General features: G+C 57.2%; 58 protein-coding genes and 4 pseudogenes (1 of these 62 cut by a window edge). 13 read left to right on the plus strand and 49 right to left on the minus strand.

The features are described 5' to 3' along the window. The 8 genes and pseudogenes from GRX31_RS16065 to GRX31_RS16100 all read left to right on the plus strand — a co-directional run. Positions 1-332 (plus strand): annotated as a pseudogene (locus tag GRX31_RS16065) (hypothetical protein); the annotation flags it as partial. Further along, a complete protein-coding gene (locus tag GRX31_RS16070) occupies positions 332-1,417 on the plus strand; it encodes a type II secretion system F family protein (RefSeq protein WP_160853599.1) in 1,086 nt (361 codons plus the stop codon). The pseudogene GRX31_RS16065 and the gene GRX31_RS16070, both read left to right, overlap by 1 nt. Positions 1,418-1,435: 18 nt before the next feature. Continuing rightward, positions 1,436-2,023, plus strand: coding sequence for a hypothetical protein (locus GRX31_RS16075; RefSeq protein WP_160853601.1), 588 nt, complete (start codon positions 1,436-1,438; stop codon positions 2,021-2,023). A 28-nt stretch (positions 2,024-2,051) separates the two neighbouring features. Continuing rightward, positions 2,052-3,269, plus strand: a complete 1,218-nt coding sequence (locus GRX31_RS16080; RefSeq protein WP_160853603.1) for a hypothetical protein — start codon at positions 2,052-2,054, stop codon at positions 3,267-3,269. 1 nt (position 3,270) lies between these two features. Continuing rightward, positions 3,271-4,281, plus strand: a complete 1,011-nt coding sequence (locus GRX31_RS16085; protein WP_160853605.1) for an ATPase, T2SS/T4P/T4SS family — start codon at positions 3,271-3,273, stop codon at positions 4,279-4,281. 13 nt (positions 4,282-4,294) lie between these two features. Beyond that, positions 4,295-4,732, plus strand: coding sequence for a hypothetical protein (locus GRX31_RS16090; RefSeq protein ID WP_160853607.1), 438 nt, complete (start codon positions 4,295-4,297; stop codon positions 4,730-4,732). A gap of 10 nt (positions 4,733-4,742) precedes the next feature. Then, the gene (locus GRX31_RS16095; protein WP_160853609.1) at positions 4,743-5,450 is read left to right on the plus strand and encodes a prepilin-type N-terminal cleavage/methylation domain-containing protein; all 708 of its coding nucleotides are present in this window, start codon (positions 4,743-4,745) and stop codon (positions 5,448-5,450) included. 8 nt (positions 5,451-5,458) lie between these two features. Then, the gene (locus GRX31_RS16100) at positions 5,459-6,697 is read left to right on the plus strand and encodes a type IV pilus twitching motility protein PilT (protein WP_160853611.1); all 1,239 of its coding nucleotides are present in this window, start codon (positions 5,459-5,461) and stop codon (positions 6,695-6,697) included. A gap of 45 nt (positions 6,698-6,742) precedes the next feature. Here the strand turns inward: GRX31_RS16100 and GRX31_RS16105 are convergent, their stop codons facing one another. From GRX31_RS16105 to GRX31_RS16230, 27 genes and pseudogenes are all read right to left on the minus strand, one after another. Continuing rightward, positions 6,743-7,213: a hypothetical protein gene (locus tag GRX31_RS16105; protein ID WP_160853613.1), complete on the minus strand. Its 471-nt coding sequence runs from the start codon at positions 7,211-7,213 to the stop codon at positions 6,743-6,745. 30 nt (positions 7,214-7,243) lie between these two features. Beyond that, on the minus strand, positions 7,244-7,426 hold the full coding sequence (locus GRX31_RS16110; protein ID WP_160853615.1) for a hypothetical protein: 183 nt from the start codon (positions 7,424-7,426) through the stop codon (positions 7,244-7,246). A gap of 330 nt (positions 7,427-7,756) precedes the next feature. Further along, the gene (locus tag GRX31_RS16115; RefSeq protein WP_160853617.1) at positions 7,757-10,144 is read right to left on the minus strand and encodes a DEAD/DEAH box helicase; all 2,388 of its coding nucleotides are present in this window, start codon (positions 10,142-10,144) and stop codon (positions 7,757-7,759) included. Positions 10,145-10,262: 118 nt separating this feature from the next. After that, complete coding sequence (locus GRX31_RS16120) at positions 10,263-10,865, minus strand: hypothetical protein (protein WP_160853619.1); 603 nt, start codon at positions 10,863-10,865, stop codon at positions 10,263-10,265. A 65-nt stretch (positions 10,866-10,930) separates the two neighbouring features. Further along, positions 10,931-11,185 (minus strand): hypothetical protein, encoded by a 255-nt coding sequence (locus GRX31_RS16125; protein ID WP_063326098.1) that lies wholly within the window; start codon positions 11,183-11,185, stop codon positions 10,931-10,933. Beyond that, on the minus strand, positions 11,178-11,669 hold the full coding sequence (locus GRX31_RS16130) for a lactonase family protein (protein WP_237426697.1): 492 nt from the start codon (positions 11,667-11,669) through the stop codon (positions 11,178-11,180). The genes GRX31_RS16125 and GRX31_RS16130 overlap by 8 nt, the downstream gene beginning before the upstream one ends. An 86-nt stretch (positions 11,670-11,755) precedes the next feature. Continuing rightward, positions 11,756-12,700 (minus strand): hypothetical protein, encoded by a 945-nt coding sequence (locus GRX31_RS16135; protein WP_160853621.1) that lies wholly within the window; start codon positions 12,698-12,700, stop codon positions 11,756-11,758. A gap of 69 nt (positions 12,701-12,769) precedes the next feature. Further along, a complete protein-coding gene (locus GRX31_RS16140) occupies positions 12,770-12,967 on the minus strand; it encodes a hypothetical protein (protein WP_160853623.1) in 198 nt (65 codons plus the stop codon). Between the two features lie 2 nt (positions 12,968-12,969). Continuing rightward, entirely contained in the window at positions 12,970-13,287 is a 318-nt protein-coding gene (locus tag GRX31_RS16145; protein ID WP_237426698.1) for a type I restriction endonuclease subunit M, read from the minus strand. Positions 13,288-13,400: 113 nt separating this feature from the next. Continuing rightward, on the minus strand, positions 13,401-13,661 hold the full coding sequence (locus tag GRX31_RS16150) for a hypothetical protein (RefSeq protein ID WP_160853625.1): 261 nt from the start codon (positions 13,659-13,661) through the stop codon (positions 13,401-13,403). 64 nt (positions 13,662-13,725) lie between these two features. Then, on the minus strand, positions 13,726-14,853 hold the full coding sequence (locus GRX31_RS16155; RefSeq protein WP_160853627.1) for a DUF6094 domain-containing protein: 1,128 nt from the start codon (positions 14,851-14,853) through the stop codon (positions 13,726-13,728). Positions 14,854-15,297: 444 nt separating this feature from the next. Continuing rightward, the gene (locus tag GRX31_RS16160) at positions 15,298-15,540 is read right to left on the minus strand and encodes a hypothetical protein (protein WP_160853629.1); all 243 of its coding nucleotides are present in this window, start codon (positions 15,538-15,540) and stop codon (positions 15,298-15,300) included. A 205-nt stretch (positions 15,541-15,745) separates the two neighbouring features. Next, positions 15,746-16,030, minus strand: coding sequence for a hypothetical protein (locus tag GRX31_RS16165; protein ID WP_160853631.1), 285 nt, complete (start codon positions 16,028-16,030; stop codon positions 15,746-15,748). Positions 16,031-16,102: 72 nt separating this feature from the next. Next, the gene (locus GRX31_RS16170) at positions 16,103-16,420 is read right to left on the minus strand and encodes a hypothetical protein (RefSeq protein WP_160853633.1); all 318 of its coding nucleotides are present in this window, start codon (positions 16,418-16,420) and stop codon (positions 16,103-16,105) included. A 454-nt stretch (positions 16,421-16,874) separates the two neighbouring features. Further along, a complete protein-coding gene (locus GRX31_RS16175) occupies positions 16,875-17,576 on the minus strand; it encodes a DUF3275 family protein (protein ID WP_160853635.1) in 702 nt (233 codons plus the stop codon). Positions 17,577-18,049: 473 nt separating this feature from the next. Beyond that, positions 18,050-19,130 (minus strand): annotated as a pseudogene (locus GRX31_RS16180) (IS3 family transposase). Positions 19,131-19,286: 156 nt separating this feature from the next. Continuing rightward, positions 19,287-19,656: pseudogene (locus GRX31_RS31180) on the minus strand (TrbI/VirB10 family protein); the annotation flags it as partial. 9 nt (positions 19,657-19,665) lie between these two features. Beyond that, on the minus strand, positions 19,666-22,836 hold the full coding sequence (locus GRX31_RS16185; RefSeq protein ID WP_160853636.1) for an efflux RND transporter permease subunit: 3,171 nt from the start codon (positions 22,834-22,836) through the stop codon (positions 19,666-19,668). After that, entirely contained in the window at positions 22,833-24,476 is a 1,644-nt protein-coding gene (locus tag GRX31_RS16190) for an efflux RND transporter periplasmic adaptor subunit (RefSeq protein WP_160853638.1), read from the minus strand. The genes GRX31_RS16185 and GRX31_RS16190 overlap by 4 nt, the downstream gene beginning before the upstream one ends. Before the next feature lie 15 nt (positions 24,477-24,491). After that, positions 24,492-25,763 carry a TolC family protein gene (locus GRX31_RS16195; RefSeq protein ID WP_160853640.1) on the minus strand — a complete coding sequence of 424 codons (1,272 nt, stop codon included), beginning with the start codon at positions 25,761-25,763 and terminating at the stop codon, positions 24,492-24,494. A gap of 107 nt (positions 25,764-25,870) precedes the next feature. After that, the gene (locus tag GRX31_RS16200) at positions 25,871-26,281 is read right to left on the minus strand and encodes a hypothetical protein (RefSeq protein WP_160853642.1); all 411 of its coding nucleotides are present in this window, start codon (positions 26,279-26,281) and stop codon (positions 25,871-25,873) included. Between the two features lie 107 nt (positions 26,282-26,388). Further along, the gene (locus GRX31_RS16205) at positions 26,389-28,725 is read right to left on the minus strand and encodes a copper-transporting P-type ATPase (protein ID WP_160853644.1); all 2,337 of its coding nucleotides are present in this window, start codon (positions 28,723-28,725) and stop codon (positions 26,389-26,391) included. A 123-nt stretch (positions 28,726-28,848) separates the two neighbouring features. Then, positions 28,849-29,331, minus strand: coding sequence for a DUF305 domain-containing protein (locus tag GRX31_RS16210; RefSeq protein ID WP_160853646.1), 483 nt, complete (start codon positions 29,329-29,331; stop codon positions 28,849-28,851). Between the two features lie 196 nt (positions 29,332-29,527). Next, positions 29,528-29,869 carry a copper-binding protein gene (locus GRX31_RS16215; protein ID WP_160853648.1) on the minus strand — a complete coding sequence of 114 codons (342 nt, stop codon included), beginning with the start codon at positions 29,867-29,869 and terminating at the stop codon, positions 29,528-29,530. 121 nt (positions 29,870-29,990) lie between these two features. Further along, the gene (locus tag GRX31_RS16220) at positions 29,991-30,488 is read right to left on the minus strand and encodes a cupredoxin domain-containing protein (protein WP_160853650.1); all 498 of its coding nucleotides are present in this window, start codon (positions 30,486-30,488) and stop codon (positions 29,991-29,993) included. 33 nt (positions 30,489-30,521) lie between these two features. Beyond that, on the minus strand, positions 30,522-31,934 hold the full coding sequence (locus GRX31_RS16225; RefSeq protein ID WP_160853652.1) for a multicopper oxidase family protein: 1,413 nt from the start codon (positions 31,932-31,934) through the stop codon (positions 30,522-30,524). Positions 31,935-31,950: 16 nt separating this feature from the next. Next, positions 31,951-33,390 carry a TolC family protein gene (locus tag GRX31_RS16230; RefSeq protein ID WP_160853654.1) on the minus strand — a complete coding sequence of 480 codons (1,440 nt, stop codon included), beginning with the start codon at positions 33,388-33,390 and terminating at the stop codon, positions 31,951-31,953. Between the two features lie 499 nt (positions 33,391-33,889). Between GRX31_RS16230 and GRX31_RS16235 the strand changes: the two genes are divergently transcribed. After that, entirely contained in the window at positions 33,890-34,573 is a 684-nt protein-coding gene (locus GRX31_RS16235) for a heavy metal response regulator transcription factor (protein ID WP_160853656.1), read from the plus strand. Further along, entirely contained in the window at positions 34,574-35,977 is a 1,404-nt protein-coding gene (locus GRX31_RS16240) for a heavy metal sensor histidine kinase (protein ID WP_160853658.1), read from the plus strand. A gap of 93 nt (positions 35,978-36,070) precedes the next feature. On the opposite strand, the gene GRX31_RS16245 is transcribed toward GRX31_RS16240, so the two are convergent. Beyond that, entirely contained in the window at positions 36,071-36,295 is a 225-nt protein-coding gene (locus GRX31_RS16245) for a heavy-metal-associated domain-containing protein (protein WP_160853660.1), read from the minus strand. A gap of 271 nt (positions 36,296-36,566) precedes the next feature. On the opposite strand from GRX31_RS16245, the gene GRX31_RS16250 reads away from it, so the two are divergent. Together GRX31_RS16250 and GRX31_RS30855 are read left to right on the plus strand one after the other, a co-directional pair. Continuing rightward, complete coding sequence (locus tag GRX31_RS16250) at positions 36,567-36,914, plus strand: DUF4148 domain-containing protein (protein WP_160853662.1); 348 nt, start codon at positions 36,567-36,569, stop codon at positions 36,912-36,914. 164 nt (positions 36,915-37,078) lie between these two features. After that, a pseudogene (locus GRX31_RS30855) lies at positions 37,079-37,462 on the plus strand (transposase); the annotation flags it as partial. 17 nt (positions 37,463-37,479) lie between these two features. Here the strand turns inward: GRX31_RS30855 and GRX31_RS16255 are convergent. From GRX31_RS16255 to GRX31_RS16270, 4 genes are all read right to left on the minus strand, one after another. Continuing rightward, positions 37,480-38,738, minus strand: a protein-coding gene (locus tag GRX31_RS16255; RefSeq protein ID WP_237426699.1) for an IS3 family transposase whose coding sequence is annotated in 2 segments (ribosomal slippage) — positions 37,480-38,408 and positions 38,408-38,738 — 1,260 coding nt in all. Because the reading frame shifts where the segments join, the coding sequence is not laid out codon by codon here. Positions 38,739-39,184: 446 nt separating this feature from the next. Then, complete coding sequence (locus GRX31_RS16260; RefSeq protein WP_160853666.1) at positions 39,185-39,949, minus strand: DUF3577 domain-containing protein; 765 nt, start codon at positions 39,947-39,949, stop codon at positions 39,185-39,187. A 210-nt stretch (positions 39,950-40,159) separates the two neighbouring features. Continuing rightward, complete coding sequence (locus tag GRX31_RS16265; RefSeq protein WP_160853668.1) at positions 40,160-40,759, minus strand: hypothetical protein; 600 nt, start codon at positions 40,757-40,759, stop codon at positions 40,160-40,162. A 90-nt stretch (positions 40,760-40,849) separates the two neighbouring features. Continuing rightward, on the minus strand, positions 40,850-41,308 hold the full coding sequence (locus GRX31_RS16270; RefSeq protein ID WP_160853670.1) for a hypothetical protein: 459 nt from the start codon (positions 41,306-41,308) through the stop codon (positions 40,850-40,852). Positions 41,309-41,599: 291 nt separating this feature from the next. On the opposite strand from GRX31_RS16270, the gene GRX31_RS16275 reads away from it, so the two are divergent. Next, complete coding sequence (locus GRX31_RS16275) at positions 41,600-41,884, plus strand: H-NS family nucleoid-associated regulatory protein (protein WP_160853672.1); 285 nt, start codon at positions 41,600-41,602, stop codon at positions 41,882-41,884. Positions 41,885-42,036: 152 nt separating this feature from the next. Here GRX31_RS16275 and GRX31_RS16280 read toward each other — a convergent pair whose 3' ends face one another. The 17 genes from GRX31_RS16280 to mobH form a co-directional block, all read right to left on the minus strand. After that, on the minus strand, positions 42,037-42,324 hold the full coding sequence (locus tag GRX31_RS16280; RefSeq protein ID WP_160853674.1) for a HigA family addiction module antitoxin: 288 nt from the start codon (positions 42,322-42,324) through the stop codon (positions 42,037-42,039). A 15-nt stretch (positions 42,325-42,339) separates the two neighbouring features. Next, entirely contained in the window at positions 42,340-42,618 is a 279-nt protein-coding gene (locus GRX31_RS16285; protein ID WP_160853754.1) for a type II toxin-antitoxin system RelE/ParE family toxin, read from the minus strand. Between the two features lie 288 nt (positions 42,619-42,906). Beyond that, entirely contained in the window at positions 42,907-44,931 is a 2,025-nt protein-coding gene (locus GRX31_RS16290) for a DEAD/DEAH box helicase (protein WP_237426700.1), read from the minus strand. After that, a complete protein-coding gene (locus GRX31_RS16295) occupies positions 44,931-45,215 on the minus strand; it encodes a hypothetical protein (protein WP_160853676.1) in 285 nt (94 codons plus the stop codon). Before GRX31_RS16295 ends, GRX31_RS16290 begins: the two co-directional genes overlap by 1 nt. 122 nt (positions 45,216-45,337) lie before the next feature. Beyond that, positions 45,338-45,667 (minus strand): hypothetical protein, encoded by a 330-nt coding sequence (locus tag GRX31_RS16300; RefSeq protein WP_160853678.1) that lies wholly within the window; start codon positions 45,665-45,667, stop codon positions 45,338-45,340. A 41-nt stretch (positions 45,668-45,708) separates the two neighbouring features. Continuing rightward, positions 45,709-46,131, minus strand: a complete 423-nt coding sequence (locus GRX31_RS16305) for a single-stranded DNA-binding protein (protein ID WP_160853680.1) — start codon at positions 46,129-46,131, stop codon at positions 45,709-45,711. 61 nt (positions 46,132-46,192) lie between these two features. Then, entirely contained in the window at positions 46,193-46,723 is a 531-nt protein-coding gene (locus tag GRX31_RS16310; RefSeq protein WP_160853682.1) for a hypothetical protein, read from the minus strand. Between the two features lie 27 nt (positions 46,724-46,750). Then, positions 46,751-47,950 (minus strand): PFL_4669 family integrating conjugative element protein, encoded by a 1,200-nt coding sequence (locus tag GRX31_RS16315; RefSeq protein ID WP_237426701.1) that lies wholly within the window; start codon positions 47,948-47,950, stop codon positions 46,751-46,753. A 154-nt stretch (positions 47,951-48,104) separates the two neighbouring features. Then, positions 48,105-48,470: a hypothetical protein gene (locus tag GRX31_RS16320; protein ID WP_155524735.1), complete on the minus strand. Its 366-nt coding sequence runs from the start codon at positions 48,468-48,470 to the stop codon at positions 48,105-48,107. Between the two features lie 414 nt (positions 48,471-48,884). Next, positions 48,885-50,810, minus strand: a complete 1,926-nt coding sequence (locus tag GRX31_RS16325) for a hypothetical protein (protein WP_160853684.1) — start codon at positions 50,808-50,810, stop codon at positions 48,885-48,887. A gap of 14 nt (positions 50,811-50,824) precedes the next feature. Continuing rightward, entirely contained in the window at positions 50,825-51,253 is a 429-nt protein-coding gene (locus GRX31_RS16330; protein ID WP_160853686.1) for a hypothetical protein, read from the minus strand. 6 nt (positions 51,254-51,259) lie between these two features. After that, positions 51,260-51,880 carry an STY4526/YPO1902 family pathogenicity island replication protein gene (locus GRX31_RS16335; RefSeq protein WP_160853688.1) on the minus strand — a complete coding sequence of 207 codons (621 nt, stop codon included), beginning with the start codon at positions 51,878-51,880 and terminating at the stop codon, positions 51,260-51,262. 15 nt (positions 51,881-51,895) lie between these two features. Next, on the minus strand, positions 51,896-53,626 hold the full coding sequence (locus GRX31_RS16340) for a hypothetical protein (protein WP_160853690.1): 1,731 nt from the start codon (positions 53,624-53,626) through the stop codon (positions 51,896-51,898). 25 nt (positions 53,627-53,651) lie between these two features. Next, positions 53,652-54,533, minus strand: a complete 882-nt coding sequence (locus GRX31_RS16345; protein WP_160853692.1) for a ParA family protein — start codon at positions 54,531-54,533, stop codon at positions 53,652-53,654. A gap of 238 nt (positions 54,534-54,771) precedes the next feature. Continuing rightward, a complete protein-coding gene (locus GRX31_RS16350) occupies positions 54,772-55,206 on the minus strand; it encodes a hypothetical protein (RefSeq protein WP_160853694.1) in 435 nt (144 codons plus the stop codon). Between the two features lie 89 nt (positions 55,207-55,295). After that, positions 55,296-56,519 carry a hypothetical protein gene (locus tag GRX31_RS31025; RefSeq protein WP_160853696.1) on the minus strand — a complete coding sequence of 408 codons (1,224 nt, stop codon included), beginning with the start codon at positions 56,517-56,519 and terminating at the stop codon, positions 55,296-55,298. Between the two features lie 169 nt (positions 56,520-56,688). Further along, on the minus strand, positions 56,689-57,394 hold the final stretch of the coding sequence (gene mobH / locus GRX31_RS16360; RefSeq protein ID WP_337193930.1) for a MobH family relaxase. 1,925 nt of this gene lie beyond the right edge of the window; the window shows 706 of its 2,631 coding nt (coding positions 1,926-2,631); its start codon lies beyond the right edge, outside the window; its stop codon occupies positions 56,689-56,691.

Raw genomic sequence — 57,394 nt, forward strand, 5'->3', positions numbered from 1 at the left:
ATATTCGCTTCATCAACGAAGGCAGATATTTTATCAACGCAGAGAACAAGTTAGATACAGGATGCAAATGCGAAACATGCAATGGTACAGGTATCCTCGGAAGAACACCCATTGCAGAAATAATCATTCCCGATGAGAAGCTCTTAGGCTTCATCAAGAAAAAGGATGAAGCAGGAGCGCGTGATTACTGGCTCACCACGCTGGGTGAAAAAGTGGAATATGGCCTCGGAGTTTCTGCACTTTCTCACGCGATTCAAAAAATGCGGCAGGGCCTCGTAGATCCGCGCGATGTTGAGCACAGTATTGGGATGCTCAGAAGGGACGGATTCTGATGAAGAACATCAAAAGAATTATTTTCCAGATCCGCCTCACCACGGATATCAGGGCCAAGCTATACGGCGCGCTCGCTTCCATGACAGGGCCTGCCGGTGGAATACCCCTCGGCGCAGCGCTATCAGAGATGGAAGCAGAGTACCGCAAGCAAAAACATTTTCTCCATCCGTTGCTTCAAGAAGTGATGCGCAGAATGAAGGGCGGCGGAAGCAAAAGAGTCTCGCTTGAAGGCAGAGAGGCTCAAACCCTGAAGCTCGGAGACGTATTATTGGAATTAGTCCCCAATAATGAGGCCATGATTATTCGCAGTGGCGAAGAACAGGGAAATATCTCCTTGGGTTTGCTTCAAGCTGCAAAGTATGCGCGCAGTCAGTCCGAGATCATAAAAATCATACGGTCTGGAGTTTCGCGGGTGCTGTGGTATGCACTCATGATGTCCGTCATCTATTACTACTTCTCACTGGAGATTATCCCGCAAATGGAGCAAGCGGCTCCAAGGCACCGATGGACGCAAGCAGCCCAAAGTTTTGGATTTGTGGCAGATCACATCATTGCTTTCATTATTGGCTTCTTTCTATTTATTGCTTTCATTTATTGGACGTTTAACTATCTCAAGAAAAATTTAACCGGGCCGGTGCGCAATTTCCTGGATAGAAACATCTGGCCGTTTACCACAGTCCGGTTGCTGAATTCATCTGCAACCTTGGGAAGCCTGAGCGGATTTCTCAGAACGGGTGTTCCGTTTCGAACAGCTGTGAACTCGATTTCCGAGGGCGCAGACAGATACATGGTGAGCAAGCTCGATCATATCAAGCGACTTACGCAACAAGGAAAACCCCCTCACGTTTCATTAACCTCATGCAATTTATTTCCAGAGGAGAACGCATGGATTATTAGTCTTTATGGAAGAACTACCGATTTCGGGCAATCCCTGGATCACATCGCCAACGAATTCTCTGAACTCTCGATCGAAAAAGCCAAAACTACCGCCATGGTGGCGGACATTTTGGGAACACTTGCCATTGCAGGTTCAATCTTGTGGATCGCAGTGACCATGTACGGCATCGTTGGCACTCTTAAATAAATTTCAAAGGCAACATATATGAGCATTCAGATCACCTCTTTCAAGCCTCAAGCTTTTAAAGCAAAACTCCAGCGAGGCATGTCCATGATTGAAATGGCCGCATGGACACTTTTGGCAGGCATCGTGGCCGCCATCGTGCTGAGTTCCCTGGGCGTCCTCAAAGGAGGCATCAATGCAGGAAATCTCGGCGAGAAGGCCCTGTATCTGGCCATGGACATCCAGAAGCACTGGAATCGTGCGAACGACTACACGAGTGTCACGGCCGCAGAAGTGGACAAGATTGGCATCGTCAAAAATCCCATCAAGTTCGACGCTGGCCAGCTGTATGACGGCTATGGCAATCAGATGGCCCTCAACGGTTCGCGCATCACGTTCGCAATGACGCTGGGCGGTACCGCAGCCCCCATGGACAAGGACGACTGCGCGAACCTGGTGGCCCGGCTGGAGCCAGTGGCCATGGCCATCCGTGTGGGGGCATCTGCAGCGGCCAACGCCGGCGTTATCTCTGGCGGCAACCTCTACAAGAACGGGGCCACATTGGATCAAACGGGCCTGACCACGGGCTGCGCCGAGGCAGGAACCAAGATCGCCATCCAGGTCCGCTGAGCAAATACGACAGAGAAGCACGATGCAAATGAGGACGATACCCCCCCAAGCCCTGCACCACCTGGTCGCCCAGGCCTGCGCCATCGCCGTCCTGGGCCTCAGTACCAGCTATGCCTCGGCTGACGCTGTTTTTGTGACACCGGGCTCTCTGTCGGGCTACACCTACTATCCACCGGTCAAAGCCGGTGGTGGCGGCGGCGCCGGCAATGCCAGCGGCCGTGTGGAGACACTGCAGAAGTGCTACGTGGCCATCAAATCTCCAGACGTGAGCTTCACGCTGCAGGCCGCGGAGTTCTACGGGCTGGAGAACATCCGGCTCTACTACAAAGCGGCTGGCGGCAATGGCGGCACAGGCACGAACGGAGGCGGTGGCGGATCCACCGCCATCATTCTGAATGGCAGCACGGCGGTCATCGCCCCAGGGGGCAACGGTGGCCAGGAAGCTCCGGTGACGAAGGGAGACTTCCAGGTGGCGCCCGGTGACAGCGTGCGCATCGTCACTGGGGGCGGTGGCGGCTCGGGCTGGCCGGGAGTTTCAGGTGGCGGTGGTGGTGCTGGCTGGCGCGGCGGTGGAGCTGGCTCCAGCTATGCCCCTGGTCAAGGCGGCAGCGCGACACCAGGAGCTGGTGGCGGTGGAGCAAATCCAGGCACCTCCGGCAGTGGTCACAACGGGGGCGTGAGTACCTATCCAGATGGCAACAGCGCACCCATTGGAGATACCACGCGCAGCCCGGCATTTTGGCAACGGCCTATTCATCAATGGGCAGAAAGCACGCCGGAATCAATGCGCCCTGCAAAGTGGTGGATGTATTTGGATGCACGGATTCCAGCAACACCTACACGCTCGGGCTCCAATGGATTGTCATTTCCTTTGGATATGAATGCTGAGGCTAATGACAGCATGGTTCCTGGGTATGGCGGTGCTTGGGGCCGGGCCGGCTCGCCCGCACCAAGGACAACCTGGGGAGGTAGTTGGGGCTATGAAGAAAGACTAAATGGCATAGCGGTACAAGCATCCAACGACCAGCTGACCGTACCTAAGTGTGGTGGATACAATTGCTCGTTTGTGACCAATTACTATCAACTCTCACATGTAGGCAACTATTCTGACCCTACGGATTTTCAGCTGACTCGAAAGCCTACTCTTAGATCCTTCGAGTATGGAAGTGACTACGAAGAAAAATCCAATTTGCCCGGACAAGTCGTTTTTATGTATAGCGCCGTAGAGTGCAGCCTCCTGAAATAAAATGAACATCGACGCCGTTACCGCAACAGACCTGAGCAGCCTCATTGAGGGTATTTCCGACTTGGGCGTATGTCTCACTGCACCTGAGAAAAGCATTCAGTTTCCCGGCCCTCTACAACTGGACCCATTGCTTCGAGACTATGCCATCAGCCTTGCCAAAAGCTTTACAGAACTGAAGCTCGAAGACGGAACCGTTTCATTTCAAGGCAATAACTGGCGTGGACACCTGGACTCCAGCGTTGTTGACGGAACATGGATTCGATTCCGTAAAATGCGTTCGAGCGCGCCCACATTGGAGAGCTTGCCCACCAAGCTCTCTGAAGCGTCGCAGCGCTTCCTTCTTGACCAGCGACATTCAACAGGGGGCCTCATACTGATCAGTGGACCCACAGGCAGCGGAAAAAGCACTACGGCTGCAGCCACTGTCGTTTCTCGTTTAATTGAATTCAGTGGATATGCCCACACGGTTGAAGAGCCAGTAGAACACCCCCTGAATGGCTGGCATGGTCAAGGATACTGCACGCAAACTCAAGTACGGGAGAACGGGATAGGCAGCTGGGAAAAAGCACTCCAGGGCGTCTTGCGATCCCAAGCCGTAGGCACTCCTTCCATGCTATTCATAGGGGAGATTCGAGAAGACGGAGCGGCAAGAGAGGCCCTGCGCGCAGCAGGAAATGGGTTCCTCGTCATTACAACCAGCTTTGCCTCGGATGTCGCTACAGCAGTCCAGAGCTTCAGCGACAGAATTGAGAAGGGACAGATAGAGATGTTTTCTCAACTGCTACGCGGCCTGTTGTTTCAGCGGCTTGAAAACAAACTACTGCAAGTCCAGCTCTTAGAGAAAACATTGGTCGTGCAGCAGCGTATTTCTCAGGGGAACTACTCAGGCATTAATGAAGAGGCGCAACGACAGGCCAATGCGCGACTGTATGCGTCTACACCCCCAACGATTGCAGCGGCCTCAGGTGGTAGACCCGTCACAAGTTCCATCGGCGGCTTTCGCTTACCTTGACTGCGAGTGATAAATGTTGATCTTCGTATACATTGCGTTCTTTTTGGCTGCAATACTCAGCTATGCATCCTCGCAGGGTGATTCAGGTGCCTCAGAAATAAAGATAAGCGCGAGTGAAGAAATAAAGCAATACAAAGCATTCATGACCGCTGCGGATCATTATTTTTCCGATAGTGACAGAATCGCTCTGAAGAAACTGTATTGGCGAGACATCAAGGTGAGTGCCCCTTCTGGTATGAACTTGGCCGATATGCAATCATCTTGGTATGTGATTAAGGGCGAAGACGGTGCGTGGTCCGCTTGCACTGATATCAGTGAGGAAGCTATGGCAAGCATTGCACAACTGTTTCCAGATGCTGAATCAGGACCAAAGGTTCAGAAAACCGAGAATTTCTATGCAGTCGGAGACGCAGAAATTGCGGAGTCTGCCACATTGTTGTGCCGGATGTAGGAAAGATGATATGAGAAACAAAAACAGAGGTGTTGCGCTCATCGAAATTGCTGTGGGATTGACACTGCTTTCTGTCATTCTTCTGGCGAGCTTTAGCCTTTTATCAAAGGGGAACGAAGTCACCAAGGCCAAGTCCATATCCAGTGACTGGACGCAATTCGCAATAGCTGCTGATGCGCATTTCAACTCCAACAGATCGGCTTACATAGCAGCTATGACAGACGGAACAGATGCTGACAAGCTATGCAAGGTCAATGTGAACACCGTGAGCGGAGAAGGTGGAACCATCACATATGACCCGACTTTACATAGGTGCGCTGTAGATAGCAGCATGCTGAAATTCCATGCTGCATTACCATCGACCACTAGTGATCTGAATCCATACGGGGAGCGCTGGGTTGCTATCTTCAAACTCGTATACGACCGCGAAGATCCACCAAAGCCCACAGGAGGAGTTGAAAGCTTCATCGTCTCGGCGACAGTAGATGGATCGGCTCCCATCGTTCTGGCTGATCCCAAGCTTTATGACAATGCTCTGACAGCGTCGGGATACACACAAGGTAATGGCGGAGTTGTACCAGACGCAGATCGGTCAACCTGTATAGCATCGCGTGCGCAGAATCGTTATGAATCTTGCGGTGCTGGTTGGAAAATCAATTTACCTGACTTCCTTACTTCAGCTGAGGTCCAGGCATTTGCAAATAGGTTGAACAAATAGGCGGAAATATGCAACAAAATTCATTTGTCGAGCTTGATAGCTTCACAGACCTGATCAACAAGATTTTTAATAACAATGATTCGGCCATGTACACTGATGTGTATATTCAGCCCGAGCAGCCTGTTAGATTGAGAATTACCAGCAATCAATGGGCTGACTTTGAAATTAGCAGCAATGGTGGATCACCTCGAAAGCTAATCTACACTGCTGGCGATCTGAACAAACTGATCACCAATCTCTTCTACAAAAGGGAACAGACTCCGCAATCAGGTGGGAAATGGAATGATCTACTTGAAAAGAACAACGGATGTCTTCATCCAATGATTACGCTGGACGCTCCAGGAAAAACCGAAGGCGAGGTGATACCGTTTCGCGTTAGGTGCACGTTGCAACAGCAAGATATGGGGGGAATCGGTTTGATGCTGCGGTGTCTGCGCCCAGTAGCGGAGACTTTGAGCGAACTGGGCCTTCCGGAGACACTCTCCAGTATATGCAATGCACGCAGTGGGTTGGTTCTGGTGACTGGGCGCACAGGTGCAGGGAAGAGCACAAGCATTGCAGCAATGCTCAATCAGATCAATAAGCAACGATCATCCAATATCGTCATCATCGAAGAGCCCATTGAGTTCATATACAGGGCTCGGATGTCGCGGTTTACTTACCGCGAGGTCGGAAACGATGTAGACAGTTATGCCAATGCAGTTGAACAAGCTCTACGGTATGTACCAGACGTTCTGAGCATTGGCGAGATCCGCGATGCAGAGACTATGAAAGCCGCAGTGCGTGCTGGTGAATCGGGTCACCTGGTGTTCGGCACTATCCACGCCGCCAATGCCATGGGTGCAATCCGAAAAGCCCTAGGCTTTCTCGATACGCAGGGCGAAAAGCTGTCCTTTGCAACCAATGTAGTAGGAGTTTTGGCCCAGGCCTTGTTGCCAACTACTAACTCGCACGCTAAATCGTTAGCTTTTGAAATCATGGATTTCACAGCAAAACAAAATGGTGTCACCTTGCTGGCAGAAACAGTTGAGAAAATGCTGTCCCCTCAAAGTGATGGCACAGAACTTCAGAGCTTTGAGAAAGATTTTCTGAGTCAGCAAAGGCGAATAGGTGTTGGCAGCTCTCCTTTTGTTCAGAGTTTGAAATATCTTCTGAAACACAAGAAGATTGATCTTTCAAGCGCTCTTTCACTCATTCATGATTCAGCAAGCATCAAAGAGTTACGTGACATATCTAATCACAGCTGATATTCTATTATAAACAATCGAAGTCTATGCTTAACAACAAATAAATCAGAACAGTATTCCACCGACTACAACCCCTGCAACAAACGGAAAGGAGCTTTCTGACTTCTGCTTCGTTGCTTTTGTCTGCGCCGACTTCAACCTGTCGGCGTAGGCTTGTACAGCCTTTTCCAGGTCGCGAATCCGTAACGCAAGAGCTTCATGTCCTGCGTCTGGCTCTTTGATGCCCGCTTTCGTATAGATCTCTGTGAAATTGACGTGCTGCTGTTGAACATCCCGTCTCACCCTCTCCCGGTGCTGCACTTCCGCGAAAAATGCCTTGAAACGGGAACGAGTGACTGGCAATGCTCCGTTAGCGAGGAATCGTTCAAGCTCTGCTACCAAGTCTTCTCGCATCTCGAATTTATTGCGAAAATCCAACACCAGATCTTCGATGAAGACCCATTCTGCTTTCGGCTGATAGCCAGCTTCCATCAACAGTTTTTGTGCGCTGGCTGATACTTCGTTAGTATTATTCATGGTGAGATTTTCGGTAACACAACTTGTTTTCTAAGAAATGATATCGTATTTTACGGATAGCTCCGCTATCCTGATCTCTCGCTCGATTTCTAGAGCATGTGTCGCGTCAGTCGCCAATTCAGGTTGCGCAGCAATCATTGTGCAATAGCGCTCGCTCTTACGCACTAAGTTCACGAGTTCATTAAGCTCTTTTTTCATATCATCAAATACCATATGAGAACTCCTTCAAGCAAATAATTCTATAGGTCCCCCCAGGAGGACTGGGACACCATGATTTTCTTGTCCATGAGCCGCAGGCAATCCATCTGGCTGGTAGCCGGCGTAACCCAGGAATCTCGCGCACGTGGAGCTTTTGGCCCATGCACCATGAGCGTCTGGCCATGGTGTCACCGGCGCCCGGTAAGCACCAGGCCAAAGTACGGAAAAGCGTATGCTACGAAAAACCGTACACAAACCAGGCTTTGCCATGGATATCTCAAGCGGAAAAAGAACCCCCCACCAAGATGATCCTGGCGGGGGTTTCTGTTGCTGGTTGGAGCGGGCTCAGGTCGTGAGCAACTCCCTGGCCAGGGCCACTTCGATACTCTCGCCCTCATTGTCGTTGAGCACGTCCAGGCCGCACTCGGGCATGTCGCCCGAAGTGGACTGGGAGACCGTGATCTTCTTGGCCATGAGCCGCAGGCAATCCATCTGGCTGGTGCCGGCGTAGCCCAAGAAGATCACGCGCACGTCGAGCTTTTGGCCAATGCGCCATGAGCGCCTGGCCGCCTGCATCATCGTGTAGACATTGAACCCGGACTGCATGAAGACGATGGTCGGGAACTCCAGGAGATCCAGGCCGGTCTTTACGAGCTCGGGATTGGTGATGACCACGTCGACGCCGCGATCGACCTGGTCAGCCACCCAGTCCTCTCGCTTCGATGCATCCACGCTGGCGCGCAGCACAGCGACCTTGAAGCCCCTGGCTTCCAGGTGCATGCGCAGCCTGGCGGTCGTGTCGCGTGTGCCCGTGTAGATGGAATAGACCAGGACCTTGCGCCCCTGTGCTTTCTCCTCCAAACACAGCTCGATCAGCTTGCCCTCCTTCGGCGTGCACTCGGTCTCCGAGAAGACAGGCGCCTGCAGGTGAAGCAGCGCCTTCGTCCTGGGATGCCTGACGGTCTCGGTCCTGAAGCAGCACTCTGGCCAGGCCAGCAGCACGTTCATGACCACGCCCAGCAGCGTGCTGTCTTTCATTGCCAGGGACTGCTTGAGCATCTGCACGAGCTTGAGCGCCATGACCTGGTAGGCCTCAGCCTGGCCTTCCTCCATCTGTACGTCGATGAAGGACTCGGCATAGGCCGGAAGCACCTTCTGCCCGATGTCGCGCAGCTTCAGGAAGACCGTGATGGGCAGCACGTAGCGCATGATGCCCACAGGGCCAAAGCCCGGGGCCTTGGAAGTGCGCACCGTGAGCTGCTTGCCCTTGGCCGTGCGGTGGGAGGTCGATGCCGACTCCTTGTATACGTCCTTGAGCACGCCGTGCGTTCGCATGAAGCCCATCGTGGCGGCAGCCATGGAGCCGTTCTTAGACGGCTTGAATCCATCCTCGATCAGCGCGGCCGGGTTGATCCGCCAAAGCAGATGGAAGAGGTCGTCTGCATAGCCGCCCATGAGCGTTCCCGTCAGCAGCAGCACTTTAGAGCACTGGCTGGCCAGCACACCCATGGCCTGACCCTGAGCAGAGCCCTCGTTCTTGTACTCATGGCCCTCATCGACCACCAGCAGCCCAAAGTAGTCCTTGGGCAGATAGCGCTTGATGAACTCGGTGGGCTGATAGCCCCCCTGCCCTATAGAGAACTCGAAGTTGGCCAGGCGCCGCTCCATGCGCTTTGCCTGTCGGTCGGAAAACACCAGGTCGCCGTTCTCGTCCATCAGGTTGACGAACTCGTAGACGTTGTCCTCCAGCATGGCCGCCAAGGTCTTCTCGCCGAAGGTTTTGAGCAGGCGCTTGGCTGCCACCGGCCCGATGGTCGGCAGCTGCTGCAGCGCGTCGAGCACCAGGTCGTACATGGACTGGATGGGCTTGCCACTGCGAATGAGCGTCCACAGCGTGGAGCTGCAGCTGTCGCACTTGCGCCGGCGTTCGCTCAGCAGCTGCTTGGCCAGAGGCGCAGACAGCGGCAGCGTCTCGCCCTCTTCCCCCTTGGATTCGAGCGGACGCATGCAGTTGGGACAGCACGCTGCAGAGAACACCTGGCCCTCAATCAGCAGCTTGCGTTCCATGAACGCCGGCCGCCAATGGAAACCCATGCGCATGCGCACGCGACCCAGGACGAAGAACTCCGGCTGCGTGGTATCCAGGCCCAGGCGCGATCGCAGGGCCAGCAGCTTGCGCAGCGTGTCTGGGCCGTTGAGCACCCACACGCGTGCACCGGGCACGGTCTCCAGGATCTCGCGCCGCCACTTGTAGACCAGGTGGGGCGGCGAGATGATCAGTGTGCGTGGATTGCGCTGCTGCAGGCGCTGCAACAGCACGGCAGTGCAGATGGCCATCATGGTCTTGCCCGTGCCCATTTCGGCGTTCAGCACGGCCGCAGGCTCGCCCTGGTCGGCCAGCAGCTTGACGATGGCCTGGACAGCCTCCGACTGCGCGTCGAACGGCTTGCGTTTGAGCCCCTGCAGGATCTCCTGGCGATCCTTCCAAACGCTTGTTTGGCGGTCTCGCTCAGGCATGTACACAGGCGGATGCTGGGCACGCACCTGGTCCAGCAGGCCCTGGCCGAACTCGCGGATGAAATCGCCCAGCGGGATGGTCTCGCTGATCACATCGGCCAGGAAGTCCTCGCCCTCGATCTGGCCGAATTCGCCCGTGGCATCCGATGCTGCAACAGGTGCAACGGTAGTTGTGTCCTGCTCCAGGACGGGTGTGGTGGGTGTGGAAACTTCCATGATTTGCTCCAAAGAAAAAAGGGCGCGCCGCTGTGGAACAGCGGTGCGCCCTGGTGGTTGGGTGGAAAGGTGTGCCCGAGGCCTGGCGCATGGCCTGGCTCGAATTCGGGCGGGAGGTTCAGGCGACGAGCTGACGCTCGCGGACGCCGGCACTGACGTGCCGGATGAAGTGGTCGGTGATGCTCACGCGCAGCGCTCGCAGTTCACCAATGCGGGGATAGAGACCTTGGCCGAGCTCGTGCACAGCGCCCTTGTCTTGACACCATGCCAGCAGCGGCTGCTGCCAGGCGTCGAGCAAGGCGATGGGCGCCAGTTCCTTGACAAGGCTCCACACTCGCGCCTCGATGTCACCAGTGGTGGCCAGCACCCAGCCGATGCGATTTGCCTTGTCCAGGGCACGCAGGCGTTTGTCGTAGAGCCACAGGTGGCTCAGCGGCCCGAACAGGTTCTGGCGGGGCAGCCGGCCGCTGAACTTGGCCAAGCGGTCGGTAGGCCCGAGGTCCACCAGCTGACGCTGGCCGCCGGCGCCGACCAGGCTGAAGCGGCTGATGCCGGCTTCAGCCTGGCTGCCGAGCTCGGCGGCCGCGATGAACTGCATGGCAGAGGCATCGCGGCCGTAGAACGACAGGAACATGAGCTCGCCTTCGTCGTTGCGCAGGCACGCGTCAACCCAGAGATCCGCGTAGCCTTCGATACGGTAGAGGCTGCGATGAGGTGTCAAAAGATGCTCCAAAGAAGACGGAGCAGCCCCATGCGGGGCGTGCCCCACATGGGTTGAAGGTTGGATCAGCGAGCGTTTGGCACCCACAGCCACGCCGCTACGAAAGTGCCCTCTTGCGAGGGCGCCACCAGTGGAAGCGTGTCAATCAGGCATGTCTCGGAACAGTAGATCTCGCGCGCCCGGGCGATGGCCACTGCATAGTCCAAGCGCCATTGGTTCTGGTCCTGCAGCGAACAGTCCAGAGCACTGACGGCCTGGGCCAGGTTGCCCTGTTCCCAGGTGTTCACAACGCCGCGCGCAGCAACTTCGAGGTCATGCATGAGCAGGCACCTTGCGTTCCTGCGCCGCATAGTGCATTTCCACGGCCAGCTTGATAGATTCGAGTTGGGCCAGGACCTGCGTGTGCTGTTCCCGGGCCACCTTCTCAGTGACACGCTTGGGACTGGACGAAAGGAAGAGGCGATTGAAGTCGCCATCGCCGTTGAAACCAACCACGTGGCGGCGAGAGTTTCCGGAGCAAAGGTGGACCGAGGCACGGGACTCCAAAGCGCCGCCGAGTCCCTTGAGGGTGCAGATGTCGAGCTCCCGGGCGCCGCCCAGGTCAACGATCGTGACAAATCTGTGGCCATCGCGTGTGGAGTGGTTGTGGTGAGTACGCATGAGATGCTCCTTCAAATTGGATTGAGAGAGCGAGCGCCGCCCTTGCGGGACGATGCCCGCAGGGGTGGTTGGAAAAATGCCTGGTCTTGCGACCGGCGCGCTTTCAAGGCTCAGCGCGCCTAAAACCGTTTTTGAGTGGTTCAAACGGCTTTCCGCAGCCCACCCCTTGGCAAGCTCTGGAAAACCGGCTGTAGCCGGTTTTGGTTGAATTCAGCAGTGCTGAAAGGTGGTCAGTTCAAACGAGAGCGCTCGAAAGCGATCACGTCTGCAGTGGAGAAAACCTGCACGAGCTCAGCGCGCGCCAGGGCTTCGAGATCCGGTGCTGGATCTGTGTCGCCCCAGGCCTCGGGATCGCAGTCGGTTGCATCATCGAGCTCCTTGCCCTGCGCGACGTGCATCAGCTCGCCGTTGATGAGAAAGATGGCCCCACGCTCGTCCTTGAGGCCCGTGCCTTTGGGTTGATCGACCAGAAGCTCCATCACCGCGCATTCGTACTCCAGTGCACTCATGCGAGTGGTATCCACGGGTGCCGACAGTGCGAACCTGCTGCACGTCGATGGCTCTTCCTGCAGGTAGGCATCAAGCTCTTCGGCGGTGAACCGCTGAATGAACTTTGGCGAAATGAGTGCCTTCAGATCAGCCTCCATCGAGGACCAGTCGCTGGCATCTCGCAAGCGAATGCCGTCGATGCTGGACTGGCTCTCGATACAGCTGAGCAGACCACCGACCAGGATGTAGTCGAGGTGTCCAGGCACTTGCAAGGCAGTGCCGGCAGGATGCCGAATGAGCACCGCACGAGCCAAGTAGGCGAAGTCTGTATAGGTCGGATCTCGATGTGACTGCCGCTGCAGGAAGAAGCTGAGAACCTCAAGCTCATGCGCCTCCACCTGTTGGGGCGTGCAACGCTGAAAGAGCTCTCGGGCATACAGGGCCTGCGTGCAAGACACAGCGTTTTCTTCGTCCCAGGCCGATGAATCGCAGCTGCCGCCATCCCTTACATCGTCTCCTGTCTCAAGGTAAATAAGCTCCCCCAGTATCAGCAGAATCGCACCGTGCTGACCCACCTTCAGGGCACAGCCTTTGGGCTGCTTCACGAGAAGCTCGATCACGGACGTTTCCCATTTCTGGAACGACAAAACCGCTCCGGGAGCAGGCAGATGTGTAGTTTGGTTCATGGCTATCTCCATAAAAAATGGGACAGCCGCCCCCGAGGGCTGCTGCCCCGGGTGGGTGGATAAAAGATGTCAGTGCAGCCTGTCGCCAGGCTGCCCCGAGAGGACCTGCAGGGACTGCAGGAGCTCGGTGGCCAGGTGCAAGGTTTTAAGAATGTCCGGCACCAGGGCCGGGAGGGTTGCCAGCAGATCCAGCATCGATTCATCCAGGGCCGTAAGGCCATGGCGATCGAACGCTGCAATCTGCTTGAGGGTCTCGATCGCGGACATCATCAATACTCGTAGGGCAGCAACAACGTGGTCGTCTGCCAACCAGCGTCGGTGATGACCCAGATCGTGTGATCGCCCACCTTGTAGACGGACATCACCATGGCGCGATCGACCAGCGAATGCTGATTGAGCGCACGATCGAGTGTGTGGATCTCGCCCCAATCGCAGCTTTGGTGCCGGCGTAGCAGTTCGTGCGGGTCGACCTCCCCTTTGCAGATGAGGTCGTGCACGCCGATCGTTGTGACACAGCGACCCACGCGAAAAATGGGTGTGGTGTGTGGGTTGGTGGCGGCCGGCCGCACCAGGTCATCAATTTCCATGGTCATCTCCTGGGTTGCAGGGACGCCCCCAACGGGGCTATCCCCATTGGGTGAAAAAAGAAGTTCTGCTCAGCCCTGCTCAACGCAGGGCTGAGGCCCGTGCAATGTTCAGGTCAACCAGACGCCGGTGGATTGCGGTCGTTTGCCCCGTACCTTTCGTCCATTTGCCTCAAGACATCTTTTGCAATGTCCTGCCACAACTGGCCATCGAAAAGGGCAGAGCCGAATTTCTCTGGATCAGGGTGCTCGGCAATCTCTCTGGCTGTCGTATGAAGGCAATGCACCACGAAGGCCTGGACCATCGGGCCGTAACGCGAGAACTCCATGAGTTCGGTGATGAACTCCACATTGGTCAGTTGCTGTTGCTGTGGCATGGCCACCTCCTTGAAATGCGAGGCAGCCGACCTGTGGGGCTCGGTGCCCCAGGGGGTTAAAAAATCAGGCGATCTTGACGATCTGCCCAAGGCGCGCATCGGGCGTGAGCTCGATCGCGTTGATGACGGGAACGAAACGGTCCAGCAGCACGGTGGACTGCGAGGCATTGCCCTTCTCGTCCACGTCGATGCTGACCTTTCGCTCCTTGCGCTTGTATGTGTCGCCCTTGATCAGGAAGGTGCGACCGTTGCCGGCCGTGATCTTTCCCGTGACCTGGCCAGCGGCCAAGGCCAAGGCCAGATGCCAAGGTGTGAGGTCACGAAGCGGCGGCCGGCATGCGCCGGTCGCCTGGGCGAAGTGCCCCTGCAGGCCCTCCCACAGCAGGCTGTGAGAGAACTTCGCCAACTCATCGACCAGCTGCTCCTCATCGATCTGCACGGCATGGAAGTCGAGCTCCAGATCCCCCTGCAGCGCAGGGATCACATAGGGCTCCAGCTCCCACGAGTCCGGTAGCAAGGGTGCACCCTCCTCCGAGGCCTGCGCGTCCACCAGAGGCTGCAATGCGGCCTTGGTCGCATGCGTGGGCCGACAGCGGGTGCCGATCACGATGCATTGCTTGAAGCGCCGCTCAGGTGCCATGAACACCCGCAGGTCCTGGAAGTTGCGAACCAGGTAACCGCGGATCTCGTCGTCAAGGGCGTAGTGCGGAATGAGGTAGACCAGCACACCGCCGTAGGCTAGATAGGGCACAGTCTTGCGTAGGAACGTTCGTTCCAGTCGCTCAGCCTTTTCCGCATCGTCAATCAGGGAGCGCTGCGCGGCCTGGTCAGAAACACCGTAGCCGTATGGCGGGTTGAGAAACAGAAGACCCATGCTGCGCGGCCGCACGATGACATCGTGGACATCGGCTTGCAACACGCGATCGAGGATCTGCTTGGCGTGCCGCGCACGTTCGCGGTCCAGCTCGATGCCGAAGGCCTCGGCGCCGGCGGCCGCACCGCGTGCTACGGTCAGCAGTTGGCGCACATCGGCCAGGGCCGTGCCCTCACCGCAGCAGGGGTCCAGCATTCGCACGTTCCCCTGATTGGGCATGCGCAGCAGATGGGCAATGCGGGCAATCGATTCTTCATCGGTCGGGAAGTACCCGGCTTTGATGTAGTTGCGCGCCAGGCGCGCGAAGATCAGGGCCATGGCCTGCTCTCCCCAAAAAAGGAAAGCCAGCCCAGGGAGATCCCTGGTGCTGGCTGGTTGGTAGGTGGCAAAGCAAGCTTTGCCTGGTAGATCACAGCTGGGTCCACATTCCGGAGTTCCATGCCGAGAGGGCCTGGTGCTCGCTCTTCCAGGACTCATCAGACTCGCGTGTGAATGGACCATGCTCAGACCTCGTACCGAGGTAGAAGTCTCCATTTCTGGACAGCACCTGCAGCTGCAGGAACTCTCCGCGTTGTGCTGCGAGCAGGCCGAAGGGCGCGATTGCAGAATTTGCGGACGTTGCGAATTGAACTTGCGACATGTCATTTCTCCTTGGGGGGAAATGGACGAGCGCCCCCGGACGGGACGGCCCATCCGGGTTGAAGTTGAGTTGAAGTGTTGATGTCCCCAGCCGCAGGAAGACCTGTGAACTGGGTGGTGGGGTCAGAGATAGGTGCGCTGTGTCCAGCGCCCTTCATCCCATGCCTTCTTGGCCTTCTCACGGGTTGGCCAGTACTGGGTTGATTCCCGCGTGTACGGACCATCGTCGGAATAGGTCCCAAGGTAGAAGCCCGCAGCACTTCGCAGAATCTGCATTGGATACTCCTTTCCGCTAGCGCGGGCAAGAGCACCAACTTGAACGGTTTCATCTGCCTTGGCTGCGCTTGGGATTTCGGTTTGCGTCATGACATTTCTCCTTGGGAGGGGGAAATGGACGAGCGCGCCCAGATGGGACACGGCCCATCCGGGTTGGGGGGGGGAAGGTTGAAATCGTGAGACACTTTTCGGATGACCGAAACGCGCCCCAGCTTGAGAGTGATTGAAGGAAGCCCCGTCGAAGAACTGGACCTGGTCCACCTCTTCGAGGAACTCGATGCGCGTGATGCGCTTCCTATCCTGCGGCAGCGGATGCGACAGCAAAAGGCTGCGGCAAATTCCGTTCTCGCATCAGTTGAACCAGGCCGGCTGGCAGACCAGCAAGCAGCTCAGGACGTGCGTAGCACGACTGGACCAGCTTGACGATCGAACAGACTTCGCCTGGCGCGACCTGCTCGCGCAGATCCATCAGCTTTTCATACTCCTGCTCCGTGCAGGCCTGCATCCAGCGGTTGAACGCTTGGTGCGCACGAATGCGCTGCTCGGCCGTCCACACGGGCAGAACTTGAGGGTGGGTCATAGTTGTATCCAAAGAAATGGGGACAACCGGCCCTGGGGGACGATGGTCCCCGAGGGTGGATGAGAAGGTGAACTACAGAAGTTTGACCGCCGCGATGGCGAGCCCCACAACCGTAATTTGAGTGGTGATGATCCAGCGCAGCTGGTCATTGAGACGGGCATTGAGACGAGTCTCAGATGCCGAGATTTCAGTTCGCACATTGGCGATCTGAGATTTCAGCTCGGCGCCATCCGATTTGGTCATGAGCTGGTCGCGCATTTCTGCACGCACAGCATCCTGGCCGGTCTGGATGGCGTTTTCAAGCTCACGCTCCACGGCACGGGCCTTGTCTGGCGTGACGCCAGCCTCGGTCAGTGCTTCAAAGACGCTCAGTTTGATGGGCATGCCCATGAGTCTACTCCTCCCGAAAAAAGAGCGGGCACGCCTTCCCTAACGGGCTCTTGTGCCCGCGCAAGGGTGGTGATGATGGCAATGCCCAAGCAGCGAACTGCTTTGCACATTTGCAGGGCTCAATGTGCTCGAAACCATACTGAATGGTTGGATGGTTTCCCTCAGCAGCCGCAGCCGCAGCTGCGGCTGCTGAGGGAACTCATCGGTTCCACAGATTTCACAATGCTCCTGGCCGCCAGTAGCAGGCCGGTCACCAGTTGGAGCTCAGGTGACCAAGGAAGGGCGCGGTCACAGGCACGGCTTGGCTTTCACCGTGGCTGCACTATCGCAAAGCCGCTGCGCATCAGGTCGCAGCCACCCCAATTGGAGAGCCCCCTACCCCACTGGGTCCAGCGGGCTGTCTATTGAGCACCGCTCGGTGCGCAAGAGACAACCCGCTACGCGGGCTGATGTGTCAGATCGGATGCCAGGTCTGGCTCTGAATGTCTGCCATCCTGTAGCCCAAGTCCTTGAGGGCTGCCACTTGCTGACGCAGGCGAAGTCGATCCACAGTCGGGTCGAGCTTCACAGCGTCACGGCTGTGCACTTGTGGCCAAAGCTCTCCGAAAAGCTCCTGCAGCTGTGCCTCTTGCGCGGACTGCGGATCTTCAACTGGTACGGGGTCAGAAACCGTCATAGCTGTCTGCGCTTGGTCACCTCTCGCCAGCCGCTTTTGGATGCGCTTTTTGAGCTCTTCCACATTCGCTCTGGACTGGGCCGGGCTCGAACCTGGTGAAGGCGTCGATGTGGTGCTGACGGGTGCCGCACGAGGTGGCGGTGGCGGTGGCGATGGCGGAACGTCTCGCGGCTCTTCATCCGCTGGGTCAGCCTCGACAAGATGGGGTTCTGCAGGCCTCTCTTCCATGTCATCGATCTGAAGATCGTGCAGCACGGCGCGGATCTCGGTGATGGACTTGTTGAAGTGGATGTACTGCTTCAGGAAGATCCGCTCAACCCAAGCCGTGCCTCTGTAGACGCCGTCATCGAACTGGTCGAGCAGCTGGTCGAAGACGCGGAATTCACCGATGTCGGTGAACAACTCTCCGACGCAAAAGTCGCCGTTGCGGCCTCCGCGGATTTTCTTGACTCTCAGCGTGATGCCGGAGAGCTTGATCATGTGCTCTTGCTCCAAAAGACGGAGCCTGAGCCCATGGGCAAGGCCCCATGGGTGAAAAAAAACACTCCACACGAAAAACGCATGGAGTGCTGGTTGGATGTTCCGGGAGATTTCCAGTCAGCCGGCTATGTGACCTCACACACGTGCCGAAGGTGTGCGTCAACGAGGTAGTGTGCCAGATCAAAGTGCTTCAACCCTAAGGCGCGCATGTCTCAGAAGCTCACATGCCTTGCCACAAAGTGGCAACAGGTTTGGGCGACACCTGCAATCGCTTGGAAGCCTTAAGCATAGCGCAAAACTTAGGACTTGGGTCGTAAAAGAGAACTTTAGCGCAAGCTGCGTGAACCTTCTGAACGCCATCAGGTCGCTGGCTAGCCGCCTCCTGCGGCCTTACCCCGATGCTGCAGGGAAGAAGTGACCTGCCCCCCTTTAGACGTGCCAATGTTCACTTAGCGAGTCCAAGGTTTTGGAGACTACTTGATCTCCGGTGATTGCCTTGCATCCCCAGCGCGCTGGCGATGCAAGGTAGCGAAGCTGGCCGGCGAGATACGCCCCAATGAACTGTGGGGCTGCACCTCGTTGTAATCGCGCCGACAGCGGGTTATCTCCGCCATCATTGCTCGTTCAAGCACTCGTCCCTGAACTTGCCGTTGGAGCTTTCGATGCAGGCGTTCTGGGTCGGGCATCGTTGAGCAGATGCCGAACGCCGCGTGCCGCTGTCCACGCCATGAAGGCCCGACTGGTGAACTCAAGCCCCTGATCGGTGCGGATGGCCAGCGGGTAGCCGCGGAACTGCGCTGCCTGGTCCAGCAAGCGCACGACATACTCGCCACCCATGCCGTGGTCCACCGCGATGTCCACACACTCGCAGCTGAAGTCATCGACCACCGTCAGGCACTTGATGCGCCGGCCGTTAGCCAGTGCGTCCATCACGAAGTCTGCGCTCCAGGTGACATTGACGTGCTGGCTGGCAGCCAAGGGCTGGCGCACGCCAGTAGGGCGTTTGACCTTGCGGCGCTTGCGCACCGACAGGTTGGTCAGCTTGTACAGGCGTCACACGCGTTTGTGGTTCGCCTGGTGGCCTTCAAGGCTAAACAGGTCGTGGATGGGCCGGTAGCCAAAGCGCAGACGCTCGTGCGCCAACTCGACGATGCGCGTGCTTAGGCTGGCCGTTGACTGGTTCATGCTAGCTGGTTCTAGACAACCCCGCATAGCGACAGGCGCGGCGCTCGCTGATGGACAGTCCCTGAACCATCCTGGCAGCGGCCTCGCGCCTGGCCTGCGGGGTCAGCGCTTTACCCCGAAGCCCACCTTCAGCGCTTCGATGTGCAGGTGGGCCTCGGCCAGCAGCTTCTTGAGCCCGGCGTTCTCGCTCTCGATCTCGCGTAGCCGCGTGGCCTCGCCGGCCTGCATGCCGCCGAACTTGGCGCGCCACTTGTAGAAGGTCGCTTCGCTGAAACCGCCAAGGCGACACAGTTCCTTGACAGGCATGCCGCCCTCGGCCTGCTTGAGAAAACCGATGATCTGTTCGTCGATGAATCTGCTCTTCTTCATGTCCGTTCTTCCTCTGAAAACGGACTCTACTAACCTTCGACTGGTGCGCCCTGTGGGGAGCAGGTCAAGGTCTGCCCGCAGGCTGGTGGGACAGATAAAGGTCCGTTTTTCGCTTTCATGGGACGGCATGGGCCCAGGCGGATTTTCTGGCTGTGCTCATCGCAATCCCCCGCGTTGCAGGTATATGGTCTGGCAGGGACATAACACGAGATCGCGACTGGAGATCACGCAGACAGGCAAGCCCACCCGCGCCGTCAGCTACGGCTGGACGTTCAAGTTGCGCCGTGTCATGTCCTGGCACATGTGGTTTTGAACTGCCCTGAGCGCTGTCGCGCCTAGTAATGGTGATGCGATTGCCTTTCTACTGGTTCTCCGGCGCGGCGAGCTAGCCACCCACACCCCGCAGCCTGGTCAACTCCGCTCCTGCCAAGATGCGGCACCGGTGCCAGTCTACGTCATCCCTCAGCCCTGCATAGCCCGCGGCGTCAGTGCCCAGCAAATGGTCGAGCGTAGGCGAAGATGTATCCGACGACATTCAAGAGTCGGCATGGCGTCGTCCCAGGAAGAACCAGTGCCGCGTCCCCTGCGTGCGCGGCCGGCGCATCAGCAAATAGGCCGCCGGAACCACAAACATCGACAGCAGCGGCGCGGTAATCATCCCGCCGACCATCGGTGCGGCGATGCGCTGCATCACCTCGGAGCCGGTGCCAGTACCCCACATGATCGGAAACAGGCCTGCCAGAATCACCGCCACCGTCATGGCCTTCGGGCGCACGCGCAGCACTGCGCCTTCGCGGATGGCGTCAAGCAGATCGGTGGCAGTCGTCTTGCCTTGCTCGACGCGATCGTTCCAGGCGGTTTTAAGGTACAGCAGCATGATCACGCCGAACTCCGCGGACACGCCCGCCAGTGCGATGAAACCGACCGCACCGGCAATCGACAGGTTGTAGCCCAGCAGGTACAGCAGCCAGATACCGCCCACCAAGGCAAAGGGCAGCGTCGCCATAATCAGCAGCGCCTCCCCGAAGGAGCCGAAGGTGAGGTACAACAGCACGAAGATGATCAGCAGCGTAAAGGGAACCACCACCTTGAGCTTGGCGGTAGCGCGTTCCAGGAACTCGAACTGACCCGACCAGGAGACGGAGTAGCCCGGCGGCAGTTTCACCTTCTGCGCTACGGCCTGCTGCATGTCCTGAACCGCGGAGCGCAGATCCCTGTCCCGGATGTCCACATACACCCAGCCAGAGAGCCGCGCGTTTTCGCTGCGCAGCATCGGTGGACCATCGGTGATCCTGACATCCGCGACATCCGTCAGCACCAGGCGCTGACCGCGTTCGGTGACGATCGGCAGTTCCCGAAGCCTTTCCACCGAATCTCGGATCTCGCGCGGGTAGCGCACATTGATCGGGAAACGCTGCAGCCCTTCCACCGTCTCGCCAATGTTCTCGCCGCCCACGGCGGAGCTGATCACTGATTGCACGTCGGCGATGTTCAAGCCGAAGCGGGCAGCATCGTCGCGCCGGATGTCCACGTCTACATAGCGCCCGCCGGTCAGACGCTCCGCGAGTGCACTCGACACGCCCGGCACATCCTTGAGCGTGCTCTCGATCTCACCGGTCAGCCGGTCGATCGTTGCCAGGTCCAAGCCAGCCACCTTCACGCCTACCGGACTTTTGATGCCGGTGGCCAGCATGTCGATGCGGTTGCGGATCGGTGGTACCCAAATGTTGGCCAGGCCTGGCACCTTCACGGTCCTGTCCAACTCCTCGATCAGTCGGTCGGTGGTCATGCCGGCGCGCCATTGCTCACGTGGTTTGAACTGAATGGTGGTCTCGAACATCTCCAGCGGCGCAGGATCGGTCGCTGATTCCGCTCGTCCGGCCTTGCCGTAGACACTCGCGACTTCCGGCACGGTCTTGATCAGGCGGTTGGTCTGCTGCAGTAGCTCGGAAGCCTTTCCCGCGGATAGGCCCGGCAAGGCGGAGGGCATATACAGCAGGTCACCTTCGTCGAGTCTTGGCATGAACTCGCCGCCGATGTGCTGCAGCGGCCACAGGCTGGCCACCAGCAGTACCCCCGCAGCGACCAGCGTCATTTTCGGCGCACGCAGCACCGCGTCCAGCAAGGGGCGGTAGACCGCGATCAGGAAGCGATTGAGGGGGTTGCGCTTTTCATCGGGGATGCGCCCGCGGATCAGGTAACCCATGAGCACGGGGATTAGCGTGACGGCCAGGCCGGCAGCAGCTGCCATCGAGTAGGTCTTCGTGAAAGCCAGCGGTGAGAACATCCGCCCCTCCTGGGCTTCCAGCGTGAACACCGGCACGAAGGACAGGGTGATGATCAGCAGCGAGAAAAACAGGGCCGGGCCCACCTCGGCCGCCGAATCACCGATCACGCGCCAACGCTGAGGCCCTTCAAGAAGCATCCCTGGGTTGTCATGGTTCCAGTGCTCAAGGTGCTTGTGTGCATTTTCGATCATCACCACCGCAGCATCCACCATGGCGCCGATGGCGATTGCGATGCCCCCCAGCGACATGATGTTCGCATTGACGCCTTGGTAGTGCATCACGATAAATGCGGCGAGCACCCCCAGCGGCAGTGAGACGATAGCCACCAATGCCGAGCGCAGGTGGAAGAGGAAAACGAAGCACACCACTGCCACAACTAGGAATTCTTCCAGCAGCTTGTGCGTAAGGTTCTCGACCGCGCGCTCGATAAGGTTCGAACGGTCGTAGGTGGGGACAATCTCAACGCCTTTGGGCAAGCTGGACTGCAGGTCTGCCAACTTCTTCTTAACCGCGTCAATGGTTTCCAGCGCGTTCTTCCCCGAACGCATCACAATCACGCCGCCCACAGCCTCGCCTTCGCCATCCAGCTCGCCAATGCCGCGCCGCATCTCCGGTCCGATCTGAATGCGCGCCACGTCGCCGAGGCGCACCGAGACGCCAGCCGGCGTGGTCACCAGTGGCACTTTGCGGAAGTCATCCAGAGTCTTCAGGTAGCCAGAAGCCCGCACCATGTACTCGGCCTCGCTCAATTCAAGCACCGCGCCGCCGGCCTCTTGGTTCGCACGCTGGATGGCTGTCACGACTTGGGTTTGCGGAATGTTGTAAGCCGCCAGCCTGTCGGGATCCAGCACCACTTGGTACTGGCGCACCATACCGCCGATGGTGGCGACTTCAGCCACGTTGGGAACGGTCTTCAATTCGTATTTCAGGAACCAGTCCTGGAGCGCGCGCAGTTGCGAAAGATCCTGCGTGCCGCTGCGGTCGATCAGCGCGTACTGGTAGATCCACCCCACCCCGGTCGCATCGGGCCCCAGTGAAGCCTTGGCCTGCGCGGGTAGCCGTGACTGCACCTGGTTGAGGTATTCCAGCACCCGCGAGCGCGCCCAATACAGGTCGGTGCCCTCCTCGAACAGCACGTAGACGAAGGAATCGCCGAAGAAGGAGTACCCCCGCACCGTCTTAGCGCCAGGCACCGACAGCATCGTGGTTGTGAGTGGGTAGGTAACTTGGTTCTCGACGATACGGGGCGCCTGTCCCGGATAAGTGGTGCGGATGATTACCTGCACGTCGGACAGATCGGGTAAGGCATCCAACGGAGCCCTGAGCGTTGCATAAACACCCCAGGCCCCGATCATCAAAGTCGCCAGCAGTACCAGGAAGCGGTTGACGATCGACCAGCGGATGATTCGCGCGATCATGGCTTGCTCCCCGGCACGACCGCGGTGGAAGCAGGCGCCACCGGTGTCACCTGCGTGAGTTGCGGCAGATCATCGGTATCGATATAGAACTCGAAGCGCGCACGATCACCGACCTTGATGCCGACCGGCACACCTGTCGGCGGAAGCTTGAATTCCATCGTCATCGCACCCCACTTCATCGTAGGGATAGGGCCATGCGCGAACGTCATCGCATCCTTGGTGATGCTCTCGACCTTGCCTTCACCCACATGCCGCGGCGTCGTTGCGGCAGGCTGCGCTGATGGCGCCGGAGCAGGTGCCTCTCCACCCGGACTTGCATTCAGGCGTGCCTCCACGCCACGCAGGCTTGCCTCCGAGTCGATCAGGAATTGCGACGACACGACCACCCGCTGGCCGGCCTGCAGGCCGCGTTTGATCTCGGTCTGGCCACCGCTCTCGATCCCGATCTCGACCTCGACCGGCCGGAACCGGCCATTGTCTTCGGAGAGCATCACGACCGTGCGTCGGCCCGTCTGTATGACGGCCTCGGTCGGAACCTGCAGCGACTTGCCGGCCTGTGATTCCGCGAAGCGCATCTGCACGAACATGCCAGGTACCAACCGGGCGCCGGGGTTCGCCAGTTCGAGCCGTGCCTTCAATGTGCGTGTGGTTGGATTCACGTCGGGCAGGATGGCCTGCACCTTTCCTTCAAAGGTGGTGCCTGGCACGGCAGGGCTGGTGGCCTGCACCTTGGCACCCGGGCGCAGCAGCGCGGCCTGGCTCTCGGGCACCTCTGCGTTGGCCCATACGGTGGACAAGCCATTGATCCGAAACAGCGTGGCGCCCGGTGCCACTGTCATGCCTTCGCGCACTGCCAGCTCAACCACCACACCACCGATCGGCGCAGCCACGGTGATGCGCGGCTGGGGTCGGCCGGTGCTCTCGACCAGGCGAATCTGCGCCTCGCTCATGCCAACCTGGCGCATGCGCTGGCGTGCACCGTCGATCAGCGCCGACATATCTGTACCTTGCATGCGCCGCACCGATAGAAATTCCTCCTGTGCGGCAATCCACTCCGGCACGTAAAAATCAGCCAGCGGCTGGCCCTTGCGCACCGGGTCCAGCGTGGCGCGCACGTACAGACGTTCGACGTAACCGGCGGCGCGCACCTGAACAATCACCTGGTCGCGCTCGTTGTAGGTGATGCTGCCCACCGCCGACACCTGCGGCGACAGCGCGCCTTCGGTCGCTATTGCGGTACGCACGCCGAGGTTCTGCTGGATGCGAGGGCTGACCGTGACACCGCCAGCGTCTGCCTCACCGCCCGCGTAGACCGGAGACATCATCATGTCCATGAAGGGCGACTTGCCCGGCTTGTCGAACTTGCTCGCCGGCACCATGGGGTCGTGGTAGTACAGAATCTTCTTGCCGTTGGCGGGATCGGTGTCGCCGGCCTTCAACCCCGCAGCAAGGTGACGGCGTGTGGCATCCTCGCCCGATTCATTGGCGGGCGCGGAAGCCGCTGCGGAAGAAGAGGTCGCGGGAGCCGCGGTAGCGCCGCGGGCGCTGCCACGCTGGACACCGAGTGCGTACAGGCCATAGCCCGCTGCAGCGAGCGCGACGGCGCTAAGGAAGATGGATGCAGAGAGTTTGGGTTTCATGAAAATATCTCGTGCTCAAGGCTGGACGGCCGCCGCCGCATCGCGCCGGACTGGGATGAGGAAATTGAGCTGCGCCCACAGCCGCACAGCGTTCATGGCGAGTTGCAATTGGCCCATGCGGGTATCGATATACGCGCGACGCGCGTCGAGCACGGATGACAGGGTGCCGCTTCCGCCACGATAGGCCGTCAGAGCGGCAAGCTTGCGCTGCTCTGCAAGAGGCACTAGCGTGTCCTCATAGCGCTGTACTCGTTCGCGTTCGCCTTGCCACTCTTGCAGCGTCGCACGGACGGTCGCGGCGTACTCGCGCTCCAAGTCTTCTCGCTGGTAACCTGCCTGCTCTGCCTGGGCGATCTTGGCCGCCAATTCGCGGTCCTGCCGATGGGCTTGATCCCACTGCAGCGGAATGGAAACCGTGAACGACACCATGTCGGAATAGCCCGGGCCACGCCGGCCGTACATCAACTCCGTGCTCCAGTCGGCGCGTTTCGCGGTACGGGCAATTTCCACTTCGGCTCGGGCTATGTCCTCCTGACGGCTTGCCAGCTCGATCTGCGGATAGCGACTCAGTGTGCTTGGTAGAGTCTGTGCGTCCAACGGAACCGCATTGATGTTCGGTGCTGCGCCCAAAGGTTGGAATGCCTCAGAGCCGATCCAGCGCGCAAGTTGTGTCGTGGCCGTGGCGATTTGGCGCTGCACCTGCGCGATGCGGTCCTCCGCCAGGGCCACCCCAGAGCGTGCAGCGAAGACATCGGCCTGCGCACCGCGTCCGCCACGATACGACGCTTCGGCAGCGTCAACCAGCAGCCGAGCTTCCTCGCGCTGAGTAAGCAGCAGTGCCAGCGCTTGCTCTTGGTAGTAACGGTCAAGCCAAGCCGCGGCGGTGTCGCGCTGCAGGTTCGCCAGCGCCAATGTGCGCCGGGCCTGGGCGGCATCGGCCTCGCGTTCGAAGCGCGCGCTGCGGGCCTGCAACTTGTCGCTGCGGGTCCACTCCTGCATCAGGCCGATTTGGCGCATGGTCATGCCATCCCTGGAGAGGCTGAAGCGCTCCGATCCGCTCAGTGGTACGTTGCTGACCCCTGCTTTGAGCACAGGGTCAGGACGCTGGCCTGCGGCCACCGCGGACTGGCGCGCGGCATCCGCGGCCGCATCCTCCGCAGGAAGTTGACCTGAGCGCTGCTCGGCCAACCGGAGGGCGTCGTCCAGGCTCAGTGGCGCGGCATGCGCCTGCCAGCCGACGGCGACAAGAAGCATCGCGACGGCGATGCGAAGACGAAAAACAGGCATGAAATCTCCTGACAAGCCAAAGGGCGCGTGCACAATCAAATGTGCGGGCGCGAGAAGGCACCCGAGGCCCGGCTCAATGCGGACTTCGGGCTGGAAGTATCAGGAGATCAAATGCGAAACACGCAGTGCAGGATGGCGTGCGGCGGCGATGTGGCCAGCAGGTCGGGCGGAGACGAATGTAGTGATTGGACGTTGCCGCGGGCTGCTTCACCCATCGGCACCAAGTACAGCACGTCCGTTGCTGGTGCCATCACGGGTGGAGGCGACACCGTATTGTTATTCTGCTGGCCAAACTTGCAGTGCTCAGCGCAGAGATTGGCTGCGGCCTGATCCATCTGATCGCACCCGGATGGCATAGCCCGGGCGTCATTCGCCATCGCGACTACTTTAGGGTCATCACTCGCGCTGCCCATCGACAGGCTGGGGCAGGCATAGCTGGCCACAGCCAATTGCGCAAACAAGAACATGCCGATCAGCACGCGGCAGATCAGTCGGTTCAGAGCGCGAGTCAAGATCATGGCGGAATTTTAGGATTAAAGCGAAAACACGAGAAGCTGACGTAATTTAAAACAACGGCAATAAAGGCTTGGTTCAAGGAAATGAATGAGCTGCACCAGCGGCAAGATTACCTTTTTCCATTCAGGCGCAACGCATTGAAGATCACAGATACTGAACTCAAACTCATGGCCAGCGCCGCGATCATGGGGGATAGTAGCCATCCGGTAAACGGGTAAAGGACACCGGCGGCGATTGGCACACCAATGCCGTTATAGACAAAAGCGAACATCAGATTCTGTCGCATGTTGCGCACGGTGTCGATGGAAATTTCGCGCGAGATCGCGATACCGCGTAGGTCACCCTTGATCAGGGTGATTTGCCCGCTATTCATGGCGACATCAGTGCCCGTCCCCATGGCTACGCCCACGTCAGCTTTAGCGAGCGCAGGGGCATCGTTGATACCGTCCCCCGCCATAGCGACAACACGGCCTTCTTTCTGGAGCCGCTCCACCAGTGCCAGCTTATCTGCAGGCTTGACCTCGCCATGAACTTCGTCGATATCCAACTTGGATCCAACCGCCTTGGCCGTGGTGAGACCATCTCCAGTAGCCATCACAACACGCAAGCCGCTGGCGTGAAGGGCCTTGATGGCATCAGGAGTGCTGGCCTTGATCGGGTCCGTTACCGCGAGCATGCCTGCGAACCGGCCATCGACGGCCAGGTGCATGATGCTGGCGCCTTCGTCCCGAAGACGCTCGCCGTTGGACCGCAAGCTCGCTACGTTCACGCCTTCCTGTTCCATCAGTGCCGTATTGCCCAGCGCGAGTCGCCGCCCTTCCACAGTGCCGCGAACGCCAATGCCGCTGCCGGAGTCGAAATCCATCGGTTTGGCAAGTGTCAGTCCCTTGGTTCGCGCCGCCCTGACGATGGCATCCGCCAGGGGGTGCTCGCTGCCTTGATCCAAGCTTGCCGCCAGCTTCAGCACTTCATCCGGGGTGAATCCAGGGGCGGCGATGGCCGTGTCGAAAGCGGGCTTGCCTTCCGTGAGCGTGCCGGTCTTGTCCACGATCAAGGTGTCCACTTCGCGCATCTTCTCGATCGCACCGGCGTCACGGAACAACACGCCTTGCTTCGCAGCGCGTCCGGTGGCTACCATCACCGACATAGGGGTGGCCAATCCCAGCGCACAGGGGCAAGCGATGATCAGCACGGCCACCGCATTGATTAGCCCGAACACCCAACTGGGTTCTGGCCCGAACAATCCCCAAATCAACAGTGTGGCAACGGCGATTAGTACCACCACCATGACGAATTTTCCCGCCACCACGTCCGCCATGCGTTGCATGGGCGCCTTTGAGCGCTGGGCGGAGGCCACCATCTGCACGATCTGGGACAGCATGGTGGCTGCCCCAACTTTCTCGGAGCGCATCACCAGCGCGCCATTCGTGTTGAGCGTGGCCCCGATCAGCCTGTCACCGACGCGCTTGGTGACAGGCACGGGCTCTCCGGTCAGCATCGACTCGTCAACCGAACTGTGGCCCTCGGTCACGACGCCATCAACAGGCACTTTTTCGCCAGGACGCACGCGTAACAAGTCACCCACGTGTACATGATTGAGTGATATATCCTCTTCGCTACCGTCAGCATTGATGCGCCGTGCATTCTTGGGCGCCAGGCTGAGAAGAGATTTGATGGCTGCCGATGTCTGAGAACGTGCCTTTAACTCAATGATCTGACCTACCATGGTCAGTGAGATGATGACTACCGCCGCCTCAAAGTACACCGCCACCCGACCCATTGAGACGAATGAATCGGGGAACACACCCGGCGCCACAGTGGCCACTACGCTGTAGATGAAGGCCGCACCCGACCCCAGGCTGATCAAAGTCCACATGTTCGGACGGCGGTGGATGATCGATTGCCAGCCTCGCACGAAAAAGGGCCAACCAGTCCAGAAAATTACAGGCAATGACAACCACAACTCAATCCAGCTTTGCGTAGCCATGCTGGACCAGCCCAGACGATGGCCGAACATTGCTAGATCGACAACGATCAACGTGAGTGGCAGAGTCCACCAAAAGCGCCGCTGAAAATCTCTCAGCTCGTGGCTGTCATCCTCTTCGAGCGGAATGATGGGCTCCAGCGTCATGCCGCATTTGGGGCAGTTGCCAGGATGGTCCTGGCGCACCTCCGGGTGCATGGGGCAGGTGTAGATGGTGCCACCCGGCTCAGTGGCAGATTCTGGCTGCGCATGGCTTGCCTGGTGATGTCCATAGGCGTCATCGTTACCATGAACAGGCTTACCCTGGTCTTCCGGCACCAGATGCATCCGGCACTTCGAGCAACGGCCGGGGTGATCCTGGCGGATTTCGGGATGCATCGGGCACACGTAGTACGTGCCGGCGCTTGAAGTTTCCTTCTGGTTCCCTGCTTGCGCTGCCGAGTGGTGCGGATGATGATTCATACTATATCCCTGGACTATTGGTTCATTCACATCGTTGAATGTTGCGATGGACCCTCAGATTCGGTACGAGCCCGTGGGAGAGTAACTGGGCCGGGTTGCACATCGAGACTTGGATGTGCTGGCTCACTGAGAGCTCAAGCGAGCTTTGATTCGCTCCATTTGATTGATTTCCGCACGCTGCGCTTCAGTGATGCTATGGCACAGCTTGGACAGTTCAGGATCCTTCAGTTCTGCCTCGCGGCACATCAGAATGGCACCGGAATGATGGGGAATCATCGAGTCGATGAACTGTCGATCATTGATGAGCGCCTGGGCTCGAGTGGCGGTGAAAGACCCAATCGTCAGAACGACGAACAGAGCGTAGAGCGCTCTGTTCAGCACCTTCCTGGGATACATGCCGGGCATTGTTGCCAACATGAAGACACCCATCGGTGCCCACATCGTGACGGCCATGTAAAGCATGTTGAGGTTGTTATGGTAGTCGCGCAAGCCATCGATCATGGTAAACATCGCGACGTACATGACCGCCAGACCAAGCACCATATTGATCCAGAACATCAAATAAGGCCGGGCAGTATGGGCGCCTTGCTCATGGTGGTGTTCCATTTCTAATCTCCAGTGTCGCTTCAAAGGCCACCGTCGTGGGTTTGGCTTGGAAGCCAAAGATCTATCTCCCTCTCTCCTGTACATTGCGAATAATCGGTCTGAACCCTTATTCGCGCCCAGTTATTACTTCCCGCGTTGGGGGCCGCTCCTTGCCCATGGTGAGGATATGGAAGGAGCGTCCTGGACGAGCACGATATTACTGGGCAGGCTTAATGTCAGTGACAAGCATCTTTCCGCCTTCGTTGATGACAATGAACTTCACTTTGTCGCCCGGCTTCAGGTTATTCAGCAAACTCTTTTCCTTAACGGGAAAGACCATGGTCATTCCAGGCATATCCAGATTCTTGATATCGCCGTGTTTGATGGTGACCTTGCCATTGTCCAGGTCAATCTTCTTGATTTCACCGTCGGTCAGCGAGTCTTGCTGAGACGCTTCCGCTTTGGTCGATGCAGGGTTGACCTGAGCGAAACCGCTCATGGGGAACGCCACACCCAAGGCGATGGCGGAAATGGACAGAAGTTGCTTGAAGTTGTTCATGATTACCTCACGTATGTAAACTTGAAAATCTCCGCTGATCCATTTTTTCACTCAGCGGCATCTCGGGAGCCATTGCAGGCCTCAGCTAGTTCTGATTACCTCGGCCTATGAGGTTTTTCTATTATTTTTTGCCAACCTGAACCACACCCTTCATGCCAGCCTCGTAGTGGCCGGGCATGAGGCAGGCGAAATTCACGGCTCCAGCCTTGGTGAACTGCCAGACGATCTCACCTTGTTTGCCGGGTTGCAGCGTTGTCTTGCTGGGTTCATCGTGCTCCATGTCGGGGAACTTCTTCATCTGTTCCAGATGCTCCAATAGTTCCTTTTCAGTCCCCAGGCTGAGTTCGTGCTTAACTTGCCCAGCATTCTTGACAATGAAACGCACGGTTTCGCCCTGCTTGACCTGAATGTTCGACGGCGTGAATCGCATGTTGTCGCTCATCTCGATAGTGACGGTGCGGCTCGCCTTGGCTGCAATGCCTGGCTTGCCAATGGCGGTTTCTCCGCCATCTTCATGGCCGTGGCCGCCAGCGTGGTTTCCACTGGCAAACGCCGTGCCCGATGTGACAAGCGCCGCCATAGCCAAGAATTGAGAAACAGTGGACCAGGTGAACTTCATGGATGATCTCCTTTTGAAAAATGGGTGAAAGACTTAATGCTCGCCGTGCGACGTCGGCTTGCGAACATTGACTTCTGTAGGTGTCGCCGAATTGCGTGCGCGCGGCATGGACTGCCCACCCTCGGCACTGAAACGCGAGGGCTCGGCCAGATTTCCGTCGAACTTGCGCGCCACCGTGCCCGCGGGATGCTTGAACCAGCCAGGGTCTTTGTAGTCCCCGGGCTTCTGGTCGCGGCGCACCTTGAGCACACTGAACATGCCGCCCATCTCCACCGAGCCGAAGGGCCCCTGGCCTGCCATCATCGGCAGGGTGTTGTCCGGAATCGGCATTTCCATCTCCGCCATGTCCGCCATGCCCCGCTCACCCATTGCCATGTAGTCAGGGATGAGGCTGTTGATCTTCTTGGCGATGCCACTGTGGTCCACGCCGAGAAGGGTTGGATTGTTGTGGCCCATGGCATTCATGGTGTGGTGGCTCTTGTGGCAGTGGAAGGCCCAGTCGCCTTCCTCGTCAGCCACGAACTCGATCTGGCGCATTTGTCCCACAGCCACATCGGTGGTTACTTCGTACCAGCGTGAACTCTTGGGCGTGGGTCCGCCGTCGGTGCCCGTGACCAAGAACTCATGCCCATGCAGGTGCATGGGGTGATTGGTCATGGTCAGATTGCCGATACGCACGCGCACCTTGTCATTGAGGCGGACATTCAAGGAATCGATGCCCGGAAAAACGCGGCTGTTCCACGTCCACAGATTGAAGTCCGTCATTTCTGCAACTTTGGGTGTTGCAGCTCCTGGTTCGATGTCATAGCTACTCAGCAGGAAGCAGAAGTCCCGCTGTACCTCGTCGATCAGAGGATGCTTGGCCTTCGGGTGTGTCACCCAGAAGCCCATCATGCCCATGGCCATCTGCACCATCTCGTCCGCATGCGGGTGGTACATGAAGGTGCCGGGGCGGCGTGCCACGAACTCATAGACGAAGGTCTCGCCCGGTTGGATGGCCGGCTGCGTAAGGCCCGAGACGCCATCCATGCCATTGGGCAACCGCTGGCCATGCCAATGGATACTGGTGTGCTCAGGCAGTTTGTTGGTGACGAAGATGCGCACGCGGTCGCCCTCGACTACCTCGATGGTCGGGCCAGGGCTTTGGCCGTTGTAGCCCCACAGATGAGCCTTCATGCCGGGCGCCATCTCTCGCACTACCGGCTCGGCCACCAAATGGAACTCCTTGACGCCCTGGTTCATGCGCCACGGCAGGGTCCAGCCATTGAGCGTGACCACAGGGTTATACGGTCGCCCCGAATTCGGAACCAGCGGCGCCATGGTGTTCGGACTGGACTGGATCACCGGTTCTGGCAAGGCCGCCATGGCCACCCGGCTTACCGCGCTGGCAGCTACCGCACCGCCGGCAATGCCGGCTGCTTTGAAAAAATCTCGTCTGGATGTCATGAAAATTTTCTCTGTATCAATGGCCGGCACCAGCGCCGGTCGAGGAGCCAGGCACGCTGGCGGCGCCGGATAGGCTGGTACTGGTCGGGCGCCCGATGACCGATGCCTGCAAGGCGGCGTCGGCCAGCCAGAACTGCTGCTGCGCGTCCATGGCGGCCTGCACGGCGCTGACCTGGTCACGGGCATCAGCCAGCAACTCGAATGTGCTGATGAACATGCCGTTGTACAGCAGTTGGTTCTCTTCTGCGATCACCTTGCGCAGAGGCACGACCTCATCACGATAGTGGCGGGCCACGTCGTAGGCGGTGCGATAGGCGGAGTAGCTTTCGCGCAGGCTGGAGCCCGCGGATCGCACCGTGGCTTCAAGCTGGTTGGCTGCCGCCAGGGTGCGGGCATTCATCGCCGAGCGTTGCATGCCTCCCCAATCAAAGACGGGCAGACGTACCGCGATCTCCCAGCCCCGCGCGGTGGAGCGGGTGCCCTCGGCATTGTCGAACGTGGTATTGCGCCGCCCTGTGAGTTCGATATCGGTGAAACTGGTCACCATCGTCAATCCCTGAGCCCTGGCTGCCGATTCCATGCTCGCCTGCGCCAAGCGGATATCCAGACGGGCCTTGGTGGCCTGCGAGCCGACCGCCTGCGGCTCCAGCGGCTGTTTCGGCAGATCTGGCAAGCGTTCGGGAAGCTTGAGCGCGCTCGCCTGCTCCTCGTCAAGCCCCAGCAAACGAACCAGCTCTTCACGGCTGGAGATAACTTGGTGCTGTGCCGTGCTTAACCGGGTAGCCGCGTCAGCGTAAAAAGCTTGCTCACGTGCGCGAGCGATGCGGTTGAAGTTTCCAACAGCCTGCATGCGTTTGGCCAACTCCGCCCCGGCCTCTGCACTGGCATAAACCTGCTTTGCATAGTTGAGCGATTGCTGCGCGACGACAGCCCGTACCCACGCTTGGCGCACTTGGGTAACTTGATCCACGACGTCGCTGGTCAGGCGCAACTGAGATTGTTCTATCAGCCGTGTGGCGACGCCGTACCGAGAAGGCAAGGTCAACAGATCCAAGAGGCCAAAGGACAGCGCGCGCGCCAATTCCAGCTCAGGGCCTGCCCTCATGCGCTCAAAGCTGAAGATGGGATTGGCAATGCGACCCACTTGCGCCACATCGGCGGACTCCGCCCAACCCTGGGCCAGCAAGGCTTGCAGCGAAGCGCTGTTTACCAGAGCCAGCTGGACGGCCTCTTGCTGGCCCAAGGGCTGTGCCAGCAGAGCTTGAGCAGTATTTGCGCGTTGATTGCGCTCATCTTGGGTCCGTGCCAAGGCGAGCTTGCCGCCTGTGAAACTGCCCGCTTCTTCATTGACGCGATTTGAGCCCTGATCGGAACTGACGCTGGCACAGCCAGTCAGCACGGCAAGACCCAATGCGGACAACGCTAATTTGGTTTCGGTTGAACGCAAACGCATCATGGCTTGCCTCCCCCCTGATGGCCTGCGTGCGGATCGTTAGGGGTTGTCTCATCATTGGGGGAAGCCGGAACGCCTGTCCTGATTTCCTTAGCATAGGCTCGCCAGCCCCCAATCCGCCCTACACGTTCGTTGGCTTTGCGCCAGGATTGCACCGGCTGATCCTCATAGGCCTGGTATGCACCTATGGCGGACGTGTACTGAAGCCTTGACGGCAACGCAGCTTCGGACGGCTCAGTGTTCGCTGGAGCTTGTGCAAAAGCTGCGCCTGCAATGAGCGCCAGAACGCACGGCAACAGAGACTTAAATGACGGTAACTGGTGAGAAATGATCATGGTCTCCTCTTTAAGAATCCCTGATCTCATGAAGGTGAGGATCAAGATAGAAAGATTCTGGAGAGTACACCCTGACGCTCAGATGTGCTGAACATTACATTTTTATTATCTTCATGACAGAGCGCTTCAAACTCGGCAAAATCTTGCGAAAGCAACGGAGCGTACAAGTGAAGATACTGATCGTCGAAGACGAAGCAAAAACCGGGGAATACTTGCGCCAGGGGCTGAACGAGGCCGGCTACATCTGTGACCTCATCTCCGATGGCGCCGACGGACTGCACATGGCTTTGCATGGGCTGTACGACCTCGTGATCCTGGACGTGATGCTGCCGGGATTGAACGGTTGGCAGGTGCTGCAATCCCTGCGCGAGCGAGGGCTGGAAATGCCCGTGCTATTCCTGACCGCCCGCGATCAAGTAGAAGATAGAGTCAAGGGGCTGGAACTGGGGGCCGACGACTATCTCGTCAAGCCGTTCTCGTTTGCCGAATTGCTGGCACGGGTGCGCATTATTCTTCGGCGCGGCCACGCCGGAAGCGAGCGCACTACGCTTCTGGTGGCCGACCTGGAGTTGGATTTGCTACGCCGCCGAGTATCGCGCAATGGCAGGCGGGTCGATCTGACGGCCAAGGAGTTCGGCCTGCTGGAGTTGCTGATGCGCCGCCACGGCGAGGTGCTGCCACGGTCCTTGATTGCGTCGCAGGTGTGGGATATGAACTTCGACAGTGACACCAATGTCATCGAAGTCGCCGTGCGCCGGTTGCGAGTGAAGATCGATGAAGGCCATCCGGTCAAACTCCTCCAGACAGTGCGCGGCATGGGCTACGTGCTGGAAGTGCCGGAGGAGGAATAGATGCGGCGGCCGTCACATCCCGGAAGACTTCCACTGACCCGGCGCCTGACCATCTTTTTTACCGTAATCGCGGCAGCGGTGGTACTGGGGCTTGGGGGGCTATTCCTGGTGGAGACCGAGCGGCATTTTGTGGAGCTGGATCGGATGGCGCTGCAAGACAAGCGGCACTTGATTGAAGATATTCTTCGCAATGCCAGCTCGGAGGACGATGCTCGTCAGCGCTTGAGCGAATCACTGAACTACCACCATGATCTTCAGGTTCTGGTGAAGAACAGGCAGGGAGAGATAGTCTTTCAATCTGCAGAATCCGATCCACAGGTGCAGCGCGGGAACGTTTTACACACCGATAGCCAAGGCGATTTCGGGGTTTGGCACAACAAGGACGCTGAGTTCCACACTTTTAGTTTTGATGCGGCGCCTGTCTATGCTGCAACTGCCTGGCGTATTCTCATTGCGGCGAACACCAAGCACCACCGTCAATTCCTAGATGGGCTGCGCAACAGTCTTGTGCTCTATGTGATTACGGCCATCGGTGTGTGCGGACTGCTGTCGTGGATTGCCGCGCGCCAGGGCCTGGCCCCCTTGCATGAGATGAAGTCGCGCGCAGCGGCTGTCACGGGGCAGCGGCTTACCGAACGCATGCCCGTGGAAGCCGTGCCTGTTGAAATGGCAGATCTGGCACAAGAACTCAACCGCATGCTGGATCGGCTGCAGGATGACTTCCAACGCTTGACTGATTTTTCGTCGGACTTGGCGCATGAGCTGCGCACCCCCATCAGCAATCTGTTGACCCAGACTCAGGTGGCGCTGGCCACCAAGCGGAATGCCGCCACCTATCAGGACATCTTGGCGTCCAATGCCGAGGAGTTTCAACGCTTGGCGCGCATGGTGTCCGACATGCTATTTTTGGCCAAGACCGAGCGGGGAGTCGACCTTCCCCACAAGGAGCGATTTTCCGCGCGGCAGGAGGCGCAGGCACTGCTGGAGTTCTATGAGGCCGTAGCCGATGAAAAGCATATCCAGTTCAAGCTAAACGGCGATGGCAGCATCAATGGCGATCGCTTGATGTTTCGGCGTGCTTTAAGCAATTTGCTGTCCAACGCTCTACGTTATACACCTGATCAGGGCGACGTTACGATCACCATTTCTAAGACTGCTTCATTTATTACGGTTGCAGTGGAAAACACGGGGCCGGACATCGATCCGAAAGTCCTGACCCGGTTGTTCGACCGCTTCTACCGCGCCGACCCTTCCAGGACTCACCCTGAGACCGATGGCAGCGGGCTGGGCTTGGCTATCACCCGTGCGATCATCGAGGCGCATGGCGGGAGCGCCGCCGTAACATCGGCCCGCGGGCGAACGCGTTTCGCTCTGAAGTTTCCTTGGCAAGGCGTGGATTCATGATGGGCCCTGTGGACTGATCATGATTGAGTCGAGGTCCATCTATCCGCAGCATAGGGAATTGGTGGAAGCCAATCTTCGACATTCACCCATGATCTAATCGGCGCCCTCTCGCGGATGCCGGTCAATCATCTCAGGCGTATAGCCGGCTTCCTGAATGGCTTCGGCAAACTCAGCCTCAGTCGCAGCACCAGAAATCTGTACCAGCCGATCATGAAGATTAATCTCAATTTGGGCCTTGTCATCGACTGTGACGAGCGCCTGTTTAATACGGCCAGCGCAATTGCCGCATGTCATATCGGCTACATGAAAAATTGCCATCACATGATCCTTTTAAGTTTGTGAAAGAAGTTTCAACCCTGACACGATGGCAATGTCAAGCGATTTCGCCCATCCGTATGTCAGTCAGTCGGATCGGCACATTTGATTGCACCCGTTATCGCCACGGCAAGCGCATAAGAAGCTGACAGAAAAATCACCGCGCAGTCGCAGTTCTGTTGGGCAAAGTTTTCTACTATGAACACATCTCCCCAACGCCTGACCAGGCCATCGGGAGATGCAAGTTTCATCTACCTCTACAAGGAGCTACACCATGACCCAACGTCGTCTCTCTCTCTCTTCCATGTTCGCTGCAGCCGCCGCCGTGGCCGTATTGGGTCTGCCGGGCTTGGCTTCCGCAGCATACGAACATCCCGCAAACAACGAAAAAGGAATAGTTGTTCACCAGGAACATTTCAAGAGCGATAAGACTCGCGAACAAGTCCGTGCCGAAACAGAAGCTGCAATGCGACAAGGCCGGTTGTCATACGGTGAAAGCAACTACCCACGGCCCGCGTCGGCAACCCCATCAGGCAAATCCCGCCAGCAGGTCATTGATGAAATGCTGAATGAGTCCCCTGCAGAGCGCGAGGCTCGACGCATTCTGTACACAGCAGGATGATTGCGGAGTTGCGCTCGCTATCAATCTAAGCATAGCCTTCATTGCCGCCCGTAAGTCGCGCATTGTCGCTGTCAGGGCATCTTGTCGGCGGAGGAGGCTCGCCTCTGGCGGGCCATCTGCTAGAGTGCCTAACTCTACTTCCATAGAGGGCCTTCAGACCGGTTATGCTCGCGGCCCTCATAGCACGGCGGCCCGTAAGCAAAGAACTCTGGCGACAGCCACAACCCCTGATCCCAGCCTTCGTGCCTTCTGCCAAAGGCGGTGCGCACCAGCTCGCAGCCAGCAATGAAGCAGGCTTAACGGCATCATGTTCATACTGCCAAAACGCATTGCATGTGAAGAGCTTGCCCAATCTCTTTTTGTACAGTCGCGGTATGACTTGCTGGAGGCGCCTGCGCGACTGGAATACTTCTGGCGTCGGGGAGCAGTTACACCAAGCAATGCTAACTCGCCTGCAAGCACATGACCTGATTGATTGGAGTCGGGCCAGCATTGATGGCTCCTCGGTACCAAGCCCCCGAGGGGCCAGGAAATGTGATGTTGCCCCCGTATTCCCGGCCCCGCCCTAGTCGCAATAAAGCGCCTGGTCAGCCCCTGCAGCCTGTTGCCGCCTGAACTCCCGAGGCGAAAGCATTTTCAGCGAAGAATGCGGATGGACCTCGTTGAAGTGCTCGAAGGCCGCTGGCAGTAGCGCCAGTACCGTCTGCGCGTCACTCAGGTCCATGCGCGCCACATAGTCGCCCTTGAATGTGTTGACGAAGCTCTCGGCCGTGCCGTTGCTCTGCGGGCTACAGACGGGCGTGTTGATGGGCTTCAGGCCCAGCGCGCGTGCCAGTGCCCTCGTTTCGGCTGCGATGTAGGCGCCGCCGTTGTCACTGATGAACTCCAATTCCTGGCCCTGCGGGACCGCTTCGACCGAGCCGAATCGGCGTTCGACGGCCTCGATGAGCATCTCGCGTACCGGCTCACCTGGCAGCCCCTTGCCCTCCCATGCACGCCAAGCCATCACCTCACGGTCGCAGCAATCCTTGGTGAAGGTGGCCGTCACGGTCTGACCTGAATTGCACTTGATTTCCAGACCATCGGAGCACCATCGAAGGTCGCTGCGCGAGACCGCAACACGGCCCTCATGCGTGGGTGCGGACTGGCGCCGGCGAGGCGCCTTGGGCAGCAGCAGAGCGGCTTGTGCCATGACGCGATAGACGCGTTTGGCATTGACCCTCGGGGCGCCCCGTGCCGCACGCTGACGGTTCACCAAGGCACAGGCACGTCGGTAGCCATAGCTGGGCAAGTCGGCAATTTCCTGGCGCAGTTCGGCGAGCAGCCCGGCATCGTCGCTGGGTGTGCGATGGCTGCGGCCATCGGTCCAGTCTTCACCGCGCCCAAGCGGGTCGCGCACATGCGAGCGCGCCAGCCCCATCGTCCGGCAAACCGTCTTCACTGGTCGTCCCCGGGCAACAAAGGCGAGCGCGCAATCCACTTTTTTTCTGCGGCGTACTCCACGGCTTCTTTGAGGATTTCGTTCTCCAAGGTTTTCTTGCCGAGCACGCGCTGCAGCTTGGCGATTTCCGCGCGGGCAGCCGCCAGTTCGGATGCGGGCACGACTGCCTCGCCAGCGGAGACGGCGGTCAAAGCCCCCTGGCGTTCGAGCTTGCGCCACTGGAACAGCAGTCCAGCCGAAACGCCTTCCTGCCGAGCGACCAATGACACGCTCATGCCTGGTTCGTAGGTTCGGCGCACCAGCGCCGCCTTCTCTGCGAGAGACCAGCGCCTGCGGCGCTGGTCCTTCACGACTACCTCGATTGACTCCGTATGCCTAGTCATATGCACAGTCCTGTTCCTATCTTCAAAGATAAGCGATAGGACGGGGCCGGGGAATCAGGGGGCTATCTCATTCCAGGGATTGCAGATTTGCGCATGAACACCTTGTGGCCCGCTGGTGGAGTCTCGCACAGGAAGCGAGGCACCACGGTGCACATCATTTCGACATCCTGTGCTTCGGGTTGTGCGGCCTCCAAGGCAATTTCAGTGAGCTAGATTTTTGCCGCGAAGACTTCTCGCAAGACCGAGAGCCGAGGTGCCACATGTGGCCCATGAGGACGCAAGCCGGGTCAGGCTTCAGAGAGGCCCGGCATATGATGAAGTCGCCTAAGTTATTGATAGACCTGCGGTGGCTGGCTTCGGCGTAGCCCAGAGAGATGCGGCATTAGTGTCATCGTTAAAAAGCCCCCTCACTGCATTTCAGTGCGGGGGCTTTTGACTGACTCAGCTTATCGCTGACCAGCAGGCTCTCTGTAACCAGTTCCGCTATGCGGTGCAGGTCGACGAGCATATGCCGACGGACCATGGCCACGAGCAGCCGGTGCGGCTGCTTGACGCGGCTGAGCGTAGCCTTGCGAGGCGGCGCCCGCCCGTTGTGCATCCACAGGACGTTGCTGCTGAGCGCCCTGACGGACCTCTTGCTGCGACACATGCTGCGGAGCTTGACGTGGCTGCTCCTGCTGTTGCTGGTCTTCAGGCCAGGATTCGTCCTGGTAGAAGCCTTCGCCCTGTGGTGCATGCTCACGAGGAGCATTCTCACCTGCAGGTGCAGCAGCATCAGAATCAGCGTTGCGCTTGTACACCGACTCCCCATCGACCGAAATCGAATAGATGAGAATCAGGCGTCCTTTGATGAGCGCGGCCATTTCCTTCTGCCCTGTAGGGCGTCCGGTTTGCTGGTCGCGCACATCGCGCTCGTAGACATGAGGATAGGTGTCTGCGATGCGGAAGGTCACAGTGACCTTGCGACGTTCGTCAACACTTTGCTTCATACTATCGATCAAGCCGATGGCTTCTTCCCCGCTTACACGGAGGTCGAAGTAGGTCGTGTCGGAAGAATCAGAGCTCCCACGCAACGCACTGATGGCGCATGCGAGGAAAGGCTCAGACTTGCGGCCACGGCCTTGCGGCGTAACCCAGCGGACACGGCTCAGATAGCCGACACCGCTGGTGTGCAGGTTGAAATACTCGCGTTGTGCGTTCGATGCTTGCATGGTGATCTCCAAAGTTTCCAGAATGTGGAAAGGGAGCGCAGATGCATGCACCGGACCGCGAGGTCTGGATGGGGCAGCTGGTCCCCATCCGGGTTGCGAAAAATGCTCTACATGGTCCTTGGGAGACCATGCTGTGACTAGAAAGAGCTCAGTCACTGTGGGCCTTGCGGCGATTCACGAAAAGAAGGCTAACAGAACATTTTCATTAAGTCAAACGCGGTTGACGGTTTCCTGCCGCCGAGCCTTGTCCTGTTCCAGCAAGTCCGTGATCCGCAAGATCAATGCTGCATGCTTCTGTTTAAGAGATGAGAGCTTTTCCTGAAAGTTGCTCCACGCTCTATCCAGTTGCTCGGCTATTGGCTCATCTCGGTGAACAATGCTATCAGCCATATATTCCAGGCATTCTTTATGGCAATCACTATAAAGATATAAGAAGCCCAGTCTGTCGTCACTGTACCAAGCGATCTTATAAGGGGTTGTTAAACTCAAAAGTGCGATGTGCTCGCCAACGGTATTAAGCTTAGCAAAGAAACTATCCGCCACAGCTTTCTCCACCTCTGCACGGCGCTTAGCTTTACGCTGCTCATCTTCCAGCCGGAGCTTCGCAGTTTTTCTCAGAACTTGAGCGCCATTTTCCAATACAGCGATTGCCTCAAAAACAGCCTTGGATTCGTCAGCATCTAACACAAGCTCGCCGTTGTGAAAATTTCGCAGTCCGCCAACCAAACGCATGATGGTAGTTGCCTGCATCTTCGTCGCGCTACTGTTCTTGGTTATCAGCCCCTTGGCCAATTCTTCAGCTTTGATCATTTTATTCCCCAAGTTCAAAGGAAAGTACACAGTAAAAATCCCATCACCAAGCGCATGCTCGATGATGGGATTCGTTTGAAGCCAAAAGGCTTAGCGGTCGGTTCCAGTAGGCCGATGAGCCATTGGAAGGCAGATCACGTTATCGCCTTTCGGCTTAAAAGGTGCAGTTTTTTCAGCTTGTTTCACAGTTGTTTCAGCACGAGCTTTTTGGATTTCTTGTCGCACAAGGCGGTAGAAATCACGCAAGAGTCGCACTGACCAGGTCACGCACTTGGCTACCTTGCGGCGCCGCTCTGCGTACTTCTGACCTGCTTCGTAAGCTCTTTCCCGGATCTGCTCTGCTCGACGCAGCGTTTCCCAGGCCTTGGTGTAGACACCCAGGTACTGCATCTTCAGATCGGGATGCTCTTCGAGCAGGCCAATCAAAATATCAGCGACCAGGGGATCTTGAACCCGTGAAACCATATCTGACAGATGCTTGGCGTCCCACTGGGAGGCGCTGACAAAAGCGGATGTGGCTTGTTGGGGTTTACGCGTGGAGGAGGACATGTCGTTGCTTTCAAGTGAAGGACAACGACCCCCAGCTGGGACTCGTTGGTCCCGGTGGGAAGGTGAAGAGGTGTGCCCTGCCTGCAACTGCAGGTGCGCGTCTCACAAGGGCTCAGACGCTACGTGGTGCTCAGAGAGCGATCACGAGCCAATTGTATCAACTCTCAACTAACAGCGAAAGCTCAAGACAAAGGTGTCATCAATACGTAGTACCCACAATGAATTTAATATCAACACCCCATCTGAAAATTAGTTATCATTTGGACTTTATTAACTTTGAAGGCTAACACCGTGAGCAACTCATACAAAGAACTTCTCGCCCAGCGTGAAGCACTGGAAGCCCAGATTCAAGCCGCTCGCAAACAGGAAGTCAGTGAGGTGGTTGCGAAGGTTCGTAGCCTTGTGGCGGACTACGGTCTCACTGCAGAAGACATCTTCACATCAAAGCGCACTTCCAAAGCGAGTGTCAGCGCGCCAAAATATCGAGATCCCTCCACCGGCAAGACTTGGACAGGACGGGGCAAGCCGCCAGACTGGATCAAGGACAAGGATCGCACGCAGTTTGCTATCGCATGAAGAAAGGCTACCTCGGTAGCCTTTTTGATTAAACGTTCAGATGCTTTAGACGAAGGCTGCAGCAAGCCAGTGAAAGAATCGGCACTACGGTACAAACAGCGATGTTCAACGCAAGGTGACGACCGCCGCGCCTGAAAGCAAATGCCTTTGCATTACTTATGCGAATTTAGTCCCATCCGATGGATTTTCGGGCGCTTCAGCTTTCCGGCTTGGTAGAGGTCGTATTGCATCTGCATCCCTGCCCATAGCTCCGCACTGGTGCCAAATGCATCGCCCAGCCTATAGGCCATGTCCGGAGATATACCAGAGGATCCCGTCACCACGCGAGAGAGCGTGACCCGATTGACGCCCAGCTGCAATGCGGCTTCAGTCACAGAAATTTCACCCAAATACTCCCGCAGGACTTCGCCAGGATGGGGCGGGTTGTGCATACGTGTCATTTTATTACCTCAATCTTAGTGGTAGTCCCGGTAATCTACGAGTACGGCATCCGTCCCGTCAAATGCAAATACTAGCCGCCAGTTTCCATTAACGGTGATGGCCCAGAGACCCTTCAAATCGCCCTTGAGCGGGTGCAACGCCCATGCTGGGGCTGAGAGGTCTTCAGGCCTCACTGCTTGGTCCAGAGCAGCCAACTGAAGGCGTAACCGGGTTGCATGGGCTGTTTGGATGCCTGCCTTGCTGCCAGTCTCAAAAAAGCGTTGTATGCCCTTGTGTCGAAAGCTCTTGATCATTGCCATGTATTGTAGTGTGTAGCGCATCATACTACAAGAGATTCGAGATAATTTCTGCAATCCCTGGCGCCGCAGGCGGCGCGCCCGGTACCGAGGCTTGGCCAGCTGCATGACCGCCGCCGGCCCTCCAGCAAGCCTCGGAAAGCCGGCTAGACCATGGCGAGGCAAAGCACCGCAGACGCGGCGAGGACGGCTGTAGCGCCTGCAGCTGCGGTAAGCAGCAGGGCGGTGCAGTGGGCCATCCGCGCTGGCCGATCTTCATGAACAAATGGACCTTGCAGCATGACCTCACACCAACATCGCTGCCTGCTCCTCAACTACTTCAGGTGGCACCATCACAAGCAGTGGCCGCTGTGCTGTGGGAAGCGCTGTCTTGGCAGCCTCAATGACCTCCTCCTCGGTCGTGCGCTTGTTCTCCTGCAGAGCGAGAACTCCTTCGTCGATGGTCCCGGGAATCACTGGCACCAGCACCAGGACATCCCTCTTCTGTCCCAGGCGATACGCCCTATCTTCCGCCTGGCGCATCAGGGCTGGCGTCCAGGGCATAGACGCGAAGGCCACGATGTTCGCGGCCGTCAGCGTAATGCCCACGCCGGCCGCCATGGTGGTGCCTATGAACACCTTGATCCCCGCATCGGTCTGGAAGCCATCCACAGCGGCCTGGCGGCGCTTTGCGCTGTCTGCGCCTACCAGGCTGACGCTGCGCATGCCCATCGCGTCTAGGGCCTGTTTCAGCGCCTCCACGGTGCTCATGTACTCGCAGAAGATGATGAGTTTGTCGTCCTCGCCCAGTGCCTCTGCAGTTTCGACCAGGAATGGGATCTTGAGAGTCTCCAGGGCCTTGCGCAGCCGCACGATCTTGGGCATTGCCTGCAGGCTCATGTCCCCATAGATCTCTTTGTAGGCATCCAAGCCCTCGGCCGGCGACAGGTAGCGCATCTGCCGCTCCTTGCTGCCCAGGTCTTTGAGCACCGACTTGCTGCGGCGGATCATCCAGCCCTTGATGGCCTCGGCCAGGGCCGCGCGCTTCTCTGGCGCACCGGCGAAGCGCTTTCGGAAGTCCGCCAACGTCAAGTGGCCCAGCTCGTGGCCAGTGATGCGCAGCAGCGTGTGCATCTCGACTTCCCGGTTGAGCAGCGGCGTGCCCGTGACCACATAGCAGCGCTCGATGCGAGCAGCGAGCAGGAAGACGTTGCGCGTGCGCCCGCTTTGGTATTCCTTGAGGTAGTGGGCCTCGTCAACAGCCATCACAGCAAAATCCAGCCCTACTTCGCGCACCAGTCCGCCCATGCGCTCATAGTTGCCGATCACCCAGTCGCAGCCCTGCAGCGTGGCCATACGATCCTCGCCCACCATGCCGATGCGGGCGTCCGGGTAGATCATGCGAATCTCGCGCTCCCAGTTCAATCGCAGCGATGCAGGGCACACGATCAGCACCCGGCCGGTGCCGGCGGCCATGCGCGAGGCAACCACGGTCTGGCGGCTCTTGCCCAGGCCCATGTCGTCGCCCATGCATGCACCCGACTGGCGCAACATGTGGGCCACGCCCTCGGCCTGGTAGTCGCGCAGCGTGCCGCACGCGACCATGCTGGCCAGGGCCACAGCGTCATACGGCAGATCCGCGACATGGCCACGTTCCGTCGAGAGGAAGCCACTGCCCTCCTCCTCGCCTGAGCCAGGTCCACCTCCAGAGGGCGGCGGCGCAGACGGAACGCTGATGGGAGAGCCTTGATTGCCAGTGCTTGCCAGTTCCTCAATGACAACAGGCTGCTCGTGCACAAACACGAACTCTGGCGCCACCCCAGCAATTGATTTCAGGCGCGCTTGGATCTCCTGCGGTGTGGCCCTGACCTGCCAGGCAGAGGCATGCTTGTGAAAGTAGCCACCCAGGGCGCGCATGGCGCGTACGCACAGCGGGTCGTATGTGAAGCTGACGGCGTACCTGCCTCGGCTGAGATCACCCTTCGCAAGCGGGAACACCTGCACGTCGAGCAACTGCGTGATGTAGTCCTGCTGGGGCGCTGCCGCGGCGGCCCGGAGCGTCACGTCAATGCGCTCCAGGTCCACGAACTGACCGGCGAAGGCGTGCTGCAGGATCTGCTCGACGCGCGCAGGATCATTGACATCCAGCATCCACATGCGCCGTGATGCACACCACCAGGCATCGTAGGCAGCCAAGGGCCGTTTCAGGCCTGGCACGTGCGTGAGCTGCAAGCCAAACCTGAGGCCGTCAAAGGCAGCCTGCAAAAGCAGGTCCGGGGGAGTAATGGTGACTGGGCCGATATGCACAGGTTTGCTCGCACGATCAACCATCAGGCCACCCACTCCACCTGGTCAATAGCGGTACGCTTTTCAATGGGGTACAGCCCCCGCCCCTTCAATTCATCTATTCTCAGAAGCCTAATATCAGACGATTCATAACCCCAGTTTTTGGCTATTTTTATTGCTTGATTATGTACTGCAACAGGGAGAAGGGCTATCGCGGCATCAAACTCTTCGCATGCCATCAGGATAAATTGATCGAACGATGCGCCATACTCAATAATGTTTCTCTCAAATATGGCATTGCAAAGATCATCCCAATTCGATTCGACCAAACGACCATCTTGAACCAACGGTCTCCCATTGAAGTCGCTGCAACAATTTAAATTCACCACCTACTCCTGTGACAGCTTATATATTGGCTGGCGGTCGCAAATGCGTCACTAGGAGTTATTTTTTATTGTGCAGGAAAATAGCTTGATTCGTGACGGCGGCGCCACATCAAAACAATGGCCTCAACACGGCTATCAAAATCGCCAACGTGAACCGAATCCGAATCGGAAACTTCATCGTATGTGACGGTGATTCGAGTATTCCAAGCGCCATCGAGCTCAAGTATCGCGCTGCCGACGCATGGATCTTTTCCACCCCTAGCCTCGCGCATCAGCAGAAAAGCAGAAGCGTCTTCTTCACGCTGACCCACACTCTTGACGACTACGACGTAGAAACGGCCATCGTCCAGGACGCATATCTCATCGCAGCTTGCTGGTTGACTCGTACTTTTCAAGGCTTTCTCCTTCAGTTGCTCCACAGTCCTTAAAAGGCCGCTCAAGCGGCGGGCGCCATTTCTTGCTCACCTTCGGGCTCTGGTGCTTGCCGTCGAGCCGTCTCGAATTCGATGCTCTTCACACGGGACAGTTGAAGGGCAATGTCTTCAGCGACGACCTTGATGACCTGCACCTCAGCGCCAGTTGCCCCATCCTTGGCCATGAAGTCCCGCTCTTCTCCGAAGACCAGTACGCGACTTCCCTTGCGCAGTAGGCGCGCAGCATCCCGGGCTTTCTGCCCATAGATTTCCACTTCCCGCCAGAAACCCCCAACTTGCTCGATGTCCCCAGTAGTTTTGTTGCGCGCATAGCGGCCAAACATGATGCGCATATTTGCAACTTCAAAATCGCCATTAGTTCCGGCAATAACGCGCAGTTCTGGCGACTGGGCCAGGTTTCCCTTACCGATAAAAATATTCTGCATGTATAACTCCCATGGTGCGTGTTGGCGAATTGCCCGGTTGCACCACTGCCAGGCAACTCGATTAAGAAGAAAAACTGGAACGAGGGTAAAGATGGGGCTCAGAGACCTCCAAAACCCTGCGCGCAATCTTGATCTTTGCGCGCAGTTGAAGGTGTTCTTCGTTGAGTAGCTGGGCCTCCCTGGATGCGCGAATACACCAAGCGCGAAGATCACCAGGCAGATTTGAAGCAATCTCTTCGAGTTCTTCCCAGCTCAGATGCCGGTTTGCGCCAAGCCGCTGACGCCAGCGCAGAAACACGGAACCGCGCGAACTGCGCTGGTGGACCACCAGATAGGCGCCCACACCCTTGACGTTTTTGGACTGCTCCGAGAGGAGCCGCATCTTGTCAGCCACCGCATCAAGACTGGCAACCCCTTGGCGCAGGGCGGCGAGCCCGCCCCTACCCGTAAGGGCCTTTACGTCAACCTGATTTTGACAGTCTTGATTCACTGCGGTATGCCTTGCCCAAACCACATGATTGACGATACGTTCATCGCCGGCATGCTGGGACTGCCCTTTCATCACCTGCCCTTTCACACCATCCCCTTTCATACCAATACTCCCGTTATTCAACACACACTATTTGTGTGCTTCTGCATGAATACGCGACGCCCGTTCAGAGTCGCCCTTGGGATCGAACACGATCGTGGTCGCTGGCTCGGCTGGAGCTCCCATAGCAGCATCAGCCTCGTCATGGCGCTCCGACTGCTCATCGGCCTCCAGCTGTGCGCCGACCTGCTGCAACACTGCACGCTCAGCATCTGAGAGCGAATAACGACGGCGTGAATGCGAAGGTGCAACTTCGACCTTGTAAATCACTGCCGGTACAGGCCCGAAAACTTGCATGGCAAACTCAATGCGCTTACGTGCTTGCTCGTCAGCACCGACCCAGTCTGCGCGGTTGAGATCAGCCATCTCACTTCGAGACAACCACCGTGAAAAGCGCGCCGTGTCATAGAACACTTTTAGGATTGCCCGGGAGGCAATGCTCAGGGACTCCCGCATTTGCGAATCGCTTTGCAGGCTCTTGCGGTTGAGCGTTTTTTGCAAGCGGACGAAGTAGTCGTATTGAACGATCAGAGTCGAGATGTCGTAGCCATATGGACTCTTGAAGCCAAGGTTCACATTGACGGGATTCGAAGAGGCGGCAACCGTGTAGTTGAGCCCCAACTTGCGCTGTTGATCGAGGCGCTCTTCGCAGTGCTGGATGGCCCCGCGCAGGTGTTCTTGCACCTCCTGCAGACCTCGCTCGTACCGAACCAGCGCCCAGTCAGCGTATGGATTGTTGTTGGCCGTCAGCAGCCACAAATTCCGGAGAGAGGCAGCAATTCGCCGGCCACCGATGATGGGAGCCACTTTCGAGCCAGGCTCACGAGCACGGCCATAGAACATCCGCAGCGCTTCAATGGTATGGATCGTCATCTGATCAACACCATCATCGATCAGCATTCCCAGATCATCTATGGCTTGTGCATCTGAGATAGGCACCAGCGGATCAGCCCCCCTGCGCTCGCGGTGCTCGGCTTTCATTTGAGACAAGCGTTCACGGCGGTCGAGGAGTTCGACATACCGGTCAAAGCGAGGATCGCTCTCAGATGCGCCGGATTCGATGTAGTCCGCCAACGCCAATTCTTCACCACGAATGGAATATCCATCGGAGAAAGGCGAGCTCGCTTCCTTCTCAAAATTCATTCTTGCGGGGCCCAAAATGCTCTGTAGGTCTATGGCATCAATGCCACTGCCACGCCTTGTCTCTTGTTTACCTTGGTTTGTCGCCATCTTCTTCTCCCAGTCCGTGTTAATCTAAAAATTGCCCCTCGGTCAGGGCAGCAAGTCCACATAAGCCATAAGTCCCTTTACGATCAGGAACTCCACAAGCAGTAGCGCAGCTAAACATAAGCACCAAAAAATAAATTCCACATTCATCATTAGCCTACGCTGCCTCGTCTGCTTTCCAAGCATCTAGAAAATCGAATTCCTTCTTACTAAAAGCGGGCAGTCTTTCAGGCAAGCTCTCTCGAAGCAAATCCAGAACCGCTTCGCGATTGACGGTTACAAGCGTTTTGGTGTTTTTATGAGTTCGCACCGAGATATACCCCGCCCCAGCAAGGCGCTCAATCGAGCGTTTAGCAGTCGCAATTGAAATAGTTCCACATAGTTGTTGTTCGGCCATCTTGCCGGCAGTCATAGCATATTCTTTGATATCTGCCTCTTCTTTCAAAAGAACCCAAAGAACAGAAGCGTCAACATAGTTATGCAAGCGCTGCACCAACTGAAGGAACAAAGTATTTGCTTTCATAAACATTCCAATTCTCGATTTCTAAAATATGAACAAACCAAAACTGCTTTTACATAGGTCAGCGGCTAAGCCATGAAGGCTTCCTCGATTACGGGTCATGCCATGCGCGGTGGCTCGTTTCGAGCTACGCGGTAAGCCTGACGCGGTGGCTCGTTTCGAGCTACGCGGCAAACCTGAGGCGGTGGCTCGTTTCGAGCTACGCGGTAAGCCTGACGCTGTGGCTCGTTTCGAGCTACACGGTAAGCCTGACGCGGTGGCTCGCTTCGAGCTACACGGTAAGCCTGACGCGGTGGCTCGCTTCGAGCTACACGGCAAGCCTTGCGCGGTGGCCCGAATCGGGCTACGCGGACAAACCGAGGAAGTACCGAGTCAGTCTTTAGATCGTTGACTTGAATTGAAATCGAGTTCATCAAATCATTCCTCGGCTGGGAAAAGATCGTTCTCTCGCAAGGCACGAACCACAGGGCCAGCGTTCAGCCAGACAAACCACGCTCGCTGATCCGCTTTTTTGATACGCAGAACGTTTGAAGAAACGTCAATCTGCACGAGCGAACCCGTAGAGCGAATGACGTAAACCACGCCCGGCGTCAGTTTGGAAAACACCTCGTTCATCTCGATGTTTTGCACAAACCGTTGATTCGGCTCCGCTGGCTGCCCAAGTCGCTCCCCAAGCTCATCAAATTTCTCGCGTGTCATGGTTTCCATGCGAGCTTGCGCAACTTCGGCTGCATAGACCAGCGCAACGGGTTGCCCTTGGGCCTTCTTCGTGACGATTCCATGCAGCCATCCCGCTGGGCTGCGAATCTCTTTGCCGCGCGCCATTTGCCCGTGCAACTCATCCAGCAGTTCTTGCTGGTCAGGAAAGGCCAGTCCGCGTATGACGCTCTCAACAGCTTCACGTTGGGAGGCTGACAGTGCGATAGGGAAGACAAGCTGGGCTTTTTCCGCCTGCAGACTAACTTCTCCTTCTTCCGGAGCAAACTCAAGACCACTACTACTACCTTCAAGTTCTTGAGCAACCTTGGATGTAGTAGTAGTTATTGAAATATCGTCTTGTATATAGGTTGCAGGAAACGGCAAATTGAGCCTGCAGGTTTGGGCAGAACTTTGCAGAGGTTCGTTGTAGGAAACGGCAGATTCCGAAGACCCAAGGATGCAGGAAACGGCATTTTTTTGACGTGGTGCTTGGGCCCGTTCAAGGGGGTGCGGAAGATCACGTAAGTCACTGTCGCTATTGCGTTTTACGGCAGAATCCAGCGGCTTTTGGGAGTCATTGGTCACCTTGCCAACCTGTCGATTTCCGACAGGTGCAGGAAAGCTGTCCTCCAGGAAGTGGAGGAGCAAATCCCGAGAACGCTTCGGCGCTGGCGGGCAAGTCGCTGTGACGCCTTCCAGAGTCAGGGTGAGTTGCTGCAGCCCGATGCCTAGACCAGACAAGTCCAGACCAGGCCCAGACGCAGCGGGACGCTCGGGCAGCGCGATGGAGGCGAGTTGTGCCGCGCTGGCCCTGGGCGTGGCTGTGGCGGCACCAACACCGAGGTCCGCGCTAGGCGCCGATTTCTTCAGTGGCTTGATGGCCTGGCCCCGCAAGCACAGCAGGAGCGCTTCAAAGTTGAGCCGGACAAGCGAGCCGCCAGCGCCGCTCTCCTGGATGAGACCGGCTTTTTTCAGGCGGTCTCTGGCGTTTCGCTGCACCTTCGTTCCGAGTGCAAGGGATTCGCTGATGTCGAGTTGAGAGGCAGAGATACAGCCGTTGTCCAGCTGGCCAGCCCTCAACTGATCGCGATGGCATTGAAGAAGGTATGAGAGATAGAGGCCGGCAGCGATGTTGCTGGCGATATCTGCCAGGGGCTTGTAGTAGACCCGACAGCTTCGCATCCAGGATGCGACCGCCTCCAGACTAGGCTTTGATGGTCCGTGCTTTGTGGCACCCAGGGCCGCGGTGAGCGCCTTGACGTTGATGCGGTAGTTCAGCACGCTAGGGCGGCCGATCAGCAGTTCTTCGAGAACCCCAGCCCCCATCAACTCTGTTCGCACAGTGGCTTGCTCAGTCCTAGTCAGACCGATTGCGGTTTGCCATTGGGCGATGGACATGTGAAACCATCCACCGCGCTGTGGATGGTTGCGCAGGCTATGGCGTGTCCAGTACAAAGCCATGCCAACAAAGATGGCTGCCTTGTGCCCAAACCGCTCCGATAGTGCGGGGTGGAAGGGTACGAAGCCGCGATCTTCGAGATGAAGGATGATCTGTTGGGCAATAGGCCCGGAGCTTTCGACTGCACCGGAGTCATTGCCACCCGCCATAGGTGCATGCTCAGCAAGCAGTGGTTGAAGACGCACTGAGTGACTCCTGCTCAGTCCTGGCTTGCAGGCCTATCGGCGGTTGCAAGCTCAATCCCCAGATCACCTTTGGCCATGGCGGCAGCAAGGGGCTGTGCCTGCTTCTGCAGCTGCTCCATCAGCCGATCGAGATGCACGCGATACTTCAGCGTGCGACCCTTGCCGCCCTCTTCGGTCAGCAGACCCATTGCGGCCAGGGTGCGACGGCATGTCTGCTGCTGAGGACGCGTTATGCCTGTATCTTTTTCCACATCACTGGCGGAAAGTTCCAGGACAAAGGAAGGTCCATTGTCCCTATCCAACCCCTTCTCAACTGCATATGAGAGCCAGAGAGCAGTGAGAACATTCCCGGTCAAATCAACAAATGCTCGATTAATAGTTATTGGCGCCTGACCAACTAGGTCAAGAAGCATTGCGGATTGAAGATAGTTTTCGTCCGTCATACCGAATCAGTGGTTACCTAGTGCTTTGGCGCTTGAATTGGAATCATCACCATAGAAACTTTCATATTCCTTCACGCACGTATGAAGTGAATCTATGGAGTAGTCTGGAAATTTCTGATGAAGCGCATAAAGCCAATCCCTCAAATTTTCAGCAGGGCCGGTATTCCGCCTTATTTCGTGCCAAACAATATGAATATGGTCAACAACATCGTGTTCTTTGGGGAGCTTTGTTCTCCCAACACTGGCACCACCCAGCAAATCGCGCAATCTCCGAACTTCGTCCGAGGAACGCTTAAATAATCTTGTGACCAGCGATCTGGTTGCACCGTTGCGAACAAAATACTCGCACATCTCGTCATCACGACGCTGACGATCAATTCCATCCAAATGTCCAGCAATCTCATTCACAGCTAAAGTTATACGAATACTTCGCATCCGTGATGCCAGATCAATCAGATCGCGCGTTTGACGAGTCCGGAGCGTATCAATTAGCTCCGGAGTCAGTCCTAGCAGCAACAACTGATCGAGTCCGGCCTCTGTTTCAATCACGCGAATAACTTCCGTCAGAACAATAAAATTGAACTTCTCGTTATCACGAATATCGACAGGAACACTTCGACTTGTCATTGCACACACCAAAAATCAGGAAAACAAAGGTTTATAAGGAATCTGTGCTTTCGCTGGATAGGCAGCAAAAAAATCAGAAACCGTTCCGAGAAACTTTACAAACGGAGTGCCGATTACCGGAGAACCCAGCAAACGAGCAAAATGCAGCGAATGCGTATATAAAACGCCCGATTTGAACGCGAGACCAGCGGCAGCGCATACTTCTCGCATTTCGGCTTCGTTCGTTTTCAATGCTTGGCTCCAGCGAGTATCTTTGGTGCACAGGCTAGAAAGCTCTTGATTGAATTGACCCGTGAACACTGCCAGGACTGACCAAAGTGCAGTGCGCAGGTCTTGCTTTTCCTCATCAAGTGCTTGCCCGCCCACCATCTGAACATCACTTGGGAAATCCACAATGAAACCCAGAGGCATCAGGCTCTCTACGACGATGAAATCAGAAATAGGCACTACGGCATTCAGCGCGAGAATATCGTCAGAGAGTCGCTTGGCGAAGCTGGCCAATGCATCTGGATCCGAATTTGCAGGCTTGACTTGACTGGACTTGCGTGAAGCTGCGGTCTGTTGATTGTTGGCCCCGCCTCCCACAGCACCCAGCATCCCACTCAATGGTGCTTGTTGCCCACTCGGTTTCGCTTCGGGGGAAGCAGCCTTCACGCTGACGAGCTCCTCCGCTGTGATTTTGGGATTAGCCACCACTGCGGAAAAAGCAGCGGGGAGATTATCAATATCTATGCCAATGGCTTTCGCTCCAACGGTTTGGAGATCAAGAACGAGACTTTGCAAATCAACAACTACATCCTGGCGTTCAGCCGGGTCCTTGGACACATTGGATGCTTCGATGCTTTCAAGATCTTGGCCGTGCATGAGGAAGATTTCCTCAAGTGCAGCGCGTGCCTCCTTCGTTTTATCGAATTTCTCAGCAATCTCGTATATACCGCTGACAAGCGGTTTCAATACGTTATGGACTTCATCCGTGCGAAGCCAATTACCGATGAAGTGCATGTGCTCGACTGCAAATGCAAAATTTTGGATCATGCGGACTCCATAATTGAGTCCTTGATTTTTAAGTGCTTTATTGAGCTCCGTCGAGGAAAGTGCGCAACCATTCTCCTCCTCATATTTCGCCTTGTATGAAGCAACGCCTTTGGCGCGCTCCCAGAAGGAAATATCACCGCGATTGTCGTTCTCGCTGAGATGTGCGGAAATAACAGCGGCTTCACCTGGCCATTTACGAGTGATGACGGTCAGCTTGTCAAAGCGTGTATCGCCTTCACGCTTGAGTTCTTGAGCAATGGACACGCGCGTATTGCCACCACCATACGGGAAATATTTTTCAGCAGGGGAGCGGCGCGTAACCATGATCGTATTTGTGATACGACCTTCGGCGATCATGCTCGCCTTGATTTCTTCTCTTTTCGGGTTGGGGCGAGTTCGCGGGTTGTGCTTGTAGATCTCGATCTCGTCGGGATCAAGGGTAGATACCGCACCGTCCACTTCTGCAAGTGGATCAACACCTGCCGTCGCGTTGCGAGGGATGGCAGTGGGTGCAGCCAGAGCCTTGCGCGCCGCTTCGAGTTGCAGGGCTTGCTTATTTGGTTTTGTGGCGGAATCGTTCATGCTCTTTGAATTCACTTCTGGCTGTGCAGTCGGCAAATCGGCTTTGGCACTGATGCCTGTTTCTGACGAATTGTTTCGCTGCAAATCCGCAGCGCGCTGCGCTGCATTCAGCGTTACGGGTGTACGCATATAACCTCCTGGTTAATAAGGAGGATTAAGCAGCGTAATTTACGAAGCTCTTGTGATTTGGCGCGTACATTTCCGCGACGCTGGGAATGAGCTCCCACAGCAGTTCATGCATCGTTTCGGATGCTTTAATGCTGTCGATCCAGTGCACAGGAACTTGAGCGGTTGCAGCTTTTCTATATGCCACCGTTGATGGCACAGCCGTATTAAGCATATTGACGCGGCCACGCATCGTGATGAAATTCTCGCGAATGATGTCCGTCATCATGCGGCAATCGTTCGTTTTCTCCGAACGACTGAGCACAGCTTTCATGGGTGGCATCTTCATGCCGAAGTTGGCCACGCATTCGTGGCGCTCGATGAGCGCAGCTGTTCCGTGGAGAAATTCACGTGCGGAGACCACATCTGGCGACACCGGAACAAGTAACAGGTCCGCAGCCATCACTGCAGCGTCTTGCAGATGCCCCACAGCGCCCTGTGTGTCGATGATCACCACGTCATAGGTGTGGGTGACATCGGCATGCTGCAAAGGCCTGTTGAGCCTCAACAGCATGTCCATGGGATTGCGGGTGGCCATCCAGTCCTGGAGGACGCCATCCCTGGTGTCGGACTGCACAAGGTGCAACTTGGCGTTGGGGGCGGGGCTGATGACGGGCTTGCCGAGGTAGCCAGACGGGCTCAGCTTGCAGTGAGAGATGCAGTCGCTCGTGAGCACGCCCGACCTCACGAATTCGGTGAGGCCTTTATCAGCTTGGTGGCTGAGTTCGTAGTAGCGAGAAAGCGACGGCTGGATGTCTGCGTCGATGAGCAGAACACTGAGGCCCAGGTCGTGAAGGAGGCCGCCCAGGTTGGCAGCAAGTGTGGTTTTACCGACTCCGCCCTTGGTGGAGACCACGGTGATTGTGAGCATAGATACCTTGTTGAATGGTTGAACCAAACAACAAGGAAGACTCTATAAATGCCCGCAAAAGATGCCAACTACACGCAACAAGCTGTCAAAATTCAATACAACTTGTTAGAGAATATACATCGTATCTAGTAGGTGATCGCCAAAAAAAGTGAGCTTTGAAGCGGCTCACAGTCGTAGCGGTCACTAACACGATTGCTCTGAACGTTCCACAAACCCTCGTTGACGCACGGTTCGGACTCTATGGGCTGCGCTCCAAACTGTCAACCGTTTGAAGTTTTACCCGAGCGCTTGATGGCTGCTCAGGCTCCTCCGGCGCTATGCTTTTAGCGCTCGCAGCCGAGCTGTTCGCCTCACACATCTCCGTGTACTCACGCACCGCCGCAGGACAGACAAAAATCATCCCGCGCTTCGGCGGCCGCAACGGCAACATGATCACCAGGTGAGGATGGCGCAAGGCATCCCAGACATGTCTGGCCGTGACCAGCCCGCCGGCATAGGCCAAGAAGACGTTCCAGCGATACAGCGCCCGGTGCTGCCAAGGCCTCGATCTCCACAGCCCAAGGCGCTGGTCCGCTTCCAGACCTACCTTCGGTTCTTGGTTTTTAGAAAGTGCGTTGAATCTCATAAGCTGTTGATTGATATTGTCTTTTCGTAAATTCTCAGCTTCAACCATGAGGCCTTGAGCTCGATGACGCCCAGGCCCGACCTGGTGGCTTAACTAGGCTTCCAGGGAATTCATCATTGATAATCAAGTAAACCTCATTATTCAAGTAACCCGCAGACAGGCGCTTGATAACTAATCGCAACCTGTCCAGGGTTCGCAGGCTGATCGTCATTTACAAATGGCCTCGTTAAATTCAGATCTAACGTTGGTGGCTGCAAACTTTCGACAGTTGGGCCACTTATCCCAGTGTTGTCAAAATATTCATTGGTTTTCCCCCTGAATGTGTAAGTAATACCGTAACCATAGCCAAAGCATCGGTCACATCCAGCAATGATGACCGAGCCAGGAAAACCAGACCGACCCGACTGCCCACCACCCCCGCCGTAAATCACAACAAACTGCTCTACATTAGGCAATTTCCTGAATACGCCGTTGACCACCGCTGTAGGCAAATCCACATAGTAGTTCGGAGTGTATGTCTTGAAAAACGGCCTCGACATGGAACCCTGGCGCAATGCCGTCGCAGGAATTCTTGAAATCTGAGGCTCTTGAAGTCTAAAAGTATTTACACCGCCATTTATTTGCCCAAGATTTTTATACTCTCTATTGTTATCCGTTCCCTGGCTATTGCTCGAACCATCCGGATAGGTCGCAACCCCTGCCTGAGACCCACTGCCCGATGTACCCGACAAGCCCCCCAGCACATAGCCACCCTGCCCTGGCGCGCTTCCACCACCTTTACCTGCCGCCTGCTTGTTGTCCACGTAGGTGATGCTCTCGCTCACGTGAGATGCGCCTGCACCTCCACCTTGCCATCCAGCACCCCCACCCACGAGCACGTTGGTGCCAAAGCTGTCAGAGTAGGAAATTCCCCCTCCTCCACCGCCTCCTATAACAAAACGAATCCGGTCCTTGGCATTGATAGCGATTCGCCCTCTAAACTCTTTCGCTCTCTCGCCACCGTTTCCACCAGGCGCGACCACAGCCGCAGCACCATTCAAAATTATTGCTGATGAACCGCCACCACCACCTGCAAACCCTCCACCACCGTCTCCACCAACAATCGTGTACTGCATCTGAATTGGTTTCTCATAATCGTAGAGTTTCTCAGGATTTACGGTCACGGTTTTATCCGCCTCGCTTACTGTGAATAAACACCTCTGCAAGGTGGTTGAATCGTCGCCACCTCCGCCGCCGCCACCTCCGTTATTCTTTACAGGCGGATAATAGGTATAACCAGCTAAAGAGCCAGGAGTCACAAATATCTTCTCAGCGAATGAATTATTTGAGAAAATAGACGCAATTATTATTGGAATGTACAATACAGCCCTGCGAAATGGTATACAATGGCTGAATGGCTGAATGGCTGAATGGCTGAATGGCTGAATGGCTGAATGGCTGAATGGCTGAATGGCTGAATGGCTGAATGGCTGAATGGCTGAATGGAAAATTGCATGTTTTCTCCTACGGAAATAGCGGGTTGGAAAATCTCTAAATCATCTTGAGTGCGGGATTGCTCGGCGGAACTGGCTGAACCCAGCGACCAGGCTCGACCAGCACCACACACGAGAGCCGGCCTTTAACATCACCACGCGAGTAAATCTCGAATGCGACGATGTTGGTCCGATTGGCCGCAGGCAAGTGCCAGCCGCACTTGATGACTTCCCTCTGCACTTTCGTGGCCAGCTCGGTCGGGCTTTCCGCCAAGTCAGCATGTTCCTGAGCGAATTTCTTGAAGATCAGCGGCGAAACCAACGCCATGCCTTGCTCGACAAAATGCACAGCGGCCCCCGTTTCGTTGAACTTGATCTCACGATCAACCAAGCCTTGCTGGACCCACCGCATGAAGTCCATCGCCAACTCGCTGGGCTCGTGCGCAGGCCTTTCCTGGCCTTCGATCCTGGGCAGCTGCTGCAGGAGCAACACAGGCTGGGGCTCTTCTGCACGTTGGGCCTGTGGCTCGGCCTTGGCCCGCACCACTACCGTGGGCAAGTCATCGAGCTCGTCGCTCAGGCTCCGAAATTCCGAAGCAACACTCGCGGCGCGCCGAGTGGGCGGCACAGGCGTTGGGGGCGTCGCGCTGGGCGCAGGGACTGCTGCAGTTTCAGATGAAAGGATCTGGGCGGTGGGTGGTGCTGGAGGCTCTGGCGACGCCTCCGCCGCGTCCAGGCCTGCGGCAACTTCTGATGATTGCTCG

Origin of the sequence: Delftia sp. CH05, assembly GCF_009827015.1 — a bacterium.
Taxonomy (GTDB): Bacteria; Pseudomonadota; Gammaproteobacteria; order Burkholderiales; family Burkholderiaceae_C; genus Comamonas; species Comamonas tsuruhatensis.

Coding starts and splice junctions, on each gene's coding strand:
- GRX31_RS16070 (WP_160853599.1), top strand. CDS start 332: ATGAAGAACATCAAAAGAATTATTTTCCAGATCCGCCTCACCACGGAT.
- GRX31_RS16075 (WP_160853601.1), top strand. CDS start 1,436: ATGAGCATTCAGATCACCTCTTTCAAGCCTCAAGCTTTTAAAGCAAAA.
- GRX31_RS16080 (WP_160853603.1), top strand. CDS start 2,052: ATGAGGACGATACCCCCCCAAGCCCTGCACCACCTGGTCGCCCAGGCC.
- GRX31_RS16085 (WP_160853605.1), top strand. CDS start 3,271: ATGAACATCGACGCCGTTACCGCAACAGACCTGAGCAGCCTCATTGAG.
- GRX31_RS16090 (WP_160853607.1), top strand. CDS start 4,295: ATGTTGATCTTCGTATACATTGCGTTCTTTTTGGCTGCAATACTCAGC.
- GRX31_RS16095 (WP_160853609.1), top strand. CDS start 4,743: ATGAGAAACAAAAACAGAGGTGTTGCGCTCATCGAAATTGCTGTGGGA.
- GRX31_RS16100 (WP_160853611.1), top strand. CDS start 5,459: ATGCAACAAAATTCATTTGTCGAGCTTGATAGCTTCACAGACCTGATC.
- GRX31_RS16105 (WP_160853613.1), bottom strand. CDS start 7,213: ATGAATAATACTAACGAAGTATCAGCCAGCGCACAAAAACTGTTGATG.
- GRX31_RS16110 (WP_160853615.1), bottom strand. CDS start 7,426: ATGGTATTTGATGATATGAAAAAAGAGCTTAATGAACTCGTGAACTTA.
- GRX31_RS16115 (WP_160853617.1), bottom strand. CDS start 10,144: ATGGAAGTTTCCACACCCACCACACCCGTCCTGGAGCAGGACACAACT.
- GRX31_RS16125 (WP_063326098.1), bottom strand. CDS start 11,185: ATGCATGACCTCGAAGTTGCTGCGCGCGGCGTTGTGAACACCTGGGAA.
- GRX31_RS16135 (WP_160853621.1), bottom strand. CDS start 12,700: ATGAACCAAACTACACATCTGCCTGCTCCCGGAGCGGTTTTGTCGTTC.
- GRX31_RS16140 (WP_160853623.1), bottom strand. CDS start 12,967: ATGTCCGCGATCGAGACCCTCAAGCAGATTGCAGCGTTCGATCGCCAT.
- GRX31_RS16145 (WP_237426698.1), bottom strand. CDS start 13,287: ATGGAAATTGATGACCTGGTGCGGCCGGCCGCCACCAACCCACACACC.
- GRX31_RS16150 (WP_160853625.1), bottom strand. CDS start 13,661: ATGCCACAGCAACAGCAACTGACCAATGTGGAGTTCATCACCGAACTC.
- GRX31_RS16155 (WP_160853627.1), bottom strand. CDS start 14,853: ATGGCCCTGATCTTCGCGCGCCTGGCGCGCAACTACATCAAAGCCGGG.
- GRX31_RS16160 (WP_160853629.1), bottom strand. CDS start 15,540: ATGACGCAAACCGAAATCCCAAGCGCAGCCAAGGCAGATGAAACCGTT.
- GRX31_RS16165 (WP_160853631.1), bottom strand. CDS start 16,030: ATGACCCACCCTCAAGTTCTGCCCGTGTGGACGGCCGAGCAGCGCATT.
- GRX31_RS16170 (WP_160853633.1), bottom strand. CDS start 16,420: ATGGGCATGCCCATCAAACTGAGCGTCTTTGAAGCACTGACCGAGGCT.
- GRX31_RS16175 (WP_160853635.1), bottom strand. CDS start 17,576: ATGATCAAGCTCTCCGGCATCACGCTGAGAGTCAAGAAAATCCGCGGA.
- GRX31_RS16185 (WP_160853636.1), bottom strand. CDS start 22,836: ATGATCGCGCGAATCATCCGCTGGTCGATCGTCAACCGCTTCCTGGTA.
- GRX31_RS16190 (WP_160853638.1), bottom strand. CDS start 24,476: ATGAAACCCAAACTCTCTGCATCCATCTTCCTTAGCGCCGTCGCGCTC.
- GRX31_RS16195 (WP_160853640.1), bottom strand. CDS start 25,763: ATGCCTGTTTTTCGTCTTCGCATCGCCGTCGCGATGCTTCTTGTCGCC.
- GRX31_RS16200 (WP_160853642.1), bottom strand. CDS start 26,281: ATGATCTTGACTCGCGCTCTGAACCGACTGATCTGCCGCGTGCTGATC.
- GRX31_RS16205 (WP_160853644.1), bottom strand. CDS start 28,725: ATGAATCATCATCCGCACCACTCGGCAGCGCAAGCAGGGAACCAGAAG.
- GRX31_RS16210 (WP_160853646.1), bottom strand. CDS start 29,331: ATGGAACACCACCATGAGCAAGGCGCCCATACTGCCCGGCCTTATTTG.
- GRX31_RS16215 (WP_160853648.1), bottom strand. CDS start 29,869: ATGAACAACTTCAAGCAACTTCTGTCCATTTCCGCCATCGCCTTGGGT.
- GRX31_RS16220 (WP_160853650.1), bottom strand. CDS start 30,488: ATGAAGTTCACCTGGTCCACTGTTTCTCAATTCTTGGCTATGGCGGCG.
- GRX31_RS16225 (WP_160853652.1), bottom strand. CDS start 31,934: ATGACATCCAGACGAGATTTTTTCAAAGCAGCCGGCATTGCCGGCGGT.
- GRX31_RS16230 (WP_160853654.1), bottom strand. CDS start 33,390: ATGATGCGTTTGCGTTCAACCGAAACCAAATTAGCGTTGTCCGCATTG.
- GRX31_RS16240 (WP_160853658.1), top strand. CDS start 34,574: ATGCGGCGGCCGTCACATCCCGGAAGACTTCCACTGACCCGGCGCCTG.
- GRX31_RS16245 (WP_160853660.1), bottom strand. CDS start 36,295: ATGGCAATTTTTCATGTAGCCGATATGACATGCGGCAATTGCGCTGGC.
- GRX31_RS16250 (WP_160853662.1), top strand. CDS start 36,567: ATGACCCAACGTCGTCTCTCTCTCTCTTCCATGTTCGCTGCAGCCGCC.
- GRX31_RS16260 (WP_160853666.1), bottom strand. CDS start 39,949: ATGCAAGCATCGAACGCACAACGCGAGTATTTCAACCTGCACACCAGC.
- GRX31_RS16265 (WP_160853668.1), bottom strand. CDS start 40,759: ATGATCAAAGCTGAAGAATTGGCCAAGGGGCTGATAACCAAGAACAGT.
- GRX31_RS16270 (WP_160853670.1), bottom strand. CDS start 41,308: ATGTCCTCCTCCACGCGTAAACCCCAACAAGCCACATCCGCTTTTGTC.
- GRX31_RS16280 (WP_160853674.1), bottom strand. CDS start 42,324: ATGACACGTATGCACAACCCGCCCCATCCTGGCGAAGTCCTGCGGGAG.
- GRX31_RS16285 (WP_160853754.1), bottom strand. CDS start 42,618: ATGATCAAGAGCTTTCGACACAAGGGCATACAACGCTTTTTTGAGACT.
- GRX31_RS16290 (WP_237426700.1), bottom strand. CDS start 44,931: ATGGTTGATCGTGCGAGCAAACCTGTGCATATCGGCCCAGTCACCATT.
- GRX31_RS16305 (WP_160853680.1), bottom strand. CDS start 46,131: ATGCAGAATATTTTTATCGGTAAGGGAAACCTGGCCCAGTCGCCAGAA.
- GRX31_RS16310 (WP_160853682.1), bottom strand. CDS start 46,723: ATGAAAGGGGATGGTGTGAAAGGGCAGGTGATGAAAGGGCAGTCCCAG.
- GRX31_RS16315 (WP_237426701.1), bottom strand. CDS start 47,950: ATGGCGACAAACCAAGGTAAACAAGAGACAAGGCGTGGCAGTGGCATT.
- GRX31_RS16320 (WP_155524735.1), bottom strand. CDS start 48,470: ATGAAAGCAAATACTTTGTTCCTTCAGTTGGTGCAGCGCTTGCATAAC.
- GRX31_RS16330 (WP_160853686.1), bottom strand. CDS start 51,253: ATGACGGACGAAAACTATCTTCAATCCGCAATGCTTCTTGACCTAGTT.
- GRX31_RS16335 (WP_160853688.1), bottom strand. CDS start 51,880: ATGACAAGTCGAAGTGTTCCTGTCGATATTCGTGATAACGAGAAGTTC.
- GRX31_RS16340 (WP_160853690.1), bottom strand. CDS start 53,626: ATGCGTACACCCGTAACGCTGAATGCAGCGCAGCGCGCTGCGGATTTG.
- GRX31_RS16345 (WP_160853692.1), bottom strand. CDS start 54,533: ATGCTCACAATCACCGTGGTCTCCACCAAGGGCGGAGTCGGTAAAACC.
- GRX31_RS16350 (WP_160853694.1), bottom strand. CDS start 55,206: ATGGTTGAAGCTGAGAATTTACGAAAAGACAATATCAATCAACAGCTT.